Source organism: Flavobacterium sp. PL11 (assembly GCF_035985025.1).
GTDB lineage: Bacteria > Bacteroidota > Bacteroidia > Flavobacteriales > Flavobacteriaceae > Flavobacterium.
This window is the reverse complement of the sequence record NZ_JAXCIA010000025.1, coordinates 1-52402: the sequence shown is the minus strand read 5'-3', so window position 1 is coordinate 52402 and position 52402 is coordinate 1. Positions and strand designations below refer to the sequence as shown.

At 32.5% G+C, this 52402-nt stretch carries 38 protein-coding genes and 1 pseudogene; 18 read left to right on the top strand and 21 right to left on the bottom strand.

The features are described 5' to 3' along the window. Positions 1–189: 189 nt before the first annotated feature. From RCH18_RS12695 to RCH18_RS12680, 4 genes and pseudogenes are all read right to left on the bottom strand, one after another. Positions 190–2538 carry a S9 family peptidase gene (locus RCH18_RS12695; RefSeq protein WP_326937135.1) on the bottom strand — a complete coding sequence of 783 codons (2349 nt, stop codon included), beginning with the start codon at positions 2536–2538 and terminating at the stop codon, positions 190–192. A gap of 307 nt (positions 2539–2845) precedes the next feature. After that, entirely contained in the window at positions 2846–3454 is a 609-nt protein-coding gene (locus RCH18_RS12690) for an urea carboxylase-associated family protein (protein ID WP_326937134.1), read from the bottom strand. Further along, positions 3447–3875: pseudogene (gntA, locus tag RCH18_RS12685) on the bottom strand (guanitoxin biosynthesis heme-dependent pre-guanitoxin N-hydroxylase GntA); the annotation flags it as partial. The gene RCH18_RS12690 and the pseudogene gntA, both read right to left, overlap by 8 nt. Positions 3876–4012: 137 nt before the next feature. Next, the gene (locus RCH18_RS12680) at positions 4013–4534 is read right to left on the bottom strand and encodes a reverse transcriptase domain-containing protein (protein WP_326937133.1); all 522 of its coding nucleotides are present in this window, start codon (positions 4532–4534) and stop codon (positions 4013–4015) included. Between the two features lie 746 nt (positions 4535–5280). Between RCH18_RS12680 and dnaX the strand changes: the two genes are divergently transcribed. Together dnaX and RCH18_RS12670 are read left to right on the top strand one after the other, a co-directional pair. Further along, positions 5281–6366, top strand: a complete 1086-nt coding sequence (gene dnaX / locus RCH18_RS12675; protein ID WP_326937132.1) for a DNA polymerase III subunit gamma/tau — start codon at positions 5281–5283, stop codon at positions 6364–6366. A gap of 239 nt (positions 6367–6605) precedes the next feature. Continuing rightward, positions 6606–7022, top strand: coding sequence for a DNA polymerase III subunit gamma/tau (locus RCH18_RS12670; RefSeq protein ID WP_326937131.1), 417 nt, complete (start codon positions 6606–6608; stop codon positions 7020–7022). Between the two features lie 11 nt (positions 7023–7033). On the opposite strand, the gene RCH18_RS12665 is transcribed toward RCH18_RS12670, so the two are convergent. The 6 genes from RCH18_RS12665 to RCH18_RS12640 all read right to left on the bottom strand — a co-directional run bounded on the left by RCH18_RS12665 (position 7034) and on the right by RCH18_RS12640 (position 13061). Further along, complete coding sequence (locus RCH18_RS12665) at positions 7034–7924, bottom strand: Ppx/GppA phosphatase family protein (protein ID WP_326937130.1); 891 nt, start codon at positions 7922–7924, stop codon at positions 7034–7036. A 93-nt stretch (positions 7925–8017) separates the two neighbouring features. Next, positions 8018–10099, bottom strand: a complete 2082-nt coding sequence (ppk1, locus tag RCH18_RS12660) for a polyphosphate kinase 1 (protein WP_326937129.1) — start codon at positions 10097–10099, stop codon at positions 8018–8020. Then, positions 10096–10581, bottom strand: coding sequence for a SixA phosphatase family protein (locus RCH18_RS12655; RefSeq protein WP_326937128.1), 486 nt, complete (start codon positions 10579–10581; stop codon positions 10096–10098). Before RCH18_RS12655 ends, ppk1 begins: the two co-directional genes overlap by 4 nt. A 394-nt stretch (positions 10582–10975) precedes the next feature. Further along, the gene (locus tag RCH18_RS12650; RefSeq protein WP_326937127.1) at positions 10976–11359 is read right to left on the bottom strand and encodes a DUF3037 domain-containing protein; all 384 of its coding nucleotides are present in this window, start codon (positions 11357–11359) and stop codon (positions 10976–10978) included. Continuing rightward, positions 11337–12131 (bottom strand): HipA family kinase, encoded by a 795-nt coding sequence (locus RCH18_RS12645; protein ID WP_326937126.1) that lies wholly within the window; start codon positions 12129–12131, stop codon positions 11337–11339. The genes RCH18_RS12650 and RCH18_RS12645 overlap by 23 nt, the downstream gene beginning before the upstream one ends. Before the next feature lie 69 nt (positions 12132–12200). Next, complete coding sequence (locus RCH18_RS12640; RefSeq protein ID WP_326937125.1) at positions 12201–13061, bottom strand: NAD(P)H-hydrate dehydratase; 861 nt, start codon at positions 13059–13061, stop codon at positions 12201–12203. Between the two features lie 213 nt (positions 13062–13274). Between RCH18_RS12640 and RCH18_RS12635 the strand changes: the two genes are divergently transcribed. The 4 genes from RCH18_RS12635 (at position 13275) to RCH18_RS12620 (ending at position 17805) form a co-directional block, all read left to right on the top strand. Continuing rightward, positions 13275–14672, top strand: coding sequence for an alpha/beta hydrolase family protein (locus tag RCH18_RS12635; protein ID WP_326937124.1), 1398 nt, complete (start codon positions 13275–13277; stop codon positions 14670–14672). Between the two features lie 248 nt (positions 14673–14920). Beyond that, a complete protein-coding gene (locus tag RCH18_RS12630; protein WP_326937123.1) occupies positions 14921–15643 on the top strand; it encodes an AAA family ATPase in 723 nt (240 codons plus the stop codon). Between the two features lie 307 nt (positions 15644–15950). Further along, entirely contained in the window at positions 15951–17033 is a 1083-nt protein-coding gene (gene gcvT / locus RCH18_RS12625) for a glycine cleavage system aminomethyltransferase GcvT (RefSeq protein ID WP_326937122.1), read from the top strand. 58 nt (positions 17034–17091) lie between these two features. After that, on the top strand, positions 17092–17805 hold the full coding sequence (locus tag RCH18_RS12620) for a YebC/PmpR family DNA-binding transcriptional regulator (RefSeq protein ID WP_326937121.1): 714 nt from the start codon (positions 17092–17094) through the stop codon (positions 17803–17805). A 142-nt stretch (positions 17806–17947) separates the two neighbouring features. On the opposite strand, the gene RCH18_RS12615 is transcribed toward RCH18_RS12620, so the two are convergent. Both RCH18_RS12615 and RCH18_RS12610 read right to left on the bottom strand, forming a co-directional pair. Beyond that, positions 17948–18988: a PLP-dependent cysteine synthase family protein gene (locus RCH18_RS12615; RefSeq protein WP_326937120.1), complete on the bottom strand. Its 1041-nt coding sequence runs from the start codon at positions 18986–18988 to the stop codon at positions 17948–17950. A 71-nt stretch (positions 18989–19059) separates the two neighbouring features. Beyond that, on the bottom strand, positions 19060–21120 hold the full coding sequence (locus RCH18_RS12610) for a S9 family peptidase (protein WP_326937119.1): 2061 nt from the start codon (positions 21118–21120) through the stop codon (positions 19060–19062). Between the two features lie 141 nt (positions 21121–21261). Between RCH18_RS12610 and RCH18_RS12605 the strand changes: the two genes are divergently transcribed. Continuing rightward, positions 21262–21582 carry a YbaB/EbfC family nucleoid-associated protein gene (locus RCH18_RS12605; RefSeq protein ID WP_326937118.1) on the top strand — a complete coding sequence of 107 codons (321 nt, stop codon included), beginning with the start codon at positions 21262–21264 and terminating at the stop codon, positions 21580–21582. 62 nt (positions 21583–21644) lie between these two features. Here the strand turns inward: RCH18_RS12605 and RCH18_RS12600 are convergent, their stop codons facing one another. Continuing rightward, positions 21645–22664, bottom strand: a complete 1020-nt coding sequence (locus RCH18_RS12600; protein WP_326937117.1) for a threonine aldolase family protein — start codon at positions 22662–22664, stop codon at positions 21645–21647. Positions 22665–22752: 88 nt separating this feature from the next. On the opposite strand from RCH18_RS12600, the gene prfB reads away from it, so the two are divergent. Further along, a protein-coding gene (gene prfB, locus RCH18_RS12595) for a peptide chain release factor 2 (protein WP_326937116.1) occupies positions 22753–23851 on the top strand; the annotation gives its coding sequence in 2 pieces (ribosomal slippage) (positions 22753–22815 and positions 22817–23851; 1098 coding nt in all). Positions 23852–23980: 129 nt separating this feature from the next. On the opposite strand, the gene RCH18_RS12590 is transcribed toward prfB, so the two are convergent. After that, on the bottom strand, positions 23981–24784 hold the full coding sequence (locus tag RCH18_RS12590) for a phospholipase A (protein WP_326937115.1): 804 nt from the start codon (positions 24782–24784) through the stop codon (positions 23981–23983). Between the two features lie 571 nt (positions 24785–25355). On the opposite strand from RCH18_RS12590, the gene RCH18_RS12585 reads away from it, so the two are divergent. The 3 genes from RCH18_RS12585 (at position 25356) to RCH18_RS12575 (ending at position 29813) form a co-directional block, all read left to right on the top strand. Then, positions 25356–26984, top strand: a complete 1629-nt coding sequence (locus RCH18_RS12585) for a DUF4139 domain-containing protein (RefSeq protein ID WP_326937114.1) — start codon at positions 25356–25358, stop codon at positions 26982–26984. A 39-nt stretch (positions 26985–27023) separates the two neighbouring features. Continuing rightward, on the top strand, positions 27024–28025 hold the full coding sequence (gene lpxD, locus RCH18_RS12580; protein ID WP_326937113.1) for a UDP-3-O-(3-hydroxymyristoyl)glucosamine N-acyltransferase: 1002 nt from the start codon (positions 27024–27026) through the stop codon (positions 28023–28025). A 159-nt stretch (positions 28026–28184) separates the two neighbouring features. Then, entirely contained in the window at positions 28185–29813 is a 1629-nt protein-coding gene (locus tag RCH18_RS12575) for an acyl-CoA carboxylase subunit beta (protein ID WP_326937112.1), read from the top strand. Between the two features lie 63 nt (positions 29814–29876). Here the strand turns inward: RCH18_RS12575 and RCH18_RS12570 are convergent, their stop codons facing one another. Both RCH18_RS12570 and RCH18_RS12565 read right to left on the bottom strand, forming a co-directional pair. Continuing rightward, positions 29877–30926, bottom strand: coding sequence for an AMP-binding protein (locus RCH18_RS12570; protein ID WP_326937111.1), 1050 nt, complete (start codon positions 30924–30926; stop codon positions 29877–29879). 37 nt (positions 30927–30963) lie between these two features. Continuing rightward, positions 30964–31875, bottom strand: coding sequence for a CPBP family intramembrane glutamic endopeptidase (locus RCH18_RS12565; protein ID WP_326937110.1), 912 nt, complete (start codon positions 31873–31875; stop codon positions 30964–30966). Positions 31876–32400: 525 nt separating this feature from the next. Here RCH18_RS12565 and RCH18_RS12560 point away from each other — a divergent pair. Further along, on the top strand, positions 32401–34911 hold the full coding sequence (locus RCH18_RS12560; RefSeq protein WP_326937109.1) for a TonB-dependent receptor domain-containing protein: 2511 nt from the start codon (positions 32401–32403) through the stop codon (positions 34909–34911). 404 nt (positions 34912–35315) lie between these two features. Here the strand turns inward: RCH18_RS12560 and RCH18_RS12555 are convergent, their stop codons facing one another. Further along, complete coding sequence (locus RCH18_RS12555; protein ID WP_326937108.1) at positions 35316–35489, bottom strand: hypothetical protein; 174 nt, start codon at positions 35487–35489, stop codon at positions 35316–35318. A gap of 242 nt (positions 35490–35731) precedes the next feature. Between RCH18_RS12555 and fumC the strand changes: the two genes are divergently transcribed. Further along, the gene (fumC, locus tag RCH18_RS12550; RefSeq protein WP_326937107.1) at positions 35732–37129 is read left to right on the top strand and encodes a class II fumarate hydratase; all 1398 of its coding nucleotides are present in this window, start codon (positions 35732–35734) and stop codon (positions 37127–37129) included. A 171-nt stretch (positions 37130–37300) separates the two neighbouring features. Here fumC and lpdA read toward each other — a convergent pair whose 3' ends face one another. Together lpdA and RCH18_RS12540 are read right to left on the bottom strand one after the other, a co-directional pair. After that, complete coding sequence (lpdA, locus tag RCH18_RS12545) at positions 37301–38704, bottom strand: dihydrolipoyl dehydrogenase (RefSeq protein ID WP_326937106.1); 1404 nt, start codon at positions 38702–38704, stop codon at positions 37301–37303. Positions 38705–38853: 149 nt separating this feature from the next. Continuing rightward, a complete protein-coding gene (locus RCH18_RS12540; RefSeq protein ID WP_326937105.1) occupies positions 38854–39312 on the bottom strand; it encodes an Lrp/AsnC family transcriptional regulator in 459 nt (152 codons plus the stop codon). Positions 39313–39589: 277 nt separating this feature from the next. Between RCH18_RS12540 and RCH18_RS12535 the strand changes: the two genes are divergently transcribed. After that, positions 39590–40798 (top strand): aminotransferase class I/II-fold pyridoxal phosphate-dependent enzyme, encoded by a 1209-nt coding sequence (locus RCH18_RS12535; RefSeq protein WP_326937104.1) that lies wholly within the window; start codon positions 39590–39592, stop codon positions 40796–40798. A 101-nt stretch (positions 40799–40899) separates the two neighbouring features. On the opposite strand, the gene RCH18_RS12530 is transcribed toward RCH18_RS12535, so the two are convergent. Then, positions 40900–46938, bottom strand: coding sequence for a PAS domain S-box protein (locus tag RCH18_RS12530; protein WP_326937103.1), 6039 nt, complete (start codon positions 46936–46938; stop codon positions 40900–40902). Positions 46939–47162: 224 nt separating this feature from the next. On the opposite strand from RCH18_RS12530, the gene RCH18_RS12525 reads away from it, so the two are divergent. The 3 genes from RCH18_RS12525 to RCH18_RS12515 are packed head-to-tail and all read left to right on the top strand — an operon-like array spanning position 47163 to position 48863. Then, complete coding sequence (locus RCH18_RS12525; RefSeq protein WP_326937102.1) at positions 47163–47618, top strand: MarR family winged helix-turn-helix transcriptional regulator; 456 nt, start codon at positions 47163–47165, stop codon at positions 47616–47618. Positions 47619–47630: 12 nt separating this feature from the next. Beyond that, positions 47631–48263, top strand: coding sequence for an NAD(P)H-dependent oxidoreductase (locus RCH18_RS12520; protein WP_326937101.1), 633 nt, complete (start codon positions 47631–47633; stop codon positions 48261–48263). Between the two features lie 30 nt (positions 48264–48293). After that, a complete protein-coding gene (locus RCH18_RS12515) occupies positions 48294–48863 on the top strand; it encodes a YceI family protein (RefSeq protein ID WP_326937100.1) in 570 nt (189 codons plus the stop codon). A 190-nt stretch (positions 48864–49053) separates the two neighbouring features. On the opposite strand, the gene RCH18_RS12510 is transcribed toward RCH18_RS12515, so the two are convergent. Continuing rightward, complete coding sequence (locus tag RCH18_RS12510; protein ID WP_326937099.1) at positions 49054–49320, bottom strand: hypothetical protein; 267 nt, start codon at positions 49318–49320, stop codon at positions 49054–49056. A gap of 162 nt (positions 49321–49482) precedes the next feature. On the opposite strand from RCH18_RS12510, the gene uvrA reads away from it, so the two are divergent. After that, on the top strand, positions 49483–52032 hold the full coding sequence (gene uvrA, locus RCH18_RS12505; RefSeq protein ID WP_326937098.1) for an excinuclease ABC subunit UvrA: 2550 nt from the start codon (positions 49483–49485) through the stop codon (positions 52030–52032). Positions 52033–52402: the final 370 nt, after the last annotated feature.

The following is a 52402-nucleotide window of genomic DNA, read 5'->3' as shown; positions in this document are numbered from 1 at the left end:
ACGTCTATCTTTTTTAAAATCCATGGAGATTTAACCCCTAGCAAAACTCCTAATCCATCTAATTCCATACCCCAAAATTAGCTAAGTTTTTAATAATCCACTAATTTAAGCGAAGAACCAAAAATAAAGCAGTGATTTAAAAATCTGCGAATCTGCGGTTTATCAAATGCCTATTTTATAGAAAATTATCTATTTTTTTAACAACGTGCTATTAAATAAATCTAGGATTCGGCGGTATTCATCAACCCACGAGTATGTTTCTTTAAAACCGTGTGCTTCCACAGGAAACGACGAAAGGCTCCAATTCTTCTTTCCTAATTCAATAAAACGCTGCGACATGCGAACAATATCTTTATATTCGACATTATCATCGACCATTCCGTGAAGCATCAATAAATTTCCTTGCAAGTTATCAGCAAAATAAATAGGAGAACTTTTCTTATAAGCGTCTGGATCCGTTTCTGGGAAATTCAAAATATTTCCTGTGTATCCGTGATTGTAATGTGCCCAATCAGTCACTGAGCGTAAAGCAGCACCCGAAGCAAATTCTTTTGGTGCCGTCAACATTCCCATCAAGGTAATAAATCCTCCATAAGAACCGCCATAAATTCCTACCCTATTAGTATCAATTCCTAAGTTTTTAACTAAATAATTTTTACCGTCTATTTGATCTGTCAAATCTTTTCCACCCATAAAACGGTAAATACCTGTTCTAAAATCACGACCATAACCATCGCTGGCTCTATAATCAATATCAAGAACCGTATATCCTAAATCAGTCAATAAATTATGAAACATGTATTCTCTGTGATAACTACTCCAATAATTATGAGCGTTTTGTAAATAGCCAGCACCATGTACAAAGATTATTGCGGCTTTATTAGCATTTTTAGTTTCTGGTTGATACATTCGAGCATGTACATCAGTACCATCTTGCGCTTTAAATGTAACTACTTCTGGTTGACGCCAAGCATACGAATTAAAACTTTGAGTGGTAGAAGTCGTTATTTGAGTTAGATTACTATTTAATTTATTAGGTGCCACATACATCTCCCACGGTTTATTTTTATACGAATAACGAATGGCTAGAGTTTTTTCGTCAGGAGATAAACTCACCTCATGTGCTCCATCTTTTACTAAAATGGGCTGCATAATCCCGCTCGAAACTTCTAATTTATAAAAATTTCTATTTCCAGGATGAGTTGTATTTGTTGTTAAATAAAACGACTTTTTATCATTTGCTAAATTAACGTTACGTACTTCCCAATTTCCTTTTGTTAATTGTGCTTTCTTTTTTGACTTTAAATTATAAGTGTATAAATGTGAATAACCCGTTGCTTCTGATTGAAAATAAATGGTTTCATTATCGCTAAGGAAGCCTAATATTCCCCTTCCATAAGCATTCGAAGGAATTCCTGGTCCGCCTATCCAAGCTTCATCGTGCTGATAGTCTAATTCTTGAAATGTGGCGTTTTCTAAATTAAAACTCACAATCCAGCGGTCTTTATTATCTTGACTTCTAATTTCTGATATAGCGTAAGAACCACTATCGTTGTATATAGGTTCTTGTACTACAATAAGCTTATCTTTTTTCTCGCTACTTTTCGATTTTTGGTATTGCTCAAAATATTTAGGAACATCTTGAATATGACTTAATGAAGAAAAATTTACAGTAATAACCGAATCTTTAGCGACATTGTAAATACCAAATGTAGTGACCAATAAATTATCTATCGATACTTTTTGCTTAGTATTTTCAATTTGGTTATAACCATCTGCTGTAATAAATAATGGCATCTTTTCGCTTTGACGCTCTACTTCTTGGATTAATCTAAAGGTTACATAATTACCTTTTGGACTTACTTTTACGCTTCCTAAATTATTTTTACCATAATAATACGGTTTCGGAAAATCAGATTTGACTGCCTTTACTTTGGCTAAATTATATTTTTTCAAAGTATCTTGATCTCTTATAAACTGGAATAATTCTTTCTGTTGTGTCTTTAAAAAAGATTCTTGCTCCTTTGCATTATCTTCTCCTTTTCCTCTTCTAAAATTAGTGATTTGAATAATAGAACCCTCATTGGTATTATATTGAAATAAATTTTCATTTTGTCTAAAGTATAACATTCCCGCTTCAGCGCCTATTTGCAAACTTGAAATTGGGCTGCTTTGTTGATATAATTTTTTAGAGGTTTTAGTCTTTAAAGAATATGAAAATAACCTTCCCTTATCGATGTAATAATATAGATTTGGATTTAACGATTTTTTAAAGTCCAATTTTGAAAAAGCTGCTTCATCAGATAAAGCCAATACTGGTTTAGAGACTCCAGTTTTCCAGTAATAAGTACTAGATCCCAATTCGTTATTTGGATTCCAATCAAAATATAGTTTTTGACCATCAAGTGACCATCTTTGATTTTCTGGTTGCTCGCCTATGAAAGTGTTCCCTTTCATTATTTCTTCTAAATGTAAAGATTGACTTTTAGCAACTATAGAAATTAAAACACAGAGTGATGTAAATATTATTTTATTCATTTTATATTGTACTACTTATTAATAAATTTATGTGAAAGAACATATTTACTGTTGAGAAAATTTTACAGCCATCCGCAATTATAATTACGACTTGTGTCTAATAAACTTTTTCGAAAATATTATGTTTTTACAAAAATAGGTTCTTTACCACAGTTACACAAAATTGTTTTACAAATTTAAAAACAGCTGTTATGGTAAAATGGATAAATATAAAATGATAATCGATAGTTATTGAATGTCACAGTTTACGCAGTATCGCTAAATGATGTGTATGCGATTTTCAAAAAATAAAATTGTTGAATAAATTTTACTTGTCACTTACAAAATAATGGATAGGCTTAAAAGTTCCTCCGTTGCTACCTTCTGCAGAACATGCTGCTAAGCAAACAATGAGATCCATTTCAGCTCTAAATTTAATATGATCCCCTGGTTTTGTGGTAGGAGGCAAAACAGAAATTTTTCCGTCTTTATCAAATTGAACATTCATGAATATATTAAATGCTGTAGGTAGGTCATCTATCAGAATATCATAAAATTTTAAGTTTTGAAATAAGTTATTTAAATAGCTTGGATGTTCTTCATGATTATCATACATTATTTGAAAGGTTTCAGGACTGCAAGGCGCTAATAAAAAATCATTGCGACGATTATTATCCTCTAGTATCTCCCTCATTTTATGGGAACGATTGCTCCATAAAAAATTTCCTGTTGTTATTAAAATACTTTCCTCAAAATCCATCGTTTTACCAGATGATATTTTTTCTTTAATATCCATGCTATTAAACAAAACCATATCACTTACCTGACTACCTAAAGGATCAATCACAGTGAGGAACTCACCATTTTTCATGGTAAATGCTGCTCCAGTTTGGGGTTCAATTTTTTTGTGATTTTTATTAATTAAGTGTTTATTCATGATTACTATTTTTATAATGGAAAGGACATTTCCAATTATTGTCAACGGCGCGGCCGCTATATTGTTTAGTTTCACTCTGCTCACCAAAATCTCTTAATACAGAATTTATAGTGCCTTGTAAAGCTTTGTCTCGCCAGCGTATTCTGTTCTTTATAGATTGATATTTGCCCATTTCTCTTAATTTTTCGAATTGCCAGTGCAGATTAAAAACTACAGTACAATAAGGAGCACTTCTTGCTAATCTTGAACTTTGAGGATGCATGCCTACGATGTAAAATGCCCGACCCTTAATACTAAAACTAAAATTGGAATCATCAGGATCCTGACTTACATTTTCATCCCATGGCACTGTATCGTTATCATGTAATTTTTGTAAAAAATTCCACAACGCTTTTTCAACTTCTACTTCTGTTTTAAAATCATTTTCTTTAAAACTATTCTAGTACCCAATAGCCACATCAATCTTTGGTGATTTACCTCGTCAAAGAATTTGGCCAGGTCTAAATCTACTGCTTTGGTTTTGCCTGATTTGACAAACTAACAAGCCTGTCGCAAAGGTTAGTGGGCGCTGCGTTTGGGACGGAATCCGTAACTGTTGGACGAGAACCTGGGATCGAATATCGGCTGCAATACTTGGCTAATGGCTTGTTGCACTACTCGGTCTTTGACCGTGGGGATGCCCAATTGGCGAAATCCGCCTGTGGGTTTTGGGATTTGGATCCCTTTAACGGTTTGCGGCTTACAGATTTCTTGTTGTAGTTCCATTTGAAGGTCTTGGTAATGCTCGGCAAACCAAGCTCCGAAGTCTTTTACACTCATTTTATCTACTCCTGCACTTGCGCCATTGCTTCTTACCTGCTTATAGGCTTTTTGCAAATTACTGAAACTTATAACTTGTTTCCGTAAATTTGTCATCTGATTTCGTTCTTCCTTGCATATAGAAAGCCACTCAGGATTTACCTTTCCGCTGCTTTGATGCCATACGGGTGTCGCTACAGCGAAAAGGTCGTAGCTAAGAAAACATTCTTCCTGTCCCGCAGGATTCATCTGATTCTTCAACTGTTTTCTATCCTTTTCCATTGTCTTTTACTATTAAAAAAAAACACCTCAGCTTTAAGGATTCGGCCCTTCGCTCCATATTCATTACAAATGCTTCTTCACTATTATGGCTTCGGCTGACTTTTACAATAACACTTTGCCTAAACAGTTCACTCGTCTCAGCCTCGGTTAACTATTGCAGAGCTCCTACGGTAAACTCATATCTCTTTCACTATAACTGACATAATTTACTACCTCTGTTTACGTCCAACTATTGGGCTTTGCGGTCTAATGCCCACTAAACCACAGAGTAAGCCTTATATTATGTTTCTGTTCGTTCAGTCACTTGGATCAAGGAAGCTATTGCTATCGCAATAATCTTCAGATTCTTCCTCACGAAAAGACACCCTTGCTCTTGACTAACGATTCCCATTGGCAGGCTCGTTCGGGACTTGCACACTATAGATATATAATGGCGTAGCGCACATAAAAAAGAGAGCGCTACGGCGTTCTCTTTTAGTTTCATTTGAGTTCTTATTTAATAAATACTTATTTTAAAAAAATAGTTTATGAAAACACAACAACATAATATTAAGAAACACTACTTGAAAAATTTTTAATTTTATGATTAATAATAGATTGATAAACTTTAAAAAGCTTTGTTGTATTTTTTCCAAAACAAAAAAGATAGTCACGATTATAAATTACCTTTTTGTATAAAAAAGTTACTTCTATAAATTTTACAATCCCCAATTTATAAACTATATTTGCTTTCGAATAAAAATTCTATGGAACAATTTGTAGTATCGGCACGTAAATATCGTCCTCAAACCTTTAAAGATGTTGTGGGACAAAAAGCAATTACCAATACTTTATTGAACGCCATAGAAAGCAATCATCTTGCCTCGGCACTATTATTTACTGGTCCTCGTGGAGTAGGAAAAACCACTTGCGCACGTATTCTTGCCCGAAAAATAAACCAACCTGGATATGACGATCCAACTGAGGATTTTGCTTTTAATGTTTTCGAATTAGATGCGGCTTCCAATAACTCTGTCGATGATATTAGGAATTTAATTGACCAAGTTCGCATTCCACCACAAACAGGTAAATACAAAGTTTACATTATTGATGAGGTTCACATGCTATCATCAGCCGCTTTTAATGCCTTTTTAAAAACATTAGAAGAACCGCCAAAACACGCTATTTTTATTTTGGCAACGACCGAAAAGCATAAAATTATTCCAACGATCTTATCACGTTGTCAAATTTTTGACTTTAAGAGAATTACGGTAAAGGATGCCAAAGAGCATCTTGCCGAAGTTGCTACCAGTCAAGGTGTTATTTTTGAAGATGATGCTTTGCACATTATAGCCCAGAAAGCAGATGGTGCCATGCGTGATGCCTTATCTATTTTTGATAGAGTAGTTTCTTTTTGTGGAAAAAATTTAACGCGTCAAGCGGTTACTGAAAACTTGAATGTTTTAGATTATGAAACTTATATCAATATCACTGATCTAATAATAGAGAATAAAATCCCAGAATTACTTTTGGCTTTTAATGAGATTCTGGCTAAAGGATTTGATACTCATCATTTTGTATCAGGATTAGCTTCTCATTTTAGAGATTTATTAGTTTCTAAAACACCTTCGACACTTTCTTTACTAGAAGTGGGAGAACAAGCCCAAAAATTATATGGTATTCAAAGTCAAAAGTGTGATCCTAACTTTTTATTAAAAGGAATTGAAATTGCAAATGACTGCGATTTGAAATATAAATTGAGCCAAAACCAACGACTTCTGGTCGAACTTTGTCTAATGCAATTAGCCTCTATCACATTTGATGGAGAAAAAAAAAAGTTGAGCAATTTATAATACCTCCTACTTATTTTAGAAAAATTGAATACTCTATAGTAGATAATAATACGCAACACAAAGAAGCAAAAGAGCAATCAAAAATTTATTCGGCTCCTGTTATTGCAAACTTAGAGCAAAGCAAAATTAAAATTGACCTTACTGTAGCTCCAGTTTTAGCCGCACCAAAAGCAATTACTGAATCAACCCAGCCAAAGGTTTCTGCATTTTCGCTAGCTAGTATTCGTGCAAAAAAAGCATTGGAAGAAAATTCTAAAGGAATTGTAAAAGAGGTTGCACACTTGCCCACTGAAAAGTTTACGGAAACTGAAATGCTATTGCATTGGAACAAATACGCGCAACGATTAGGTGACAAAGGGTTTAAAATAATGGAGTCTTTATTATTAATTAATGACCCTAAACTTAACGGAACAGCTATAATCCTTGAATTGCCAAACGAAGGTTCTAAATTAGATTTTGAAAAAGAACTCAACGGACTGCTAGGACATTTGAAAGGTCATTTACACAATCATGATATTACAATTGAGATTATCGTAAATGAAAGTATCGAAAATAAAAGAAGTTTTAATGATCAAGATCGGTATAATCGCTTGCATGAAATAAACCCAAATATTGATCTTTTGCGATCAATATTTGGGCTAGATTTAGATGCTTAACTAGGAGTACTTTAAATTTTATTGTAGTACATGGCTTTTACAATTCCATCAGAAAGACCGATTTTAGGCACATAAATATTTCTTGCACCACTCCATTTCATAGCGTTCAAATATATTCTTGTTGCAGGAATAATAACATCAGCTCGATCCGTATTTAATCCTAATTCAGTTATTCTTTGTTCATAAGAAAGCGAATTTAGAAAGGCATATTGCGAATTGACATACATATAAGAAAGTGGTTTTTCTTGCATCTTACCTGACAATTTAAATAGCTTGTTGATATTCCCACCTGATCCTATTAATATGACTTCCTCGTAATCCTTTGTATTAAATTTAATCCACTTTTCAATTTCTTCCCAAACAATATCGCAAACCATATTGTTTAATAATCGAACTGTACCCGCTTTAAATGATCTTGAATTAATCAATTTTCCATTTGAGAATAATGTAAATTCAGTACTTCCGCCACCAACATCTACAAAAAGATACGTTTGATCCGTTTTTATTAAATGATGTAAATCAGTAGAAGCTATTATAGCAGCCTCTTTTTTTCCATCAATAATTTCAATTTTTACATCTGCTCTTTTTTTTATCAACGCTACAACTTCTTTTCCATTATAAGCTTCCCGCATAGCTGAGGTTGCAAATGCCATATATCTTTCCACTTTATGCACTTTCATCAAAAGATTAAATGCTTTCATAGCATCGCACATCCTTTCGATATTTTCCTCTGAAATTTCTCCCACCGTAAAAGCATCTTGCCCTAGTCTAATAGGAACACGAACTAATGAGTTTTTATTAAACTGAGGTTCTTTACCTTCTTGTTCAACTATATTTACAATCAGCAACCTCATAGCATTAGAGCCTATATCTATTGCTGCATATCTTTTAATATTGATCATCTTTGTCGATTCGTTATTTTTTGATCTATTTTATTATTGATTCTAATACTTTTTTAAAAGTATGCTATTACAAAATAAAATTTATCTTTTCATTTACATTTTTTGTGTTACTTCTTTTGCTACCTTATTTTGATAGTATTTATAAGTTTCTAACTGCGCTCTAAATATAGGATGATGATGGCGCGCTTTATACTTATTATCTAATTTATAGGAATGAATACGTGCTTTTACATTTCCTTTCCAGCCTATATCAAAATTATCAATGAGTTCATTTTTTATTCCTTGATCATAAATAGGACAAGTGACTTCTACTCGACCATCTAAATTACGAGTCATAAAATCAGCCGATGAGATATAAACTTCTGTTTGACCAGCGTTACCAAAAATATAAATTCTGGAATGTTCTAAATAATTATCTACAATACTAATAGCTTCGATATTGTCGCTCATCCCAGCAATACCAGGGATCAATGAACAAATGCCTCGCACTTGCAACCTAATTCTAACTCCTGCTCTACTAGCTTCATATAACTTATCTATCATTCCAAAATCAGATAGGCTATTCATTTTCAATTTTATATGCGTTTTTCTGCCAGCTAAGGCATGAATTATTTCCCTATCAATTAATTTTATAAATCGCGTTCTCGTGTAATGTGGTGAAACAATAAGATGTTTGTAACGATGCACTCTATAATTGACATCAAAAAAATCAAATATTTTCATAATGTCTTTTAAAATTTGCTGATGGCTTGTAAAAAGGGTTACATCAGTATAAATTTTAGCTGTTGCTTCATTAAAATTTCCAGTAGAAATAAAGCCATATCGCTTAATTTTATCATTTTCAAATCTTTCTATAACACATATTTTACTGTGCACTTTTAAACCTTTTATACCAAAAATAAGTTCAATCCCTTCTAGTTGCATTTGTTCAGCATAAGAAATATTAGAAGCTTCGTCAAATCGCGCCTGAAGCTCTATTTGAACTGTTACTTTTTTACCGTTTTTAGCAGCGTTTATAAGTGATGAAATTATTTGAGAATTTTTAGCTAGTCTGTATAAAGTAATCCGAATCGAAAGCACTTTAGGGTCTAAAGCAGCTTCTCTTAAAAATTTAGTCAAATAAGAAAAAGACTGATAAGGTGCGTTGAGTAAATAATCTTTTTCACTGATTTTTTCTAAAATACTACCTTCTAAACTGAGTCCTAAAACAGGTAAAGGCACATTAGTTTTATATAATAAATCATAACGACTTAGATTAGGGAAGTTCATATAATCACGCCTATTGTGATATCTTCCACCTGGAATAATACTATCCCCTGAAACAATTTTCATTTTATCGAGAAAAAATTCCAGAGTGTCTTTTTCTATTAGTTGGTCATATATAAACCGAACGGGCTCTCCTATACGTCTATCTTTTACACTCAATGATATTTTCTCAATCATACTTTTACTCAAATCGCTATCAATGTCTAACTGAGCATCTCTAGTGATTTTGATCATGTGTGCTGATATGCTTTTATAATCAAAAATATTGAAAATACTACTCAAATTATGACGTATCACATCATCTAAAAGAATGATGAATTGTTGATCATTTTTAGATGGTAAAACTACAAAACGGTTGATTGCTTTTGGGATTTCGATAACCGCATACCGAATCTCTGAATTGATATTCATCACTAGCTTTACAGCTAAATAACCAGAAGTGTCTCTTAACAATGGGAATTCCGCTAAATCATTTAAGATAATAGTAACTAACTCAGGACTGACTTTTTGAATAAAAAAATCTTTTAAAAAAATTTCTTGATCACTGGTAATATCAGCTTCAGTAATAATGAATATATTTTTAGTTTCGAGTTCAGTTTCAATAATTTTTAAAATCCGTAGACTTTCTGACTGCTGCTGAATTGCAATCACTGTAATATCTTTCACTAATTGCTGTGCCGATATGCCACCTAAATATTTCTCACCTGAAATTTCAGTTAAACTTAATCGCCTTATAGCAGCAAAGCGAACTCTAAAAAATTCATCTAAATTATTTGAAAAAATACCTAAAAAACGCAAACGTTCCAGTAATGGAACAGTAATATCAGCTGCTTCTTGTAAAACTCGAGCATTAAACGCCAACCAACTTTTTTCTCTATCAATATATTTATATTCTAAAACTTTATTCATCTTAAATTTTTCGGAAATATTGTTTTGCTAATTTTACCTTCTCTTATTTTATTCCAATCATCTGTATCAAAACGTAAAGAGACAAAACCCGATGTGGGTATATTTTCTATAAATTGATCGCCTACTCTATTGGCAAAGTCTGTAATGGCACCGTTATGCCCAATAACAATAACGGTCTCGTATTGATTTGAAATAGACTTGATAATATTTTCTAATTTATAGTCATCAAACGTATAAAGGTCGTCTTTGTATTCAATACTTTCAACAGGATACAGCAAATTTTGAGCAAAAATTAACGCTGTATCAACGGCTCTTTTCGCTGAACTACTCCAGATAATATATTTTTTTGGAAGAAAATCTTTTATATGAAGTGACACTAAGTGAGCATCTTTGATTCCTTGGCATTTTAAACTGCGATCTTTATCATGCGTTGGAACTTCCCAGCTCGATTTTGCATGACGAATTAATACTAAGTTTTTCATTACAAAGATGGTTTTTAATTGTTACAGATAAAATAAATATTTGACAACAATTTACGAAAGATATTTTATAATAAATCTTTTAAATAATAAGAATTCATCAAATTTTACGAAAACAGTGATTTCATTACCTTTACAGCGTGTATAAAAAATCTATTTAAATTATTGTATCGTTTTTACTAATGAAATATATAATTCTATACTAACTGCTATATTTTGTGCAGTACAAGAAGTAATGGGAACTAAAAATGTATAAAGTATTAGATAAAGATAGTTTAAAGCTATTATTGTGGTAAACTCCAAAAAATTCAGTTCACAGACCTATAAATGAGTACGATGAATTTCGTTTTTTAAATATAATGATCGCATTTATAACAATAGGAATTAGTATTGTTCTTTAGAGTATCATTTCTTCAAATAAACGCTGTGCTGTCTGTTCTAAGTCTTCACTAAAACCTGAATGTGGTCTTGATGTTTGAATTACAGAACTTCTAAGTGCTGTCAACCAACGGAATCGTTCTGAATTTTCAAATGATGCAATACGACCACCGTCTTTATTTCCGTGAGCAATTTTCTGAAATGATTCTAAGTTCAATTGTAATTGCTCTAGATCTAAGTCATTAGCAAATAATACCAATTTTGATTCATTGATCGTAAAAAGCATTCTAATAAACTTAGCTCTTTTACAAAAAATCATAATACCTACATTGAGGAATTCTTCGCGCTCTACCCTTGGTACAACACGGATTACCGCATACTCATATAAGTGTTTTTCTTGCATTTTGAGCTTCATTTACAAAAATTTCAGAATGATTTAATCGTATTGTTAAAAACTGAAGATAAACTTCACGTAGTGCCTCAGGACTTTCATCGCTATCTTCCCATTGAAGCCACTCTTCGGGTATCAAATTAACAATAGATCGTAAAACTTCAACAGATAGAATGGTTTTAAAATCTACATCTACTTCCTGCAATAATGATGCTTGCGGTAACAAAACATGATCTTTTATTAGCGCGAAAGCACTTTGAGCATGCTTCTCCCAGTTGATCCACGAATGATGAAAATACAAACAAGCTCCATGATCAATCAGCCATAATTCTTTATGCCACATCAACATATTTGTATTTCTAAAGGTGCGATCAACATTAGTGATATACGCATCAAGCCACACAATTTGCGAGGCCAGTTTTGCATCAATAATAGTAACTACAGGATCGTAATTGATGGCTCCCGATAAATAATGCAAAGCCAAATTAAGACCTTGACTTGCTTGCAGTAAATCCTGAATTTCTTCATCAGCCTCGCTGCGTCCAAAAGCTTCATCGAGATTAGCAAAAACAAGCTCTGGCATCTTAAGTTTTAAAACACGCGCTATTTCACCACCTATCAATTCAGCAATCAGTGCTTTTACGCCATGACCTGCTCCTTTAAATTTTAAGACATATTTAAAGTCATCGTCGGCTTCTGCCAAAGCAGGTAGAGAGCCACCTTCACGCAACGGAATTATATATCGAGTAACATTTACAGTTCTCAAATGAGGTTTATTTTCCATAAACTGATTTTATTGCTGTTTTTTAGATGGCTACAAACTTACAAATTACTATCATCGATTTTATGACTGCTATTGGTATTTGCTTCTATTTTCTAATGTTAAATAAGCTTTTCCGATATTCTCAATAATATCTGAAGCAATAAATGATTGATAACCAGTTTGTGGCAGTGCAATATCGGCCGTTAATCCATGAAGATAAACCCCAACAATTGCAGCTTCTTCTGAATTATAAGATTGTGCCAATAGACTTGTGATTATTCCAGTCAATACATCACCACTTCCTGCCGTTGCTAATGCAGCATTTCCTGTACTGTTTTTATAAACTATTGCTCCATTTATAATATGAGTTGGTGCACCCTTCATTACCACAATTAAGTCGTACTGCTGAGAAAAAGCAATCGTTTTATCGAATTTTTCTTCTTCAGAATTCCATTTTCCTATCAGTCGCTCCAATTCTTTAGGATGCGGTGTGAGAATAGTTTTTGGTTTCAAAAAAGAAAGCCGTGATTTATTTTGAGATAAAATATTTAAAGCGTCCGCATCAATTACTAATGGTACTTTATTAGATTTTAAAAACTGATCAAAAGCATATTTTGTAGCATCATCCTGCCCTATTCCTGGTCCTATTCCTATTGCTTTGGGCTCAATGTCATAAGAGATGTTAGAAATAAATTTTTCTTTTACATCGGTTAAAACCATTACCTCAGGAATAGCAATTTGTAGGATATCATAACCGCATGCTGGGATAAAAGCTGTTACCAATCCGCAACCTGCTTTAAGAGCTGCTTTGGCAGACAAGCATATAGCACCTATTTTTCCATAGCTTCCGCCAATTAATAAAGCATGTCCTTGTATCCCTTTATGAGTATAATTATCAATAGGTTTATACCGCTTTAAAATTTGTGTTTTATCAATAAGTGTAGTATTCATCACCATTTTTATTTGTTTAAAAATACATTTTTTAAATGGAAATTAAAAAAAGAAAAATCTAAATAATCCTCAATCGCTATTCTTAGCGTAACTAAAGTCCTATCCGTTTTCTAATAATTAAAACTTTTATTTTCATAACTTCGTTTTGGTGTAAGGAAATACTAGTTTGATTAGTTTCCATAACTACAGTATACAACCTTTTAAAAAAATAAGATGAAAACAATTTCAATTTTACTATTTACAATCTTTATTTCATTTACTTCACAAGCTCAAGATATTACTGGGCAGTGGAATGGCGTTTTAAAAGTTCAAGGAATTCAATTGAGGCTCGTTTTTAATGTAAGTAAGGTTGAAAATGGTTACGCATCAACAATGGATAGCCCAGACCAGGGAGCAAAAGGTATTCCTGTAACGAAAACAAGTTTTGAAAACTCAAAAATTAAATTTGAAGTTTCAAATGCGATGATTCAATACGATGGAGAATTACAGGGCAATGAAATTATTGGAACTTTTAAACAAGGAGGCCAAGCTTTTCCTATGAATTTATCTCGAAAAGCAATAGAAAAAGAAATTGTGAAGAGACCACAAGAGCCTGTAAAACCTTATTCCTATTACTCAGAGGATGTCACTTTTCAAAATACAACTGCCAATATAACCTTAGCAGGAACCTTGACACTTCCTAAAAAAGAAGGCAAATTTCCAGTAGTCGTTTTAATTTCAGGAAGTGGTCCACAAAATAGAGATGAGGAATTAGCAGGACATAAACCATTTCTATTAATCTCAGATCATTTAACTAAAAACGGAATCGCTGTCTTACGATACGACGATAGAGGCGTTGCACAATCAAAAGGAGATTTTAGTTCAGCAACTTCGGCAGATTTTGCAACTGATGTGGAAAGCGCTATTGCTTATTTAAAAACTAGAAAAGAAATTAATAAAAATAAAATTGGATTAGTTGGACATAGTGAAGGCGGAATAATTGCATCAATGGTAGCTTCTCGATCAAAAGATGTGAGTTTTATCATTTTATTAGCGGGAACTGGAATTCAAGGTGATCAATTATTATTGTTACAACAAAATTTAATTGCTAAAGCTAATGGAGCTTCAGAAACTGAAATCAATAAATCTCTAGCTATTAATGCTAAAATTTTTGAATTGGTAGTGAAATCCGATGACAATCAAAAACTAAAGATGGATGTAACAAAAGAAATAAACGTAGCTATTAAAAATGATCCCACTACTACAATTCCTAATGGAATGACACAAGAACAATTTGTGGCGCTTCAGGTAAATCAGGTTACAAGTCCGTGGATGGACTATTTTATAAAATACAATCCAGCAAGTGCACTAGAAAAAGTAAAATGCCCTGTATTAGCGGTCAATGGTGAAAAGGATTTGCAAGTTGCACCAAAAGAAAATCTTAGTGCTATTAAAAATGCTTTAATAAAAGGAGGAAATAAAGATGTAACCACTATTGAATTTCCTAATTTAAACCACTTGTTTCAAGAAAGCACAACAGGTTCCCCAAATGAGTATGCTTCTATAGAGCAAACTTTTGCGCCTATTGCCCTAGATGAAATCACGAAATGGATTGTAAAACAAACTAAGTAAAGAAGATTATTGGTGTTTTTAATTTATTATAAAATAGTATTCAATTTTTCAATAATATAGGAGCGTTATTTAAAGCCTAAGATTTTTAAAATCTGATAGGCTTTTTTTACAAGTTAAATTAAAATTTTAATAAATTAGATTTCACAGATGTCTTGCGGTGATTGAAATTAAACAATAGGAAAAAAGTAAATGATTATTTTAATTGCTATTATTCCTTAAATTTGTATAAGAAACACACCACTACTATAATGGACATACATAACCTACTCATCAACGACAAAGAAATTGTTTCTTTAGATGATGTTTTCTTGAATCAATACAACCAAAAAAGCATTCATCAACTTATAAAAGAGCATAAATATGTTGATGAACTTACAAAATATGGATTGGCTGTAAACAACAAAATTTTGTTACAAGGGAACTCAGGTTGCGGAAAAACAACCACTGCCAAAGCCATCGCGCATGCAATAGGAAGACCTATACTGACACTTAACTTAAGTAATGTTGTTTGCTCAAGAATTGGCGAAACCTCACAAAATATTAAACAAGTATTTGATAAAGCGGGGAGAGATAAAGCTGTTCTTTTTTTAGATGAGTTTGATCAAATAGGGAAAGCAAGAGGAAATGATGATAAAGATGTAGGCGAAATGAGGCGTTTAGTTAACACCATTATCCAATTGATAGATTATTTTCCAAAAAACACCTTGCTTATTTGCGCAACAAATCATCCAGAAATTATTGATGTTGCCTTGATGCGAAGATTTCAATTGCGAATTAATTTTGAAATGCCTTCGCCAGAAATTTTAGATACTTACTATGACAAAATCTTAGCTTCATTTCCTATTAAAATGCAAGCAATTGACCGCAAATATGGTATTTCATTTGCTGAAGCAAAAGATTATGCTTTTACAATAGTGAAAGCTGCATTGATCGAAAAATTAGAGAAGGAAGAATTTGATTTTTCGACATAAAGTTTTTTATTGATATCTTATAATTTATAGATAGATTGAGATCAGCATCATTTTAATAATACCGCAAAAAGCAATTTTGACATTCACATCTCATAGCCCAAATAGCAATAGAAAGTCCACAGTTGAGCCTTTTGGCGAGACGAGGACTTGTAATGCATAGCTGGAAATAGCTTCAAAATATTTTTTTTGTTAAAAGGTATTACTATTTTTCGAAAACGTTTGAAACTTTTAATTTTGAATGCTCTCTCCTTTGCCACTAGATAAAAAAGCAATAAATTAGCGACTTCAAATTTTATACAACAATACAATGAAAAATACTGCGCTTACGCACATACACCAAAGTTTAGGAGCTAAAATGTTACCTTTTGCGGGATATAATATGCCAATTACTTACGAAGGAGTTAATGCTGAACACGAAACAGTAAGAAATGCTGTTGGCGTTTTTGATGTTTCTCACATGGGTGAATTTTTACTTTCGGGTCCAAATGCTTTAGCTTTGATCCAAAAAGTATGTTCGAATGATGCATCGACATTGACAATCGGTAAAGCACAATATTCTTGTTTGCCAAACGATGATGGCGGAATTGTAGATGATTTAATTATCTATAAAATGAAAGAGGAAGAGTATTTATTAGTGGTAAATGCTTCTAATATTGATAAAGACTGGGACTGGATTTCAACTCGTAATGATATGGGCGCTGATATGAAAAATCTTTCAGATGCGTATTCATTGTTTGCAATTCAAGGGCCAAAAGCGGTTGAAGCAATGCAATCACTATCCTCGCTCGATCTAACTGCTATACCTTATTATCATTTTGAAGTTGGTGACTTTGCTGGCTTTGACAATGTGATTATTTCCGCAACTGGTTATACTGGTTCTGGAGGTTTTGAAATTTACTGCAAAAATGAACAAGCGGAAGAAATTTGGAATAGAGTTTTTGAAGCTGGCGCTGCTTACGGCATAAAGCCAATAGGTCTTGCCGCGCGTGATACCTTACGTTTAGAAATGGGTTTCTGTTTATATGGAAACGACATTAGTGACACTACGTCACCGCTAGAAGCAGGATTAGGATGGATTACAAAATTCAATAAAGAATTTACTAATTCAGAGAATTTGAAAAAACAAAAAGAAGAAGGTGTCACTAGAAAAATTGTTGCTTTTGAAATGCAAGAACGCGCTGTACCAAGACACGATTATGAAATTGTAGATGCAAGTGGAGCGGTAATAGGTATAGTAACTTCAGGTACTATGTCGCCATCAATGAATAAAGGAATAGGATTGGGATATGTAACTGTTGCAAATAGTGCTATTGATAGTGATATTTTTATAAGAATTCGCAAAAATGATGTTGCTGCCAAAGTGGTAAAAGCACCTTTTTATAAGAAATAAATCATTTTAACACGTATAAAAATAGTGTATTTTTGCGGTTGAATAAAAGATATTAAAAATGGGAAGAGCGTTTGAGTTTAGAAAAGGCAGAAAAATGAAACGTTGGTCAGCAATGGCCAAAGCATTTACCAGAATTGGTAAAGATATTGTAATGGCTGTTAAGGAAGGCGGACCTAATCCTGAGGCTAACTCAAGATTAAGAGCAGTTATTCAAAACTCTAAGGCTGCCAATATGCCTAAAGAAAATGTGGAACGCGCTATTAAAAAAGCAACTGATAAAGATACTGCTAATTATAAAGAAGTTTTATTTGAAGGCTATGCACCGCACGGAATTGCAATCCTTGTAGAAACGGCTACTGACAATAACAATAGAACTGTGGCTAATGTTAGAAGTTTTTTTAACAAATGCAATGGTACTATGGGAACGCAAGGATCAGTAGAATTTATGTTTGATCATACCTGCAATTTCCGAATTCCAGCTAACGGAATGGATCCTGAAGAACTAGAATTAGAACTAATTGATTTTGGTGCTGAAGAAGTTTTTGAAGATGAAGATGGGATTTTAATTTATGCCCCTTTTAATAGTTTTGGTACAATTCAAAAGGAATTAGAAAACAGAGGAATTGAAATCCTTTCGTCAGGTTTTGAGAGAATCCCTCAAATAACTAAGAAATTATCAGAGGCCGAAGTAGCAGATGTAGAAAAATTAATCGAAAAATTAGAGGAAGATGATGACGTTATGAATGTTTATCACACTATGGAAGAGGAATAAAATTTTAGATCTAAATTACAATAGAACTCTTGAGAAATCAAGAGTTTTTTTTTAAAATCATTATTGTAAACTTTCTTATAATAAAAACTCCATTCGAAAAGACGAATGGAGTTTTAAAATTCTATATAAATAGAAAATATTGTTATTTAATAAATTCTATTTTCTGAGCTTCTTCTTGATTGACACTGTCAAAAAATCCTTGTTCATTCATCCAATCATCGCTAAAAACTTTGCTCATATATCGAGAACCATGATCTGGAAAAATAGCAATTACGTTACTATTTTCATCAAATTCGCCTTCCTCGGCATATTGCTTTATCGCTTGCAAAACTGCTCCAGATGTGTAACCAACAAAAAGTCCTTCAGCCTTAGTAATTTCTCTAGCGGCATGCGCACTTTCCTCATCGGTGACTTTCATAAACTTATCAATCACATCAAAATCAGTTGCCGCTGGAATTAAGTTTTTCCCTAAACCTTCTATTCGATATGGATAAATTTCAGAATTATCGAATTCTTTCGTTTCATGATATTTTTTTAATACGGAACCAAAAGCATCTACACCTAAAATTCTTATATTTGGATTTTGCTCTTTTAAGTATTTTGCTGTACCTGAAATAGTTCCTCCAGTACCGCTACAAGCTACTAAGTGAGTAATATTACCATTTGTTTGATTCCAAATCTCAGGTCCTGTAGTTTTGTAATGTGCATCAATATTCAATTGGTTAAAATACTGATTGATATAAACTGATCCTTTTGTTTCTTCGTGCAAACGTTTAGCTACATTATAGTAAGATCTTTCATCATCAGCAGATACATGTGCTGGGCAAACATAAACCTTAGCTCCTAAACTTCGAAGCATATCAATTTTATCTTTCGAGGACTTAGAGCTTACCGCAAGAATACAGTTATATCCTTTTATAATGCTTACCATTGCTAAACTAAAACCGGTATTACCTGAGGTAGTTTCTATAATAGTATCGCCAGGTGTAAGAATACCTCTTTTTTCAGCCTCCTCAATTATGTATATTGCAATTCGATCTTTGGAAGAATGTCCTGGATTAAAAGCTTCTACCTTGGCGTAGAAATTTCCCTTTAGCTCTTTAGTAACTTTATTTAGTTTAATAAGTGGCGTATTGCCTATTAATTCTAAAACATTATTGTAAGCTTTGATTTCTTTCTTCATAAACAAATAGTTAGTCGTAACATAATTTTATTATAGGTACGAATGCGACAAATTTAACAAAAAAAATTCAATTACTTTTTAATATTTTCCAAATCTAGCAGAAAACTAAATTCTTGAGCTAGTTCTTTCAAGGCTTCAAATCGTCCAGAGGCACCACCATGACCCGCATCCATATTAGTATTGAGGTATAAAACATTAGCATCTATTTTTTGATTTCTTAACTTTGCAACCCACTTTGCAGGCTCCCAGTACTGTACTTGTGAGTCGTGAAGACCTGTAGAAACATACATATTTGGATATTTTTGAGCTTTTATATTATCATAAGGTGAATATGACACCATATAATCATAAGACTCTTTTTCCTGTGGATTTCCCCATTCATCGTACTCTCCCGTTGTAAGAGGAATAGTATCATCTAGCATTGTAGTAATTACATCTACAAATGGAACTTGAGCAATAATTCCATTATATAATTCTGGCGCCATATTAATGATTGCACCCATTAATAATCCACCTGCTGATCCGCCTTCGGCATATAAATGTTTTGCTGACGTGTACTTCTCAGCAATTAAAAATGTAGAACAATCAATAAAATCAGTAAATGTATTCTTCTTTTTTAATAATTTTCCATCTTCATACCATTGTCGGCCTAAATCTTCACCTCCGCGTATATGCGCTATTGCAAATATAAATCCGCGATCTAACAATGATAAACGTGTTGAAGAAAAATAAGTATCCATCGTAACACCATAAGAACCGTAAGCATATTGCAACAATGGATTATCTCCGTCTTTTTTTAATTCTTTTCTATGTACAAGAGAAATAGGAATTTTAACTCCATCTTTAGCTGTAGCCCAAACACGCTCTTCAACGTAATTGTTTTTATCAAACTTTCCGCCTAGAACGTGCTGTTCTTTTTTAACTTCTTTCTCTTTCGTTTTCATATTAAAATCAATAACTGAACCCGGCGTTGCTAGAGATTGATAGCTATAACGCAAAATATCAGTATCAAAATCTACGTTAGTAGTTGTACTTGCACTATAAGTTTCACTACCAAAAGGTAAGTAATATTCTCCTTCTCCACTCCACGGCATGATTCTAATATGATTTAGTCCATTAGCGCGTTCATCAACTACCAGAAAATCCCTAAATATTTCAATATCTTCTAATAAAACATCTGCTCTATGAGGAATGATGTCTTTCCAGTTTTCTTTTGCAGTAGCAGTTTCAGGAGTTTTCATCAACTTAAAATTAGTTGCTTTATCCTTATTAGTCAAAATATAAAAAGAATCTCCAAAGTGTGAAATACCATATTCTAAACCACGAAATCTTGGCTGAAAAACTTTAAATTCCGCATCGGGTGTATCAGCATTTACTATTCTATATTCTGAAGTTAAGGTACTTCCAGAACCAATTACAATATATTTTTTGGATTTTTCTTTACCTACAGAAACGTCGAAAGTATCGTCTTTTTCGAAAAAAACTAAAATATCATCATCAGAATTGGTTCCTAATTTATGCTTAAATACTTTGTCAGATCTTAATGTTACTTCGTCCTGTTTGGTATAAAACAAAGTCTTGTTATCGTTTGCCCACACTGAACTTCCAGTAGCGTTCTCAATTTTATCGCCAAGGATTTCACCCGTTTCTAGATCTTTGATCTGAACCGTGTAAATTCGTCTGCCTATTGTATCCAAACCAAAACTGACAAATCTATTATCTGTACTTACACTTAATCCTCCTAATTTAAAATAAGATTCTCCTTCCGCTAACTCGTTACAATTAAATAAAATCTCCTCTTTAGCATCTAAACTTCCTTTTTTCCTTGAATAAATAGGATAGCCTTTTCCAGTTTCAAATCGTGTGATATAATAATATCCATTGTACAAATAAGGAACTGATTCATCATCTTCCTTGATACGAGCTTTCATCTCTTCGTAAAGCTCTTTTTGAAACTCTTTAGTTTCAGCTGTCATCGCTTCATAATACGCATTTTCTTGATTGAGATAATCAATGACCTCTGGATTTTCTCTGTCATTCAACCAATAATAATTGTCAATACGCTCTTGACCGTGCTGCACTAAGGTTTTAGGAATTATTTTAGCTACTGGAGTAGGAATATTTTTTGACATTTGTAATGCTTTAATTTTAATAATATAAGTTGCAAAAATAGCATAAACACTGCTCATTATGACCTTATATTTGATGATTTAATTGATTATCAGAATTCAATACAGTAAATTTGTATTTCAATTAATTTAAAAAACTAAAAGATGGATTTAATGGGAATGATGGGTAAACTTAAAGAGACCCAACAAAAAATAGAAGAAACAAAGAAGCGCTTAGACTCTGTGTTGATTGATGAACAAAGTAATGATGCATTATTAAAAGTAACTTTGACCGCTAACAGAGCCATAAAATCTATTGCAATTGATGATAGCTTATTAGAAGATAAAGATCAACTCGAAGATTATTTAATTTTAGTTTTGAATAAGGCTATTGAAAAAGCTACAAATGTAAATCAAACAGAATTAGATGCCGTTACTAAAATGGACATGCCAATGATTCCTGGTATGGAGGATTTGTTTAAATAGTAATAAATTAGAAATGAGTATTATGAGTTTTAAAATGGTAAAACTCATAATACTCATTTATTTTATAGCTTACGTAAGGTATCTAAAACGTACGTATGCATTACCTCTTTATAATCAAGATGCGTTACAATTCTCAATTTTCCTTGACCCATTGAGCTAATTGAAATGTTTTTTTGCTTTAATAATTCAATCAAATTCTTTTCAATACAATTAGGAACTAACTTAAATATCAGTATATTAGTTTCTACAGGCTCTACTGATTCTACCCAGTTTACTTTTTTTAATACTTCAGCAATTTCCTTAGCTCTTCGATGATCTTCAGCAAGTCGCATGATATTATTATCTAATGCATAAAGTCCGGCTGCTGCCAAATATCCAACTTGACGCATACCCCCACCTAATATTTTTCGAATTCGTAGCGCTCTGTGAATAGTCGCTTTGTCGGCTAATAAAACGGACCCTATTGGCGCACCCAAACCTTTAGATAAACAAACAGAAATAGTGTCAAATAACTTTCCAAATTCTTTTGGATTTTGTTTTTTAGCGATTAAAGCATTCCAAATTCGCGCTCCATCTAAGTGAAATTTTAAATTATTAGCATCACAAACTTCTTTAATTTTTTGTAAATCTTCTAGTTCATAACATGCTCCGCCACCTTTATTTGTGGTGTTTTCCACACAAACTAAACTAGTCAACGGACTGTGATAAAATTCCGGATCATTGATTGCCGCCGCTACCTGTTCTGCCGTTATCATTCCGCGATTTCCATCTAATAAGCAGCAGGAAACACCACTGTTAAATGAAACTCCTCCGCCTTCATAATGGTAAACATGAGTGTATTTATCAGCAATCAGTTGTTCTCCAGGTTGTGTGTGTAATTTTATTGCTGTTTGATTAGCCATTGTCCCTGAGGGGAAGAAAAGCCCTGCCTCCATGCCAAACATTGCAGCAACTTTTGCCTCAAGTTCAATGACAGTGGGATCTTGTTTGTAAACATCATCGCCTACCACAGCATTTAGCATGTGAACTAACATTTCACGCGACGGCTTCGTAATCGTATCGCTAATTAAATTTATTTCCATATTTATATTATTATTTTTATTGAGAAAATTTTCAATTTGTCCCAATGTAAAAATTTATCTATTTTTGCGTCACAAAATTACATAATTTATGACAACTACCGAACAAATTAAAGGTATTGTAGAGCGCCTTGGTGCGTTGAGGAGGTATCTTTGACGTTGATGCCAAATTAATTGAAATTTCTAACGAAGAAGAGAAAACTTTTGCGCCCGATTTTTGGAATAACGCAAAAGATGCTGAAGCTATTGTAAAAAATCTTCGAAATAAAAAAAAATGGATTGAAGATTATAATAAAGCCGTCGAAATGACGGATGAATTGCAACTTGCTTATGATTTTTATAGAGAAGGAGAATTTACCACTGAAGAATTAGACGAACAATATGTGGCTACCCAAGCACATATTGAGGCTATTGAGTTCAAGAACATGCTTTCAGACGAGGGAGATACTTTAAGTGCTGTCGTACAGATTACCGCAGGCGCTGGAGGAACTGAAAGTTGTGATTGGGCTGAAATGCTAATGCGAATGTACATGATGTGGGGCGAAAAATATGGCTATAAAATTAAAGAGCTAAACTTTCAAAAAGGAGAAGCTGCAGGAATTAAAACCGTTACATTAGAATTTGAAGGCGATTATTCTTTTGGTTATCTAAAAGGAGAAAACGGAGTACATCGATTAGTGCGCATATCTCCATTTGATAGTAATGCAAAACGTCATACTTCATTTGTTTCTGTTTATGTTTATCCACTAGTTGATGACAGCATTGAAATCGACATTAATCCTGCCGATATTGAAATCACTACCTCAAGATCAAGTGGAGCTGGCGGACAAAATGTAAATAAAGTGGAAACTAAAGTACAATTGTTTCACAAACCAACCGGAATTCAAATCCAATGTTCAGAAACGCGTTCCCAGCAAGATAATAGACAACGTGCTATGCAAATGTTGCGATCTCAATTGTACGAAATTGAGCTAAAGAAAAAGCAGGCACAACGAGCAGATATTGAAGCCGGTAAAATGAAAATTGAATGGGGTTCTCAAATACGCAATTATGTGATGCAACCTTATAAGCTAGTCAAAGATGTGCGTACTGGTTACGAAACTAGCAATGTAGATGGTGTTATGAATGGTGAAATTGATGAATTTCTAAAAGCCTACCTAATGATGATGGGACAAAAGGAAGAAGAATAATATTTGAAAAATAATTTAATTCTTCATTATTTTTAGATCATTTAGATTTGTGATAAAATCAAAAAAACCAATCCTCTCAACTTTATAGATATAAAGTATTGAGAGGATTTTTTTTATTATATCGCTTATTTAAAACCATTCGATTAAAGAAACTCCTAAGCCTACAGTCGTCTGTTTATGATTGTAATCGATTAAAGATTCACCGTAACCATGAGAAACTTGCAGAAAACCTTTCAAATTATTTTTAATAGGATAAGACCAACAAAAGAAAGCACCACCTTTAGATTTAGAATTAAGATTCAAATTATGAGTTCCTATGAATGAAAAAATATTTCCATTCTTCTTATAAATTACATTAATATCTCCCCTACCAATATAAGAGGCAATGTCAGGATTATCATCTTCTTTAGCTGACAAAATAAACCATGGTCTTACATAAAAACTCCAACTTTTACGTTCAAAGCCAGCGTGGAAAATAATCCTATTCCAACTACGGGAATACGGATTGCTCTTGCCATTGGATTCGTGATTAAAAGCGACACCCACCATTCTCGTTTTAAAACCTAAAAGATTAAATTTTACAGGGACATTAAGTATCAATTCTGGTTCATAATTAATTTCTCTAAATGGGCGCGATAAGGCATCATTATAAAGTTGCCAATGACCCACCTGAGTATAGGCAAGCCATAAATCACCATGTCCCCAAAATATACCTTGCAAAATTTTAGTTTTAAAACTCAATTGAAATTTGGACTCCACATTATCGTACTCAACACCCGCTGGAGCAACATAATCAGGACCTTCATTTACTGAAATAGGACGTTCATTAGGGGAACTAGACCATCTTACAGGCAAAACATAAATAGGTTTATAAGGTGTAAGCAAAAAAGTTCCTCTAACCGAAGTAGTGTCCAATTCCCACCTTTCTGTCATATTTCGAAGTTGCGTTTTATTATTAAATAATGCCTGAATTTGAGCATTAAGTGAAAAATAAGAGAAAAATACGCTTATAAATATTATCTTAAAAAAAGTAGATTTTAGCATGAAAATTATTTTAACTGCAAAAATAGACAATTGACTTTATCATTGTTTATAGAATTTTATAATTCCATTATGAAATAATTAGATAAAGCTTAATTTAAATTATTACTAGATCTTGACTAATAGAAATTAGGTTATGAATACAATTAATTTCCAATTTATCTGTCATTATTTAATACCTATTGTGAACTTAATTTGGCAAAAAAAATTATCATTTAAGATTATATTTTCCTAATATGAATAGACATTATACTTAAAACTTAAATAACTTATATGGTTGAAAAAGCCGCTTAAAATACTACTAATTACTCAACCTATATTATAGTTTAAAAATTTAGAATAGTATCATAAGCTCGTCAATTTTAAATTTAAAATTTATGATTGTAATGATAAAATACTAAAAGTAGTAAAGCAATTATTTTTATTATATTTACAAAGTACTTTTCTGTGAACTTAAATGATTATGAAAAATAATATAATTATAATAACCTTTTTCCTTACCCTATTTTCTTATGCCCAAAAACCAACTTTTTCTACGGCAAAGGTAAAATCGGCCACAGTTTATTTTAACGCGGCAGAACTTTCTCAAGTAACAGTTGTAAATTTACCTTTAGGCACTAGCGAAATTGTTATAAAAAATATAGCCAATACTTTAAATCAAAATACAATACAAATAGGAGCTCCAAGTTCAATTACCGTATTATCAGTGCAGTTTACTACTAATTACATCTCAGAGTTTGAAATTGATGAGACTAATCCAGTTATCAAAAAAGTACGTGATAGCATCACATTTGTAAAAAAAGAAATTAAAAAAACACAAATTAAAGTCCAAACAAATGTACAAGCAATTGCATTGCTCGATAATAATAAAAATGTAGCTGGTGCAAATACTGGATTAAATGTAGCAGAACTAATAAAACTAGTAGATTATTACAGTCTTAAAAAAACGGAGCTTGAAAATATAATTATTGATTTACAAGAAAAAGAACAAAACTGGAATAAAAAGCTGACTGCTCTAAATAACAAGCTAGAAATAGATTCAAAAAATGAAGAAAAGTCATCCTCAGGCAAACTGATTTTGCAAGTGATGAATACTGTAGCTGGTATTGTACCATTAGATATATCATACGTAACTAACTCAGCTAAATGGAATCCATTTTATGAATTGCGAGCGGAAAGTATAAAAGATCCTATCAATATGATGTATAAAGGGCAAATTTTCCAAAGTTCTGGAATTGATTGGAAAAAGGTAAAACTAACTTTATCCAGCGGCAATCCAAACCAAAATAATCAAGCGCCTGAATTGCAACCTTGGTTTTTAAAATATCAAGAAAATTTATTAAATATAGCCTCAGTAGGTTCGGGTAAAGTACTATCAAGAGCAGAATTAAATGAAGTGGTAGTTGTTGGTTACGGATCATTGAAAGAAGATGCGAAAACAAAAATGTCAAGCATTTCTAATTATACGACTATTAACGAAAACCAACTAAATGTATCATTTGATATTGATATTCCTTATGATATTTTATCCAATGGAAAAGCGCATAGCGTGGCGCTAAAAGAAATTAAATTACCTGCAACCTATAACTATTATGCCGCACCACGAGTGGATACTGATGCTTTTTTACTTGCTGAAATTGCAGATTATTCAAAATATAATTTGTTGAAAGGTGAAGCCAACATCATTTTTGAAGGAATGTATGTGGGAAAAACAATGATTAACCCAAACCAAACAGCCGATACATTAAATCTGGGTATGGGACGCGATAAAAAAATTGCTATTACAAGAGATAAAATAGCAGAGAAATCAGGAACAAAATTCTTATCCTCCTATAAAGAGCAAACTTTTACTTACGATATTACGGTAAAGAATAATAAAAAAGAAAATATTGAAATAGCTATCAAAGAACAAATTCCGCTTAGTACTGAGAAAGAAATTACTGTTGAGATTTTAGAAAATAGTAAAGCCAAAGTAAATCCAGAAACTGGAATGCTTTGCTGGGATTTAAAACTATCAGTTAATGAAACTAAAAAGATGAGAATTAGCTATAAAGTAAAGTATCCAAAAGATAAGTCTATTGATAATTTATAACTTTAGCAGTAAAACCTAATTAAAACTAATCAAAAATAAATGAAATCGTATTCCTTACAAGAAATAAATGAAATATTAAAAGGCGTCATAGTTGGAAACACCTTCCACAAAATAACAGCTCCTGAGCAACTTGAAGCTGCTAGCGAATCTGAAATTTCTTTTATTGGAAATAAAAAGTATGAGAAATTATGGGCAGGATCTAAAGCTTGTGTGGCCGTTGTCAATGAAAATATTTCAATTGAGCCGGGTGAAGATCGGGCTTTTATAAAAGTCAAAAATGCTGACTTAGCTATGTCACAAATATTGGAACTTTTCGCGCCTGCAACTCCATTATTTCATATTGATATTCATCCAACTGCAGTTATTGACCAATCTGCTACTATATGTAATGGTGCGAGAATTGGAGCAGGATGTTATGTAGGTCCCAAGGTGATCATTGGTGACAACACAACAATATATCCTAATGTGACCATTCTTGATGAGTCAACAATAGGTAAAAATTCCGTTATTTGGTCAGGTACTGTAATTAGAGAACGCTGCCATATAGGAAATGAATGTATTATTCATCCTAATGCTACCATCGGAGCTGACGGTTTTGGTTTTCGTCCAGATCCAGAAAGAGGTTTAGTTAAGATTCCCCAAATTGGCAATGTTATAATTGGTAATAATGTCGAAATAGGCGCTAATTCTTGTATTGACAGAGGGAAATTTAGCTCAACTGTCCTTGGAGATGGTTGTAAAATAGATAATTTGGTACAAATAGGACATAATAGCAAGTTAGGAATGTTTTGTATCATGGCTGGTAATAGCGGGTTAGCAGGTTCAGTGACTTTAGGAAATGGCGTTATAATTGGCGGAAGCGCATCTATTAAAGATCATACAACTATAGGTGATAGAGCAATTGTAGGTGCTGGATCAGGAGTTACTGCTGATATTCCTGCTGGAAAAACAATGCTTGGATACCCAGCAGTCGAGGCTAGAGATGCATTAAAACAATGGGCCATTTTAAAAAGATTGGTAAATGAATCTAAAAATAAGTAAATCAATATTGTAAAATCCCTAAAAAAGCAGAACTAATGTTCTGCTTTTTTGTTTTTAATTAAAATAAAAACCTTCTCTCTTTCTAAAAACAAAAAAATGCTAAGAAACATCTAAATTGAATGTGTATTTTAGCCTAAATTTTTATAATATTATTTCATCATGGATTTGAATTTCAATAAAAACGAAGATCACAATAAACTTTTACTTTCAAAATTACGTCAAAAACTAAGCATAGTTAAACTAGGTGGAGGTGAAAAGCGGATTCAAAAACTGCACAATGAGGGCAAAATGACCGCTAGGGAGCGAATTGATTATTTACTTGATCCAAAAGCAGATGCAATAGAAATAGGTGCATTTGTAGGAGAAGGAATGTATGAAGAGCATGGAGGATGTCCGTCGGGTGGCGTGGTTGTTAAAATAGGTTATATAGGAGGAAAGCAAGTGATTGTTGTGGCAAATGATGCTACTGTAAAAGCTGGAGCGTGGTTTCCGATCACCGCTAAGAAAAATTTACGTGCTCAAGAAATAGCAATGGAAAATCGACTTCCCATCATTTACTTAGTAGATAGTGCTGGAGTTTATTTGCCTTTACAAGATGAAATTTTCCCCGATAAAGAGCATTTTGGACGCATTTTTAGAAATAATGCTCAAATGAGTAGTCTGGGAATTACCCAAATTGCAGCTGTAATGGGAAGTTGTGTAGCTGGTGGAGCTTATTTACCTATAATGAGTGATGAAGCCTTGATTGTTGAAAAAACAGGAAGTATATTTCTTGCAGGTAGTTATTTAGTAAAAGCAGCCATTGGCGAAAGCATCGACAATGAAACACTAGGAGGAGCAACAACACATTGTGAAATTTCGGGTGTAACTGATTATAAAGCTAAGAATGACAAAGATGCACTTGATAAAATAAAAAATATAGTTGACAAAATAGGCGATTTTGATAAAGCAGGTTATAGCCGAATCAAATCACAAAAGCCAGCACTGAATGAAATAGATATTTATGGTATTTTACCTAAAGCTCGTAATGAGCAATATGATATGATGGAAATCATCAATCGACTAGTTGACAATTCAGAGTTTGAAGCTTATAAAGACGGTTATGGCCAAACTATAATTACCGGTTACGCACGAATTGATGGGTGGGCGGTAGGAATTGTTGCAAACCAAAGGAAAGTAGTAAAGACTAAGAATGGTGAAATGCAATTTGGTGGTGTAATTTATTCTGATTCAGCTGATAAAGCCACTCGATTTATTGCTAACTGCAATCAAAAGAAAATCCCGTTAGTTTTTGTTCAAGATGTTACTGGTTTTATGGTTGGATCTAAGTCAGAACATGGCGGCATTATAAAAGACGGAGCAAAAATGGTCAACGCAGTTTCTAATTCAGTAGTTCCAAAATTTACTGTAATTGTTGGTAATTCTTATGGAGCTGGAAATTATGCAATGTGTGGCAAAGCCTATGATCCTAGATTAATTTTTGCTTGGCCAAGTGCAGAACTTGCAGTTATGGGAGGAACTCAAGCTGCGAAAGTTTTAGCACAAATTGAAGCTTCATCACTTAAAGCAAAAGGAGAACTGGTTGACGAAGTAAAAGAAAAGGAATTATTTGATAAAATAAAAGCAAGATATGACGAGCAAGTTTCTCCTTATTATGCAGCATCGCGATTATGGACTGATGCCATTATTGATCCTTTAGATACTAGAACTTGGATTTCTATGGGAATCGAAGCAGCTAACCATGCTCCTATTGAAAAAAAATTTAATTTGGGAGTTATACAAGTTTAAGAATATTATAAACAAAAAAAGCATCTTGAGTTCCAAGATGCTTTTTTTACTAGCAATTTAAATTCATAAAGTTTGTAAAATCTCTTTTCTTTTTATCTTTCCGTTTTCAGTTTCTAAAAATTTATCGACAAAAAATATCCCTTTTGGATGTTCATATTTATCCAAATCTGCAAAAATAGAAGTACTTATAACATGCTTTTCTCCTTCTATTAATAGAATTAATTTTTCTCCTAAATCAGCGTCTGGTATTCCTGCAACAAAAAATCGGGTATGAATTTTATCAGATAACTTATCTTCTATTTTTTCCGGACTTAATTTTATACCGCCACTATTGACAATATTATCTATTCTTCCTAAAAATACAAACTGATTTTCATTAATTAATGTCACTAAATCATTAGTAATAATGGCGTCAGCTGCTATTTTTGGAGCGTGAATTACGAGACAATTTCTTTCATCTTGCGAAATTTCAATATTTGGCAAAAGCGAAAAAGCTTCTTCCCCTATTTTTTTTGCGGCAATATGCGTAATTGTCTCGGTCATACCATAAGTCTCGAAAACTTCGGTTTTCACTTGGGACAACTCTTTCTCTAATACTTTATTAATCTTTGCACCACCTATAATAAGTTTTTTTACTTGAGCTAATTCATTTAAGGAATTTTGGACTTGCAAAGGTACCATTGCAGCAAAATCATAAACAGTGTTTTTGTTAAACTTAGGATGTGAATTAGGTTCTACAAAGTCCATATCAAGTCCCAGGATTAGCGCTCTTACAAGCATTAATTTCCCCGCTATATAATCAATTGGTAAACAATGCAAAGCTTTATTACCAGGTGCTAAATCGAAAAAATCACCTGTTGCAATTGCAGAATCAACCATTGCTTGTTTATCAATCCTGATTTTTTTTGCAATTCCCGTTGTTCCAGAAGTTTTAATTAGTACATACGATCTAGCGTCAAACCAATCGAGTATAAAATCGCCCATTACTTTTTCATAAGCTTCTCCCTCTTTGATAAAACTATAGGCAATTCGACATAAATCATCCCTATCTAAGTGATAGCCATTAAGTTTAAAAAAATTATGTACGTTATTATATGTAATTGTTGCAGTCATTGTTGTAAAATTTAAATATTTATAAATGTAAAACGCACTAAATTTTCCCAGTAAGTTTGTCCATCCAGTTAGTCCAATTGTATTTTTTACTAAAGATATATAAAAGTATTGGGTAAATAATTATGACAGGCAAAATTACTTCTAATCCTGCTGAAGGTTCTGATATATCTTTAAAAATAGAATGCGTTTGAAATGCCGACCAATCTGAAGTTAGAAGCAAAGCGCCAACTAAATTGTTAGCAGCATGAAATCCTAAGGCAAGTTCCATTCCTTCGTCCATAAGTGTTATTATGCCTAAAAACAAACCGGTACCTATATAATAAACCATTATTACAGGACCTATTTTAGCTACTTCTGGATTAAAAAAATGCAAACTTCCAAAAATAAGAGATGTCATTATTAATGGAAACCACTTATTTCTAACCAAGTTAGCAAATCCCTGCATTAAATAACCTCTAAAAATATATTCTTCAGCACTAGTTTGTAATGGAATAAATAACACTCCTATTAAAACTAATATTGCAAAAGGAACTGGTTTAAAATTCAATACAAAGTCACTTGGATTGTAAAAATAAGATAATAATATTGTAGCAATGGAGAATAAGGCCCATATCAAAAAAGCAAAAATTATCCGGTTCCAGTCGACCGCTTTTCTTGATGTAGTTACGGATAATATAGTTTGATGATGTAAATAACGTACAACAAAATATAGTGCTACTAAAACAAATACGAAAGATATAAGCAATAAAAACAACGTTATATTAGGTTCAAAATATTGCATCAATCCCGCCTCTGTATGTGGGTAACTCAATCCTTTTAAAGTAGAATCATATTCTAAAGCTACTAAAAATACGCTTTGACCCACTGCAGAAGCAAAAATCAAAAACACTGATCCCACTAAATACTTCCAAAACTTATTCTCTGAATTAACACCTTGTTCTAAAAACATAAATTTTGTTTAATTATATGCGAAATTTGCTAAACAAATCCTATTTTTGCACACTAATAAAAAGCCTAAAAAATGGCGACTAAGAATATAGTTGAATAGGATATTAATATATTGCGATTTAAAATACAGTAAAACTTGAAATTGTGCTACGCATTTTAAAAAGTCAAATATAACATTTGAAATTATTAACACGTAAATAATTTTACTGTTTTTTTAATGATTGATTATTTATAAAATATTTTACAACTTCTTTTAATTCGCAAAAGTTAAAAACAAAGTGCAGGACCTATCCTAATATAGAATGGAACTATGCTATGCTTATTTTATACTAGTAATTTTAAAGACTTTAAACTAAAAATAGTAAGTCATTATTTGAAATATGGATTATTTATTTGCAAAATTATATTCTTTTATTTCGTATTGCTTTCAAGTATTTATTAACATTTATTTATGCTTTATTGTTTTAAACCATCGTTAACCTTTTTGATCTAACTCTCTCAATTAATTTTTACAAAAATGAAAAAAATGAAATTTGCTTTGATTCTAGTTCTCTTTTTAAGCACGCTTTTCAGTTTTGCCCAAGAAGCGAATAGTAAAAGAATCAAAATCACTGGTAAGGTAATAGAAAAAGTAAGTAAACAACCTTTAGAATACGCGACTATTACTTTTTTAACTCCTGATAATCCAAAACCAGTAGCTGGTGGAATTACAAATCCGAAAGGAGAATTTGATATAGAAATTAAGCCAGGTATATATGATGTTAAAATTGAATTTATATCTTTTAAAGTAAATGAAATCAAACAAAGAAATTTTAAATCTAGCACCACTTTAGGTACAATAAGTTTAGAAGAGGATGCAAATCAGCTAAATGAAGTGGTGATTCGTACTGAAAGAACTACTGTCGAGATCAAATTAGACAAAAAAGTATATAACGTAGGAAATGATTTGATGGTAAAAGGTGGAACTGTAAGTGACGTTTTAGACAACATACCATCAGTTTCTGTAGATATTGAAGGCAATGTAAGTCTTCGTGGAAACGACAATGTGAGAGTTTTAATTGATGGTAAACCCTCCAATGCCATTAATATCGCTGAAGCATTACGATTAATTCCTGCAGATGCTATTGAAAAAGTAGAGGTGATCACTAATCCATCTGCACGTTATGATGCTGAAGGTGGTGGTGGATTGTTAAATATCATTCTGAAAAAAGGTAAAAACCAAGGTTTAAATGGAACTTTTATAGCTTCTACAGGTTATCCTGAAACGTATGGTATCAGCGGAAATTTGAATTATAAATCCAAAAATTTTAACTTATTTACGACACAAGGTTATAATGATCGAAGCAATCCTGGAAATTCATTTACTAACTCGAGATATTTAAATGCTAATAATAGTACAAAAAATTATATCTATGAAAATAGAGATAATGAACGAGGAAATAAAGGGTATAACGGAAATTTTGGCATCGAACTTAATTTAAATGAAACTACTTCTTGGACTAACTCTATTAATTATAGAAAAAGCGATGGAAATAACGTTGATAATGTTTTACAAAATTATTACAATTCTAACTTTGACTTTGATTACGCTCGCAATCGTATTAACTTAGAAAATGGTGATAGTGAAAATATAGAATTTGCCACTAATTTTATAAAAAAATTTAAAAAGGACGGACATAAATTAACCATTGATGGTTCCTTTTCTAAAAATGATGATATCAATGGTGCTTTAATTACTGATACAAAGACAAATACTAATATAATTAAATTAGATAAAACCCGTAATAATCAATCACAAAATAGAAATTTAGTACAGTTAGATTATGTCTTACCATTCGGAGAAGGAAGTCAATTTGAAGCAGGTTATCGTGGTGAATTCTCTGATTTACTTACAGATTATAAAGTGGAGAATGACGGTGTGATCAATACTAATTTTACAAATGAATTAGAATATAAAGAAAAAGTGAATGCACTTTATACTCAATACGGACTTAAAGTAAATAAATTTTCAGCCCTTTTTGGATTGCGTTTTGAAGATTCTAATATTGAGATAAACCAATTAGCGACTAATGATTATAACACCAAAAAATATAATAATTTCTTCCCTAGTGCTTTCTTTACTTATGAAATTTCAGATAAAAGTAGCGCATCTGTTAGTTATAGTCGAAGAATACAAAGACCTAGAGGCCGTTTCTTGAATCCCTTCAGCAGTTTGTCAAGTAATATCAATTTATTTGTAGGGAATCCTGATTTAAATCCTTCATTTTCTGATGCAATTGACTTTGGTTTTATAAAAAGATGGGATAAGTTAACATTCAACACTTCGCTATACATTAACAAAACAACAGATTCTTTTCAGTATATTCGCAGAGAGTCAGGTAGCTTTGTTGTCAATGTTTTGGATGGCGAAGATACCGTTGTGAATGGTGTAGTAACACAAGTTAATGGTAGAGAAGACACCAGAACACCTATAATTTTCAGCGGACCTATCAACTTAGCAACAGAATATAGAGCAGGATTTGAATTTACATTAAATTATTCTCCTTACAAATGGTGGAAATTAAATGGAAATTTCAATTTATTCAGAAATGAAACACAAGGAAATTATACCTATACTGATTTTACTAATAAAATAATTGTTCAAAATTTTGACAATGTAGCCACTTCATGGTCATCTCGATTAACATCTAAAATTACATTGCCATACAAAATCGATTGGCAAACCAACGCCAGTTATAACGCACCACAAACTAGCGCTCAAGGTAAAAGTCTTGGAGTATTTGGAGCAAATTTAGCTTTTAGTAAAGATGTTTTAAAAGACAAGGCAACCATTTCAGCCAATGTTAGTGATGTTTTTGATTCAAGAAAAAGAATAAGTGAAAATTATCTTGAAGGAGTTGTGAGCTCTTATAGCGAAATGCAATGGAGACAAAGATCATTTACTTTATCATTTACATATCGTTTCAACAAACCTAAAAACGAAAGAGAAAGACCTAGACCTAATCAAAATGATGGTGAAGGTGATTTCCAAGGATAATAGAAAAAGAGGATTATATACTTATAGTCCTCTTTTTTTTTAAATATTTGTATCAATTAGCTTTGTTATTTATCTTAGGTGAAAATTTAAAGTGGAGTAAATAACGGAATGATTTAAATTATTTTTGTATTGGATATAACATAAGTATAAGGCAGGATTTTAGAACTGTAGAAGAAAGTTTCTAAGCAATAGTTTAGAAATTTGTCATGAGTATGATTATATTTTTATCCTAGTTAATTCCCCTTAAAAGACACTAGAGTAATATTTTTATTAGATTTTAAGATAAAAATATAGCGATTAAAATCAATAGAACTAATTCAAAATAGTAATCCTTATAAAAATTTAAATTTAAAGTATAAAAAAAGGACTCACAACGTGAGTCCTTTTCTATTTAACAAAACAGCTTATACTGTTTGTTGTTCTTCCTTCTTTTTATCTCTTCTCTCTTTATATGCTTCCCAAGTTGCTCCACCTACCCAATAGGATACGAAACCAACAAGAAAAAACATTAACCAAAATCCAATTGTAAGAATGGTTAAGAAAAGTAAAAAGCCTAAATACTGTGAAAATTCAAACATGTTTTCCGGAATTTTGAATGTAAGTACAAATGTATGTTTAATTCCTTTTGTTACCAATAAAAAGTAATAAAAACTACAAATCAATTTTTATAAAATAAGATTTATGTGTATTTTTGAGCGTAGAAATCAGCACTATTTTTACTTTAATACTCCTTTATTAAACATATTTTAATATTAAAAATAGGATAAGTTAATTTGCTAATCAATACTTTTTTAATTACACATATATAAAACACAACAAAATGAATTTTAGAATAGAAAAAGACACAATGGGTGAGGTGCAAGTTCCTGCGGATAAATACTGGGGAGCACAAACAGAACGTTCGCGTAATAATTTTAAAATAGGTGCCTCTGCATCAATGCCAAAGGAAATTATCGAAGGTTTTGCATATCTCAAAAAAGCGGCCGCTTACGCAAACTGTGATTTAGGCGTTTTACCTATTGAAAAAAGAGATGCAATTGCTGCCGTTTGTGACGAAATCCTTGCTGGGAAACTAGATAATGAATTCCCATTAGTTATATGGCAAACAGGCTCTGGAACGCAAAGTAATATGAACGTAAATGAAGTTGTTGCCAATCGTGCGCAGGTTTTAAAAGGCTATAAAATTGGTGAAGGCGAACAATTCATAAAAGCGAATGATGATGTAAACAAATCACAATCCTCTAATGATACTTTTCCAACAGGAATGCATATTGCGGCATATAAAGCAGTTGTTGAAATTACTATCCCTGGTGTTGAGAAATTAAGAGATACACTTCATGCAAAAGCAGTAGAATTTAATACAGTTGTTAAAATAGGTCGAACACATTTAATGGATGCCACACCATTGACATTAGGTCAAGAAATTTCAGGATATGTGGCGCAATTAAATTATGGTTTGAAAGCTGTTAAAAATACTTTAAGTCACTTATCAGAAGTAGCTTTAGGAGGAACAGCTGTGGGAACTGGATTAAATACACCAGAAGGATATGACGTAAAAGTAGCTCAATATATCGCTGAATTTACAGGACATCCGTTTGTAACTGCCGAAAATAAATTTGAAGCACTAGCAGCGCATGATGCTATTGTAGAATCTCATGGTGCCTTAAAGCAACTAGCAGTTTCATTGAATAAAATTGCCAATGATGTTCGTATGCTAGCCTCAGGACCACGCTCAGGAATTGGAGAAATTATAATTCCCGAAAATGAGCCCGGATCTTCTATTATGCCAGGAAAAGTGAATCCAACGCAATGTGAAGCGTTAACTATGGTTTGTGCACAAGTGATGGGGAATGATGTTGCTATTTCTGTAGGTGGTATGCAAGGTCACTATGAGTTAAATGTTTTTAAACCGTTGATGGCCGCCAACTTTTTACAATCAGCTCGATTGTTAGGTGATGCTTGTCTCTCATTTGACGAACATTGTGCTCAAGGTATTGAACCGAACTATAAACGAATTAAAGAATTAGTTGACAATTCCTTAATGTTAGTTACCGCTTTGAATACTAAAATTGGATATTATAAATCAGCTGAAATTGCCCAAACGGCTCATAAAAACGGAACAACTTTAAAAGAAGAAGCTGTTCGCTTAGGATATGTAACTGCTGAAGATTTTGATGCGTGGGTAAAACCAGAGGATATGGTGGGAAGCCTAAAATAAAAACAGCTAAATCCCGAACTTAAAAAATTCCAAACTTAAAAAATCTCAAATTCCAATTTAAAAAATCCCAAACTCCAACTGACATACGTTGGAATTTGGGATTTATAACATGAATTTATAATTTAAAACTTCAAATATTAGAATTTCGAATTTAAATAACTGGAATTTTATTTAAACATGCAGCGCTCTATTATCAGTAGCAGCCAGTGCAGCTTCTTTTATTGCTTCCGCAAAAGTAGGATGCGCATGAGACATTCTAGAAATATCTTCAGCAGACGCTCTAAATTCCATTGCAGTTACTGCTTCAGCAATTAGATCAGCACAACGAGCACCGATCATGTGAACGCCAAGAACTTCATCCGTTTTTGCATCAGCAAGAATTTTTACAAATCCATCTAAGTCTCCTCCTGCTCTTGCACGACCTAATGCTTTGAAAGGAAAGCTTCCTGCTTTGTAATCAACACCAGCAGCTTTTAGTTGCTCTTCTGTTTGTCCTACAGCTGCCACTTCAGGCCAAGTGTAAACTACTCCTGGAATTAAGTTGTAATCGATATGTGGTTTTTGACCAGCTAAAATTTCAGCAACCATCGTTCCTTCTTCTTCTGCTTTATGGGCAAGCATCGCTCCTCTAACCACATCACCTATTGCATAGATATTAGGAATATTCGTTTGTAAATGATCGTTTACCTCAACCATTCCTTTATCTGTAATTTTAACACCTGCTTTGTCAGCATTCAAACCGTCTGTATAAGGGCGACGGCCAACTGATACTAGTGCGTAATCGCCTTCCAGTGTAATGGTTTCCCCTTTTGCGTTTTCAGCTTGTACTACTACTCCATCTCCATTTCGCTCTGCTGATTTTACTTTGTGCGAAACATAGAACTTCATTCCTTGTTTCTTAAATACTTTAGTCAATTCCTTAGATAATGAGGCATCCATTCCAGGAATAATTCTATCTAAATATTCCACTACAGAAACTTGTGCACCTAATCGTAAATAAACTTGTCCAAGTTCAATTCCTATAACGCCACCACCTATAATAATTAAATGTTTTGGAATTTCTTTTAGTTTTAAAGCTTCTGTAGAAGTAATAATTCTCTCTTTATCTAATTTAATAAAAGGCAAATTCGCAGGTTTAGAACCAGTAGCAATTATTATATTTTTAGCTTCCACAGTTTCAGAAGTCCCATCCGCTTTAGCGACAACTACATGTGTAGCATCAACAAAAGAACCTAAACCCTCAAGAACGGTGATCTTATTTTTATCCATCAAAAATTTCACTCCGCTGCAAGTTTGATCAACAACTGCTTGCTTGCGTGCAATCATTTTTTCAAGATTTACTTTTACTTCGCCAGTAAGTTCTATACCGTGCTCAGCGAAGTGTGAAACATCACTATAATGGTGAGAAGATGCAAGTAAGGCTTTAGAGGGAATACAACCCACATTTAAACAAGTTCCTCCTAAGGTCGAATATTTCTCAATAATTGCTGTTTTGAAACCTAATTGCGCACAACGAATTGCCGATACATATCCGCCTGGTCCAGAACCTATAATGACTACGTCAAATGAATTCATAGTATAATTTATTTAATATGATTTTATAAAATGTTGTACAAAATTAATGAATTAAGTCTTGTTTAATGTTTATTTTAGAAGGTATTTGTCAGTAATTTTATTTAAAACATTCACTTATTACCATAAATGGATTAAATTTTCAGATTAAATTAAACATTAATTACAGTTGTGTTTTTTACTTCATTGATCATAAATGTGCTATGTGTACTTCCTATGTGATCTAAAGTTGTTAGTTTAGTTACTAGAAATTCGCGATATGCTTCCATATCCTTTACAATAATTTTCAAAATATAGTCATAATCTCCACTCACATGGTGGCATTCTAATACTTCTTTTAATTGGATCACTTGGCTTTCGAACTTTGCAATAAATTCCTTTGTATGTTGTATTAATTTAATGTGACAAAAAACAACAAAACTCTTTTGAATCTTTACTTTATCTAATAAGGCAACATACTTTACAATAATTCCCTCTCGTTCCATCTTTTTAATTCGCTCATAAACAGCTGTAACGGAAAGATTAAGTTTCAATGAAAGTTCTTTTGTCGTTTGTTTAGTATCTGATTGCAGCAATAAAAGTAGTTTTTTGTCGGTGGCATCTATTATCATAAGAAGCAAAAATTTGAATTAAAAAAAATCTATAAAAATCACTTTTAATCAGCTAATTTAGAAAATAAATCTAAAAAATAATAACATTTTAGTTTTAAAATTTAATAAATTGTTATAGTATTGATTATTGATCTTAAATCTCGTTATTTTGAAACGACTTTTAACAAACTAAAACCTTAGCCCTGATAGAAACGGCATCTTTTTATTCGCCTCAGCCAATAAAAGATGTAGCGCCCCGAAGCTTCGGGGGTAGGAATAATCTCTTAAAAAAATAAATATGAAAAATTTCAATCCTGCAGACAATATTCAAGATTTACAATATTTTGGAGAATTTGGTGGTGTAAATCCATCGATCTCTGATTCATCAACTTATACATTCCTCTCAGCAAAGACCATGTTTGATACTTTTGAAGGAAATATGGAAGGATGTTATTTATATTCGCGTCACTCATCGCCAAGTAATTTATATTTAGATAAAGCGCTTGCAGCAATGGAAGGAACAGCATCAGCTAATGTATCAGCATCAGGAATGGGAGCTATTACGCCTACTCTTCTTCAATTATGCGGAACGGATGATCACGTTGTTTCAAGTAGAACAATTTACGGTGGAACCTATGCTTTTTTAAAGAATTTTGCTCCACGATTAGGCATCACAACCACCTTTACAGATATTACAAAACTCGAAATAGTAGAAGCTGCTATTACCCCTAATACTAAAGTTTTATATTGCGAAACAGTAAGCAACCCCTTGCTTGAAGTAGCCGATATTGAACGTTTGTCTAAAATTGCAAAGCGTCATAACTTAACACTTGTTGTTGACAATACGTTTTCACCATTGTCTGTTTCTCCAGCTAAACTTGGAGCTGATATTGTAATCCATAGTTTGACAAAATACATTAATGGAAGTAGCGATACAGTGGGCGGTGTAACATGTGCATCACAAGAATTCATTGATAGTTTAAAAAATGTAAATAGTGGCGCAAGCATGTTACTTGGTCCTACAATGGATAGTATGCGATCAGCGAGTGTGATGAAAAATCTACGCACATTGCACATCAGAATGAAACAACACAGCCATAATGCAATGTATCTTGCTGAACGTTTTGAAAAAGATGGGCTGATAACCGTTTATCCTGGTTTGAAAAGTCACCCAAGTCATACCTTATATAAAATGATGATCAATCAAGAATATGGTTTTGGCGGAATGATGACACTAGATGTAGGAACTTTGGCGAAAGCCAATGCACTGATGGAATTAATGCAGTCCAAAAACTTAGGTTACTTAGCAGTAAGTTTAGGATTTTATAAAACATTATTTAGCGCGCCAGGAACTTCTACATCTAGTGAAATACCATTAGATGAACAAATAGAAATGGGATTAACAGATGGATTAATCCGATTTTCCATAGGACTAGATAACGATATTGAAAGAACGTACCAAATGATGAGATCATGTATGGTTGAAATACAAATATTGCAAAACTAATTTTTTCCGTATAAAAAGTAAAGCCTGAATGCTCAAACATTCAGGCTTTACTTTTTATACGGAAATAGATAATAATTGTTAATAAATATAACTGTTAACAATTATTTTTTTATGAGCCACTTGAGTAAAATATTCTCTAGATCGATATGGATAATAGGCTTAGGTAAATAATCATTCATACCTGCTTCTAAACATTTTTCTTTATCTCCACTCATTATTCCTGCTGTAATAGCAATAATAGGAATATCCCTACCGCCTTGTAAATTCCTGATTTCTTTAGTTGCTTCGTATCCATTTTTGTTAGGCATCTGTATATCCATTATAATTAAATCAGGCTGTTCTTTGCTATAGATGGCAACGGCTTCATTTCCGTCTTTGGCTTCGAGAATAATACAATCTTTAATAGTCCGTTTAACTAATGTCTTTGCAAGTAGCATATTGATTTTATTATCCTCAACAATTAATATTTTACGCTGACCTAAAAAGCTAACTCCAATATTTTCGTAATCTACATCAATTAACTCAGTCAGCATTTGAGTATTTTTTTTACTTTTTGCTTTTGTAAATTTAACTGTAAAAAAGAAATTACTTCCTTCTCCGTACTTACTGATTAGCTGGAGTTTACTATCCATTAAAGCAAGTAATTGATTGGAGATGGATAATCCTAATCCTGTACCTCCAAATTTTCTATTGGTAGAGTTATCCTCCTGCACGAAAGACTTAAAGATTTTTTCATTGTTAGAATCTTTAATTCCAACACCAGTATCTTTTACTGAAAAAGTTATTGCTGTCTCGTTTTTATCAGATTGTCTCGTTTCACTTATATCTAAATGTATTTCGCCAAAACTCGTAAATTTTATTGCATTGCTCAATAAGTTAACTAAAATTTGTTTTAGGCGAATAGAGTCGCCCAAAATAAATTGTGGAATATTCTTCTCAATATTTAAAATAAGATCAATTTTTTTATGGTCTGCTTGATGTTTAAATAAATTGATTACTTGATTTGAAAGTTTATAAACATTTAATTTTTCAATATTTAGCTCTAGCTTACCTGATTCAATTTTAGAAAAATCCAGAACATCATTAACAATTTCCATTAGAGACATCGCTGATTCATTAACGGTAGTCATATATTCTGCTTGATTTTTTTTGAGATCGCTTTGCATTAATAAATGAGTGAAACCAATAATTCCGTTCAAAGGAGTTCGGATTTCATGACTCATATTAGCTAAGAAATCGGTTTTGGCTTTACTAGCAGACTCCGCTAATTCTTTAGCCTTAATGAGTTCCATATCCATCATTTTCTGATCTGTAATATCTATAAAACTAACAACAACTTCATTGATATTACCTTTATCATCCATATCAGGATAACCATTTACCAATAGCCAAATAATATCGCTATTGGCGGAGTTATTTACTCCTACTATAAAATTTTTGAGCGGCTTTCTACTAGCTAAAATCTGATTTACAGGATAACTTTCCAGTTTCATTACTGATTTATCATCGTTTAAAAAATTCCAAAATGGATCAAATGCTGTAATTCCGTTAATCTGATCATCAGTTACTCCTAATAATTCAGTAGCTTTTTTATTAGCTAAAATAATTGAAGTATCAGAAGCGTGAACAACGATTCCAGTATCTAAATTACTGAGCAATTCACGATATCTATCTTCACTTTTGAATAAGGCCAAATCTACATTTTTAGCTTTTGTAATGTCTCTGCATAAACAGATAAAGTGTATTTCATTATCAACACTTTCCTGCATAGGCGCAACTGAAAGTTCAAACCAATGTATTCCAGAATCTAAATGTAAAATATACTGCATACCTGCAGAAAAACCCTTCAACGATGCTTCTTTGATTGCAGAAAGAACAATATCCGATGCATCACTAGGCAAAATTTCACGGAAATTTTTTCCGATTACTTCATGTGATGGCCTTACAAGTAAATCTTCATGGCGAGAATGATGATTAAAAATGGTACCATGTAAGTCCACCTCAAACAATAAATCAGGAATCGCATTTAGGATTGCTTCTATTTTTTTATGCATTTTTTTAAACGCATCATCAATAATTTTTCTTTCAGTTACATTTCTTACAATCGCAACGATACGTCCATCAGCAATCATTTTTGCTGTTATTTCTACTGTCACTAAAGTTCCATCTTTATGCAACATTTCTCGTTCTAGTATTGTCTGTTGCCCACTTAGTAACTCTTTGTACATAATGGGCCTTGAAATTAATTCCTGTTTTGTATATAAATCAGGTAAACTTTTACTGCAAAGCTCCTCCTTACTATATCCTAACATAATACAGGCACTTTCATTGACTTCTAATAAGCGACCATCAGCGTTATTGATAAAAATTGCATCAGAGGCTTGTTCTATTAAACTTTTATATTTTTCCTCACTGTTGATTAATTGATTTTTGACATTTGCTAATTCTGTAATTTCAACTAATGCACCATTCATACGAATTGCCTTGCCTAAATCATCGCGCAATATTATTCCTCGATCATAAAAAATTCCAAAAGTTCCATCAGCTTTCAAAAAGCGGAATTGATCCGACCAATAGTTAGAAATTCCTGCGTAAGTGTCCTCCAGTTTTTTTATTACGCGCTCTTTATCTTCAGGATGAACTCTTGAACGCCAAATATCAGTACTTTTTGCACCTGTTGCTTTCGTGTTTCCAAATCCCAATAGCTCAGTAAATTTCTTATTGTTCCAGCTCTCGCCAGTTAGCAAATCAACTTCAAATACAGCATCATTAGTCGCGGCAGAAATCATTTCATATCGCTCATTGGCAGTTTTCATTTGTGCCTCTGCTTTTTTAATTTCAGTGAGATCTATTCCCATACCCAGAATACATTTTTGTCCTTTGTAATCTATAGTATGGGAATTTATATAATATGAAATTTTTTCTTGACCTTTAGTTACAAATTCAATTTCTATATCTTGTAATTTATCATTTCCTTTTTGTGCTGCATTTAGAAATATTTTATTTATACGAGCATTAATCTTTTCTTTTTGATCACTATCAACAAAATCCATTGCCGTCATAGTAGCTATCGTTGCGCTGTCATAACCAGTAACTTCCTCTAAATTTTTGTTCCACATTACAAAATTTCCAGACGATTCATATAAATAGAAAATACCAGGAAGATTATTTATTATCATTTCTGACAATTGTTTTTCCCTCAAAATACTTGCCTCTGCAATTTTTCGTTCCGTAATATCCGTTATAGTACCGATATAACCTATGACTTCATTTTTAAAATTTCTCTCTGGAATTGCTTTTCCCATTACCCAAGCAATAGTTCCATCAGGGCGTATAAAACGGTATTCTGCTATGGAAATCTCCTGATTTATGGTGGCGTTATCCCAACCCTCAAAAAGCGCAAGTAAATCATCATCGTGAACTGCTTTTAACCATCCATTACCCATTGCCTCATTATACGGTAAGCCAGTTATTTCACTCCAACAAGAATTTATATACGTGGTTAAACCTTCACTATCAGTTCTAAAAATTCCAACTGGAGAAACTTCTGTTAAAGTGTGAAACCTTTGTTCGCTTTCAATTATATCTTCTTCAGCTTTTTTACGTAAAGCCTCTCTATCAAAATTTTCTAACGCATAAGCAACATCATTGGTTGCCTCTTCTAATAATGCAATTTCTTCTTGATCGAAGAAATCCTGATCACCTGAATAAAATAAAAATGACCCGATTACATTACCAAACTTTTTAATAGGAACTGACATCATAGACAGATATCCACGCGCAAGTGCCTCTTCACGCCATGGTATCATCATATAATCATTTGCAATATCGTTACTGACAATAGATTTAACTTCTCTAATAGACCTTCCAGCAGGCCCTCGTCCCACAGGTTCATCATTTACTGAAATAGACTGAATTTTAGTAAAATAGCCATTGTCATCCCCAGCAATCATAGCTGGTACGACTTCATGAGTATCAGCGTCTACTAATCCAATCCAAGCCATTTTAAACTGACCTATATTTACGGCGATGGAACAAGCATCTGCAAACAATGTTTCTTGGTCTTTCGTCCTAACGATCATTTGGTTAATTTGAGTGATAAATAAATATAACCTATTAGCTCTCGCTACTTTTTGCTCTGCATGAATTCTATCGGTAACGTCAGTAACAGTTCCATGGCAAATAATAGTCCCCTCTTTTTCAACTATAGGCAATGAATTTACGTTATGCCATACCAGTCCTTTAATAGGATGATAATATCGATATTCTCCTTTTAACGGTATTAATTTAGATTTAGTTTCTTTAATACTGAGCATTAACCGCTGCAGATCTTGAGGATGAATAAGGTTAAAAATTTTATTTGAATCATTTTCAATTTGCTCAAAAGTAAAGCCATAAAGTTCTTCAATAGCATTGCCCGCATAGGGAAAGCTCAATGAACCATCTTTATTTTGCCTCATGGAATAGATTAATCCAGGAGAAGTCGCAGCAATTTTTAAAAATCGGTCTTTCTCTTTTAAAAGTGTTTCATTGGTCTTTATAAATTCTGTTACATCTTTTAAGTTTGCAATAATTCCTCCTACACTGTCATCATCAATTTTGTTATTAAGTATCCCTTGCAACCAAATATATTTTCCATTTTTATGTTTAACTTTAAAAATTACATCTAATGGAACATCAGGTTGATCTATTGATTTTTGAATCATTAATTGTATGTAATCTAAATATTCCGGATGGTAATAATCAGCGCCATTAAGTTTTTCAAATTCTTGATCAGTATATCCGGTAATGCGCACAGATGAAGGACTTCGAAATATAGTAAATAAGTTTTTATCTAAAACAGTTATAATGCCATCATTATACTCAACAAGTGCGCGAAATCTTTTTTCGCTATTACTTAGCTTCTTCTCGGCAATTTTACTTTCAGTTATATTCTTAACAAAGCCTAAAAATTGATTATCTAAAAGTTTAACCGCATTAATTAAACAAAAGACTTTTTCACCATCTTTACGAATAATTTTCATTTCAGCTTTAATAAATCCTCTTTCTTTTAATATTATAAATTGAGAAGGAATATGCTCATCATAACCTCTAGTCGCTAGATCACCAAATTTGAGTAATAATAGTTCGTCTCGTGAATAACCAGTTAGCTCTATGGCGGCATTATTTAGATCTATATAGCGCCCATTCTCATCACATACAAATACCGCATCAGGAGCGTTTTCGATATAACTTTTAAATTTTGCATTATTTTCTTGTTCTATCAGTTTTATTTTGACGTCTACTACCGCTGCTTCTTTGTGATTAATAATATTTTCATTCTTTTTTTTCTCAGAAATATCTTGAACGCTGCCTCGCAAAAACGTGCTATTATAGGTAGTGCCACCAGTAGGTAAAACAACAATATGCAAATATTTTTTATTTCCGTTAAGTAAAGTCACATACTGTTCTAGTTCGAACTGATTTTTGTCAGCAACAGTTTGATCTATTTTTTGAAGAAAACTCGATTTATTTTTATCGGTAAGGATTTGGGTAAACTCATCTAATAAATTTAGTTTTGATTCTCTTTCCACACCAATGATATTGAACATTTCATTTGACCACGTCATTACTTTGGTATCCAAATTCAATTCCCAACTCCCTATTTTACCTATATGTTGCGCATAATTTAATAATTTTTTACTTTTTAGCAATTCGTCTTCAATTGCCAAAAAATCAGTAAAATCTCTTCCTATTCCATAAATCAACTCATTTGATATAGATGCGGTTACATTCCAATGGACAGTTATGACTTCTCTATTTTTCTTGATATATCGATTTTTAAAATCAATAGAAGAATTTCCTTGAGATAACAATAGGATTTCAGCAGTACTTTTTTCATGATCGTCCTCGTGTACAAATGACAAAAAAGGTTGAGATAGTAGTTCTTGCTTTGTGTAACCAAGTATTTTTACAAATGCAGGATTAATTTCTTTAAAATAGCTATCAAAACCAACAACACATACAAAATCCTGAGAACCTTGTATTAAATTTCCAAAATTATTGTCCGCTAACTCATTTTGCTCTAAACCATTAATATCTAAATTCTTCTGATTGAATTCATTGAGTATTTTATCGTTTTCAGGTATCTCTTTGCTCATACTCCATTATTTTAATAAGTGCTAAATATAGAAAAAAATACCAAAAATAAAAATTACTTTGCACGATGAATAAACATTTGTGAAACGTTGAAGTATAAAAAAATTTAGTTTTAAAAATTAAAAATTTCATCAAAACGAAAACAAAAAATAAATTATTATCATCATTTGTACATACAACAATAAAAATTGTTATATTTGTACCAACAAATTACATATATACAAATATGAAAATTGAAGATATTTTGAAATCAACTGTTCCAATGGATGATTCTAAAAAAATCATTTTAAATGTGATGTACACTCAAAGCATCATAACAGAAAGTTTTAATGAAATATTAAAACCGTATGAAATTTCGAGTGAGCAGTATAATGTACTTAGAATTTTAAGAGGTCAAAAAGGCAGTCCGGCTAATATGAATGCGATTCAAGAGCGAATGCTTGCTAAAACTAGTAATACCACTCGATTAGTAGATAAACTCTTACTCAAGGATTTTGTTACGCGTAAAGTATGTTTAGAAAATAGACGTAAAATTGAGGTTCTTATCACTGATAAAGGATTGGCAGTTTTAAAAACTTTAGATCCAAAAGTAATAGCGCATGAAGAGCTTTTCTCAAAAAATTTAACTGAGAGTGAAATAGTCCAGCTCAATCAATTATTAGAAAAATATAGAAATTACTAACTAGAATATAAGATGAATAACTTTATAGAAAATCAAAATTGGAGATACGCAACAAAAAAATTTGATGCTACCAAGAAAATAGCAGAAGAAGATATTACAATACTAAAGGAAGCTATTCGACTGAGTTCTTCCTCTTATGGCTTACAGCCGTACAAGATTATTATAGTTGAGAATCCTGAGTTGAGAGCGCAACTCAAAACAGCGTCCTGGGGACAATCACAAATAGTTGATGCATCACATGTTTTAGTATTTGCTAATGAATTAAACTTTGGCGAAGATGGTATTGACAACTACTTTAAAAATGTAAGCGAAACAAGAGAAGTTTCTATTGAAAGTATGAAAGGATATATGGGTTTTATGAAAACTACCATAACAGCTTTATCTGATAACGATCGAAATATTTGGTCCGCAAAACAAACTTATTTGGCGCTTGGTAATTTAATGAATGCCGCAGCTGAATTAAGAATAGATTTGACTCCAATGGAAGGGTTTGTTCCAGAACAAGTAAATGAATTATTAGGATTAAACGATCTTGGACTAAATGCAACACTTATTACAACATTAGGTTACAGACATGAAGAAGACGCAACTCAATATTTTAAAAAGGTTAGAAAACCAACCGAAGAATTATTTATCACTTTATAATTATTTATCAAATTTAAACACTTAAAAAAAATGAAAAATTTTAAATCAATTGCATTAGCTTTAGTAGTAGTTTTATCAACAATTTCAGTATCAGCTCAAACTAAAAAAGTAGATGCATCTAAAAGTTCAATCGTATGGACTGGAAAGAAAGTTACAGGAGCACATGAAGGAACGATCAATCTTAAAGACGGAAATTTAATTTTCAAAGGAAAGACATTAGTTGGAGGAACTTTTAACGTTGATATGACTTCAATGACGGTTACTGACTTAAAAGCGGGACAAGGAAAAGAGAAATTAGAAGGTCACTTAAAAGCAGATGACTTTTTTGGGACAGATAAACATGAAACAGCTACATTAGTGTTTAAAAAAGTGACTGTTAAATCACCTAACGTTTACACTGTAAATGGAGATTTAACAATTAAAGGAATTGCAAAACCTGTTACTTTTGACCTTGCTACAACAGCAAATTCAGCAACTACTAAAGTGATAGTAGATAGAACTAAATATGATATTAAATACAATTCTGGAAATTTCTTCGAAAATTTAGGAGATAAAGTTATCTATGATGATTTCGATTTAGCCGTTGTTCTAAAATTCTAATTATATACCTTTTTGAAAGTATAAATTAAATATGTTCGATCTTATCTTGACAATTTTATTTAAATTTTAGATCGCAAGGGATCACAATATTTGATTATGAAAATCTTCAACTATTGAAATTTTCCTTATTAATAGTTAACATTTTTAATTTAGACATAAAAAAAACCTGCATTAGCAGGTTTTTTTATGTCTAAAATTTTTTGTTTCCAGCATCGTCATCAGCATCACTTCCTGCCACTTTTACAATTTTATTATATATTCCTAATAGCAAAAACGAGGTTGCCCATTGCCCCACAAATAGTGAAGTATTGCCTTTTCCCATGAGCTTCATAGTTGCTGATGCCGCCATTGAACCCACAGCCGCCCACAAAAATAAATCTGATGGTAATTTTGCTGTTTGCTCTTCAATTTTTTTTGCTACTGGTCCTTCTAAATGATCTTTGTTAATAATATCCATAATTTCTAATTTTTATGATTAATAGTAGTGAATTGTAAATTTACAATAGACTTGCAATCAATAACTTACACAATTAATAAAGGTTTTTATATGATTCGCATAAAGTTTTTAACTATAAACTTTTATAATTAATTTGTCACACTTATAACATTAACAGATCTCATGAAAAATGACAATTCAAATCAAAAACAGCAAAAAGGCTTTGTTACAATTACTGGAGCTAGACAACACAATCTTAAAAATGTGAGTTTAGAAATTCCTAGAGATTCATTTGTCGTGTTTACAGGAGTCTCAGGCTCTGGAAAATCATCGCTTGCTTTTGGAACATTATATGCAGAAGCGCAACGACGATACCTTGAGTCTGTTTCTCCTTATGCAAGAAGACTTTTTCATCAAATGCCTATACCAGAAGTGGATCACATTGATGGATTACCTCCAGCTGTAGCTTTACAGCAACAAAGAGGATCTGGAACAACGCGATCCTCAGTTGGGTCAGTCACTACTTTGTCTAATTTATTGCGAATGTTATATTCTCGAGCAGGTGACTATCCAGAAAATCAGCCCCTTTTATATGCAGAATCATTTTCAACTAATACGCCAGAAGGTGCCTGTCCCAACTGTCATGGCCTTGGAAAAGTTTACGATGTTACTGAAAAGAGCATGATTCCTAATGATTCTTTAACAATTAGAGAAAAAGCAATTGCGGCTTGGCCTACTGCATGGCAAGGTCAAAATTTGCGTGACATATTAACAACATTAGGATTTGATGTCGACATACCTTGGAATAAACTTTCAAGAAAAGATCGTGATTGGATTTTATTTACAAATGAACAACCGCAATTGCCAGTTTATGCAGGTTTAAATAAAGACGAAGTGCAAGTCGCTATTAATAATAAACGAAAACCCAGTTATATGGGAACTTTTACTGGTGTAAAAAGATATGTGCTACATACCTTTGCAAATACTCAAAGTGCTTTAATGAAAAAACGAGTATCGAAATATATGCTAAGTGCCGAATGTCCTATTTGTAATGGAAAACGCTTAAGACAAGAATCACTTTCAGTAACTTTTTCAGGATATGACATTGCTGCTATTTCCGGGTTACCGTTAAAGCAATTATATACAATATTTAAACCTTATTGTGATGGTTCGGCCGCTGGCTTGACAAAATTGGCTACACATCATCAAGAAAAGGCAATCGTTGCACAAAGAATTGCGGCTGATCTAATTGCTAGAATAACGGTGTTACTTGATTTAGGACTTGGTTATTTATCATTAGAACGCACCACTCCTACCCTTTCTCCAGGAGAACATCAAAGGTTGCGATTAGCCACACAGGTTCGAAGCAATCTATTTGGGGTGGTTTATGTTTTAGATGAGCCTTCCGCTGGATTACATCCTGCCGACACACAAGCATTACTTAAAGCGCTTGATGGTTTAAAAGCGTCCGGTAATTCTCTTTTTATAGTTGAGCATGAACTAAATGTCATACGACATGCCGATTGGATAGTTGATGTAGGGCCTAATGCTGGTAAAGGAGGAGGAGAAATAGTATATAGTGGTCCAGCAGAGGGCTTAAAAAATATTGAAAGATCCAAAACTAGAGAACATCTATTTAATAATTCCCCTTTAGAAAAAAATAAAGTTCGAACACCCAGCGGATGGTTAAAATTGGGTGGACTAACCAGAAATAATTTATCAAATCTTGATGTTTCTTTTCCATTAGGGGTCTTAACAAGTGTTACTGGGGTGTCAGGTTCAGGCAAAAGTAGTTTGGTTAGCCAAATTTTAGTGGAATTGATAGTATCAAAATTGGGAAATGAAAACTTAGTTGAGGAGGAAGCGGAAGATTCTTTGCAAGAAGATAGTATTCAAACATTAGGAGGCACTATTATATCTGGTTTTGATACTATAAAACGTTTAATTGTTGTGAATCAAAAACCCATTGGGAGAACACCGCGTTCAAATCTTGCCACTTATACTGGCTTATTTGATGTTGTTAGAAAATTGTTTGCGTCAACTAAATTAGCCAAAGCGCGTCATTATGACGCTGGCCGATTTTCATTTAACGTGGGAAAAGGTAGATGCTCTAATTGCGAGGGTGAAGGTTTTGTGATGGTCGAATTATTATTCCTTCCCAGTGTTTACGCTCCTTGCCCTGTGTGCGGAGGAACTCGTTATAATGCTGCAACATTAGAAGTCACCTTTCAAGATAAAAATATTGCACAAATATTATCTATGACGGTAAATGATGCAGCGGCATTTTTTGAAAATGAGGAAAGAATAAGCAGAACATTAAAGGTATTGCAAGAAGTAGGATTAGGATATTTACGTTTAGGACAACCCGCAACAGAACTTTCTGGAGGTGAAGCACAACGTATAAAACTTGCCACTGAATTACAGCGTTTGAGTCGAGGAAATACGCTGTATATTTTAGACGAACCTACAACAGGTCTTCACCCTACTGATGTTGAAAAATTGCAATTACAACTAGCCAAATTAGTTGATGCTGGCAATACTGTTATTGTGGTTGAACATGATATGCAAGTAGTAGCTGCAAGCGACTGGGTTATTGATATTGGTCCAGGCGCTGGAGATGAAGGCGGTACTATTGTTACTCAAGGAACCCCGCAAAAAGTAGCAGAAAACAAAAGGAGCAAAACCGCTATATATCTAAAAAAAACTTTAGAAGGTCAAATTTTTAACTTCTAGAATATACACCTAATTGAAATCTAAATACTATAAATTGAATTGATAATCTTTTAAGAGGAACTTAAAACTTAGCGCTTTAAATAAATATTTTAATACGTTTAATATCAACATTGTACTTTCATTTTTAATAATATAGCTTAAAAAATATATTAATTACAACCTATTTTATGGGCGACACAAGAAATCTCAACATCAAGTAAAAAATTTACAAAAAGACATTTACTACTTATTTTTAAAAGTCTTTATGAAGTTATTTATTATATGTTTTTATACATCTTGAATTCAACTTATAAATGCAACTTTTGAGAAAAGAGTTGCAAGTAGATTAAATTTTTACAGAAAGAGAGAAAAGAAAATAAATTCTTTTCCC

What these genes read in the sequence shown, in the direction of transcription:
- RCH18_RS12695 (WP_326937135.1), bottom strand. Translation starts at nt 2,538, where the DNA reads ATGAATAAAATAATATTTACATCACTCTGTGTTTTAATTTCTATAGTT.
- RCH18_RS12690 (WP_326937134.1), bottom strand. Translation starts at nt 3,454, where the DNA reads ATGAATAAACACTTAATTAATAAAAATCACAAAAAAATTGAACCCCAA.
- RCH18_RS12680 (WP_326937133.1), bottom strand. Translation starts at nt 4,534, where the DNA reads ATGGAAAAGGATAGAAAACAGTTGAAGAATCAGATGAATCCTGCGGGA.
- dnaX (WP_326937132.1), top strand. Translation starts at nt 5,281, where the DNA reads ATGGAACAATTTGTAGTATCGGCACGTAAATATCGTCCTCAAACCTTT.
- RCH18_RS12665 (WP_326937130.1), bottom strand. Translation starts at nt 7,924, where the DNA reads ATGATCAATATTAAAAGATATGCAGCAATAGATATAGGCTCTAATGCT.
- ppk1 (WP_326937129.1), bottom strand. Translation starts at nt 10,099, where the DNA reads ATGAATAAAGTTTTAGAATATAAATATATTGATAGAGAAAAAAGTTGG.
- RCH18_RS12655 (WP_326937128.1), bottom strand. Translation starts at nt 10,581, where the DNA reads ATGAAAAACTTAGTATTAATTCGTCATGCAAAATCGAGCTGGGAAGTT.
- RCH18_RS12650 (WP_326937127.1), bottom strand. Translation starts at nt 11,359, where the DNA reads ATGCAAGAAAAACACTTATATGAGTATGCGGTAATCCGTGTTGTACCA.
- RCH18_RS12645 (WP_326937126.1), bottom strand. Translation starts at nt 12,131, where the DNA reads ATGGAAAATAAACCTCATTTGAGAACTGTAAATGTTACTCGATATATA.
- RCH18_RS12640 (WP_326937125.1), bottom strand. Translation starts at nt 13,061, where the DNA reads ATGAATACTACACTTATTGATAAAACACAAATTTTAAAGCGGTATAAA.
- RCH18_RS12635 (WP_326937124.1), top strand. Translation starts at nt 13,275, where the DNA reads ATGAAAACAATTTCAATTTTACTATTTACAATCTTTATTTCATTTACT.
- RCH18_RS12630 (WP_326937123.1), top strand. Translation starts at nt 14,921, where the DNA reads ATGGACATACATAACCTACTCATCAACGACAAAGAAATTGTTTCTTTA.
- gcvT (WP_326937122.1), top strand. Translation starts at nt 15,951, where the DNA reads ATGAAAAATACTGCGCTTACGCACATACACCAAAGTTTAGGAGCTAAA.
- RCH18_RS12620 (WP_326937121.1), top strand. Translation starts at nt 17,092, where the DNA reads ATGGGAAGAGCGTTTGAGTTTAGAAAAGGCAGAAAAATGAAACGTTGG.
- RCH18_RS12615 (WP_326937120.1), bottom strand. Translation starts at nt 18,988, where the DNA reads ATGAAGAAAGAAATCAAAGCTTACAATAATGTTTTAGAATTAATAGGC.
- RCH18_RS12610 (WP_326937119.1), bottom strand. Translation starts at nt 21,120, where the DNA reads ATGTCAAAAAATATTCCTACTCCAGTAGCTAAAATAATTCCTAAAACC.
- RCH18_RS12605 (WP_326937118.1), top strand. Translation starts at nt 21,262, where the DNA reads ATGGATTTAATGGGAATGATGGGTAAACTTAAAGAGACCCAACAAAAA.
- RCH18_RS12600 (WP_326937117.1), bottom strand. Translation starts at nt 22,664, where the DNA reads ATGGAAATAAATTTAATTAGCGATACGATTACGAAGCCGTCGCGTGAA.
- RCH18_RS12590 (WP_326937115.1), bottom strand. Translation starts at nt 24,784, where the DNA reads ATGACAGAAAGGTGGGAATTGGACACTACTTCGGTTAGAGGAACTTTT.
- RCH18_RS12585 (WP_326937114.1), top strand. Translation starts at nt 25,356, where the DNA reads ATGAAAAATAATATAATTATAATAACCTTTTTCCTTACCCTATTTTCT.
- lpxD (WP_326937113.1), top strand. Translation starts at nt 27,024, where the DNA reads ATGAAATCGTATTCCTTACAAGAAATAAATGAAATATTAAAAGGCGTC.
- RCH18_RS12575 (WP_326937112.1), top strand. Translation starts at nt 28,185, where the DNA reads ATGGATTTGAATTTCAATAAAAACGAAGATCACAATAAACTTTTACTT.
- RCH18_RS12570 (WP_326937111.1), bottom strand. Translation starts at nt 30,926, where the DNA reads ATGACTGCAACAATTACATATAATAACGTACATAATTTTTTTAAACTT.
- RCH18_RS12565 (WP_326937110.1), bottom strand. Translation starts at nt 31,875, where the DNA reads ATGTTTTTAGAACAAGGTGTTAATTCAGAGAATAAGTTTTGGAAGTAT.
- RCH18_RS12560 (WP_326937109.1), top strand. Translation starts at nt 32,401, where the DNA reads ATGAAATTTGCTTTGATTCTAGTTCTCTTTTTAAGCACGCTTTTCAGT.
- RCH18_RS12555 (WP_326937108.1), bottom strand. Translation starts at nt 35,489, where the DNA reads ATGTTTGAATTTTCACAGTATTTAGGCTTTTTACTTTTCTTAACCATT.
- fumC (WP_326937107.1), top strand. Translation starts at nt 35,732, where the DNA reads ATGAATTTTAGAATAGAAAAAGACACAATGGGTGAGGTGCAAGTTCCT.
- lpdA (WP_326937106.1), bottom strand. Translation starts at nt 38,704, where the DNA reads ATGAATTCATTTGACGTAGTCATTATAGGTTCTGGACCAGGCGGATAT.
- RCH18_RS12540 (WP_326937105.1), bottom strand. Translation starts at nt 39,312, where the DNA reads ATGATAATAGATGCCACCGACAAAAAACTACTTTTATTGCTGCAATCA.
- RCH18_RS12535 (WP_326937104.1), top strand. Translation starts at nt 39,590, where the DNA reads ATGAAAAATTTCAATCCTGCAGACAATATTCAAGATTTACAATATTTT.
- RCH18_RS12530 (WP_326937103.1), bottom strand. Translation starts at nt 46,938, where the DNA reads ATGAGCAAAGAGATACCTGAAAACGATAAAATACTCAATGAATTCAAT.
- RCH18_RS12525 (WP_326937102.1), top strand. Translation starts at nt 47,163, where the DNA reads ATGAAAATTGAAGATATTTTGAAATCAACTGTTCCAATGGATGATTCT.
- RCH18_RS12520 (WP_326937101.1), top strand. Translation starts at nt 47,631, where the DNA reads ATGAATAACTTTATAGAAAATCAAAATTGGAGATACGCAACAAAAAAA.
- RCH18_RS12515 (WP_326937100.1), top strand. Translation starts at nt 48,294, where the DNA reads ATGAAAAATTTTAAATCAATTGCATTAGCTTTAGTAGTAGTTTTATCA.
- RCH18_RS12510 (WP_326937099.1), bottom strand. Translation starts at nt 49,320, where the DNA reads ATGGATATTATTAACAAAGATCATTTAGAAGGACCAGTAGCAAAAAAA.
- uvrA (WP_326937098.1), top strand. Translation starts at nt 49,483, where the DNA reads ATGAAAAATGACAATTCAAATCAAAAACAGCAAAAAGGCTTTGTTACA.